A 57,671-nucleotide genomic window follows, 5' to 3' on the forward strand; every position below is an offset into this window, starting at 1 on the left:
CAAAGCCGTCGCCGTTCACATCGCCGGCCCCGGCCACTCTACGACCGGCTCGATCCCCCCCGGCCTCGCCGCTGAAGCTGACATCGGCCTCAGACAGATTCTTATCAGTCAAAATACTGGAGCCGTATACCACATAGGTCTTGCCGGCACTACTATCTGCGCCAGAGGCGCCGATGAGCAGATCGTCGAAGCCATCGCCGTTCACATCTCCGGCCCCGTCCACCGAATTACCGCTTTTATCACTCGCAGCCTCGCCGCTGAATGTGACATCGGCCAAGGAAAGGTTCTTATCAGCCAAAACACTGGAGCCGTATACCACATAGGTCTTGCCGGTATTACTATCTGCGCCATAGGCGCCGATGAACAGATCGTCGAAGCCATCGCCGTTCACATCTCCGGCCCCGGCCACCGAGAAACCGCTTTTATCATCCGCAGCCTCGCCGCTGAATTTGACATCGGCCAAGGAAAGGTGCTTACCAGCCAAAACACTGGAGCCGTATACCAGATAGGTCTTGCCGGCTTCACTATCAGCACCTTTAGCTCCGATGAGCAGATCATCAAATCCATCGCCGTTCACATCGCCGGCCCCGGCCACCGAAATACCGCTGGAATCACCCACGGCCTCGCCTCTGAAGGTGGTATCGGCCAGGGAGAGATTCTTATCAACCAAAACACTGGAGCCGTATATCAAATAGGTCTTGCCGGTATTACTATCTGCGCCATAGGCGCCGATGAGCAGATCGTCAAAGCCATCACCGTTCACATCACCGGCACCGGCCACCGAATCACCGCTGAAATCATTCGCAGCCTCGCCGCTGAAGGTGGCATCGGCTGCGGAGAGGTTCTTATCAGCCAAAACACTGGAACCGCATATCAGATAAGTCTTGCCAGCATAACTATCACCGACGACATAGGCGCCGATAAGTAGATCGTCAAAGCCATCGCCATTGACATCACCGGCCCCGGCCACCGAAACACCGCTAAAATCACCCGCGGCCTCGCCGCTGAAGGTGACATCCGGCTCCAGGGTCAGCAGTACCGACTGATCAACCCCGATGCGACCGTATATCAAATAGGTCTTGCCGGCATAACTATCAGCGCCATAGACACCGATGAGCAGATCGTCAAAGCCATCGCCGTTGACATCACCGGCCCCGGCCACCGAATAACCGTTATAGTCACCAGAAACACCACCCATAAAAACAGCATCGGCTGTGGAAGCAGAACGATTGCCTTGCAAAACATTGGCAGCTGTATCAACACCGCGCTGACGGCCCATGACCAGATAGGTCTTGCCCGCAAAATTAGCAACGCCATAGGCGCCGATAAGCAAATCGTCGAAGCCGTCGCCGTTCACATCACCACCCCCGGCCACCGAAATACCGCTGTAATTATTCGCAGCCTCGCCGCTGAAGCTGACGTCGGCATCGGACAGGTTCTTATCAGTCAAACCGCTGGCGCCGTAAATCAGATAACTCTTGCCAGCATTACTAACAGCGCCATAGGCGCCGATAAGCAAATCGTCGAAGCCATCGCCATTGACATCGCCGACCCCGGCCACCCTACGACCGGCTCGATCCCCCCCCGCCTCGCCGCTGAAGCTGACGTCGGCATCGGACAGATTCATATCCGTCAAAGCGCTGGCGCCGTATAGCAGATAACTCTTGCCCGCAACACTAGCAACGCCATAGGCGCCGATAAGCAAATCGTCGAAGCCGTCGCCGTTCACATCGCCGGCCCCGGCCACCGAACAACCGCTGTAATCAATCGCAGCCTCACCGCTGAAAGTGACGTTGGCCGCAGACAAATTCATATCCGTCAAACTGCTGGCGCCGTAAATCAGATAGGTCTTGCCCGCATAACTAGCAGCGGCATAGGCGCCGATAAGCAAATCGTCATAGCCGTCGCCGTTGACATCACCGGCACCGGCCACCGAATCACCGCTGCGATCATTCGCAGCCTCACCGCTGAAAGTAACGTTGGCCGCAGACAGGTTCATATCATTCAAACTGCTGGCGCCGTAAATCAGATAGGTCTTGCCCGCAACACTAGCAACGCCATAGGCGCCGATGAGCAAATCGTCAAAGCCATCGCCGTTGACATCACCGGCCCCGGCCACCGAAAAACCGCTGTAATCACTCGCAGCATCGCCGCTGAAGCTGACGTCGGCATCGGACAGATTCATATCCGTCAAAGCGCTGGCGCCGTAAATCAAATAACTCTTGCCCGCAGCACTAGCAGCGCCATAGGCTCCGATGAGCAGATCGTCGAAGCCGTCGCCGTTCACATCACCGGCCCCGGCCACCGAATAACCGCTTTTATCACCCACAGCCTCGCCGCTGAAAGTGACGTCCGGCTCCAGGGTCAGCAGTACCGCCTGATCAACCCCGGGACGTCCGTAAACCAAATAGGTCTTGCCCGCAAAACCAGCAGCGTAATCGGCGCCGATGAGCAGATCGTCATAGCCGTCGCCGTTCACATCGCCGGCCCCGGCCACCGAAGCACCGCTGTAATCACCCGCAGACGCCCCGGGCAGGAAGGGGAACTCCGCTAAGGAAACCCGTTCTGCGAGCGGTTGCCTGATCTTGTTTAACGTGATATTCCGAACCGTGGTGGAGTTGTTGTTGGTGACTGGAACATGATCGAGTTTTCCTTGATGGTAACCGTTCAGGGCAATAATTAATCTTTGGTGACCAACGCTGATCTGAGAAAACGAGTAATAGCCCAGGCTATTGACATAGGTGTAATGAAGGGTGCCGGAAATCGCCACCATGGCATCCTGAGCAGGTGTCCCATTTTCGGTGTAAACATAGCCGCTGATGGACCCGGTATCGCCCAAGGTGTCCCACCAATTGGAACCGTTACACACATAAAAGGTATCAGCTATCTCATCTGCGTCAAGTGTGCTGTTACTATTGGCGTCCAGACCGGTATCGACTTGTTTGCCGCCTGAAGAGCAATTAACCCCGGCTGCTTCGTCCGTGATGCTTACAAGTGCCTGTATGCCGCTGCCGCCGTTACAAACATATTGGGTGGAATCGATCTCGTCGGCATCAAGCACACCATTACCGTTTTCATCAATGCCGCTGTCCACCGTAATGCCACCGGTGGGACATTCCGAAACAGGGGCAACCGATGTGGCCGTTACAATGGAGCTGTTATCTTTTGATTCGAGCGTATCATTTGCCGGTGGGCTGTCTCCACCACCGCCGCACGCTGTCATCCCGAGCATTACGACACCCAACACAAACGATCCAAGTAGTTTATTCATCTGCATTCTCCCCACATATAATTATTTTGAACCCGTACCCTTAAATTCGTGCTCAATTTCATTGATGGCCTTGCAAATAGCCCAAAGACACTGGTTATTGCGCCTTCATCGCAATAAAAACATGCTACAAATGGCCTTCGGTTTACGCCGAACCGTGTCTAGCTGTTTCTTGAATTAAAATAAGAATAGTATCGGCGGGGCAAATTTACACAATCGCAAATTTACGAGTCTTTAGTACCTTATCGGTAATTTTCGTGTTTTTTACACCCGTCAAGCGAGTACTGAACTGAGTGGCAAAACTTTGAGTAAGCAGACTAACATTAAAGACTTAAAGCCTACTGTTAAGGTACTTATCCAGAGCCTTAATTTACTTCCAGTTTATCTGGGTTAGGGTATGGGAATTAAAAAATTTTGGTTTTCAGGATGAATATTGTTGTTGCGGGCTGGCGTGAGGCTACAGATCAGACTTTTCTTTTGGGAAGTAATCGCTTGCTGCTGGCGGCACCAAAGCCCATGAAATGATAGGCATTGGCCAGGGACAATATTCGGTTGGCGTTACCGGATAACTGCTGCCGGCCGGGTTCGAGAACCAGCAGGTTATCAAAGGAATTTTCCAGGTGTTTGTAAACCGTACTCTGCGAGATGCAGAGATTGTCTGAGAGCTGACGGGCATTTCCCATGCCGAATTCCGTTAAGGCCCGCAGGATCTTAAAGCGCTCCAGAGACATGCCCACCAGGAGGCTGAGCCACTCTTTTAATGTCTCATGGCAGATTGCCCCGTACTGGTGTAACCAGCCCAGGTAATAGGGGAAGGTGAAATATTCCACAACATCTTCATTGACAGTCCAGTGAAAAGGCGCCCCTTTTGCCTTGATGTAATGAAAGGTGATAACAGTCTTTTTATGATGGGGATATTGGTAGGAAATGGCCGCCACCCAATGAAATTCCTGGGGAATGCAATGGGAGTGCCAGATGTCTGTTTCCTCCCATTCGTCCATGGGTTTTATTGTTTCAGCAAAAATGGCGGTACCGGGGATCAACATGGTGAGCGGCGTAAAGCTGTCGCTGGTGAGATTTCTTTCGTAGGTAATGATAGAACTCCTGGCAGCATAGGCGACCTGACTGGTTATGCCGCCATCAGGGAGGCCTTTGGCTGTCAGGTTGAGGATATTGACGGTTAAAAAATCAAAGGCAATCTGGTGTTTTCCTTGATTTATTGCATCGGCATGAAAATAAACATAATCATCCCTTTTTAATGCGACCGCTGCCGGATAGAGCTCACCAAGGAGATAGTCTTTACTGAAGAGTGTATTTATTCTCATTTAAACCTCTTATTCCTCAGTCAGGCAGGTTTGCAGCAACTTAATACATATAACTGTAATAATCAGTACCATATTCAAAAAAAGATTCCTAATCAATACAGACCATGATGGGCGGCAAAAAGGGATCTTCCCTTAAAAGGCCCCTTGTCAAGGGCGCCCAATATTACTAAGATACATGGTCGTTATCTTCGACAAATAATCAGAGCCATACAATGCCATGACCACCGATCACGAAAAATATATGCAGCTCGCCCTTGATGAAGCGCGGCAGGCCCTGGTTGCCGGGGACTTTCCCGTGGGTTGTGTGCTGGTGGCTAATGGCGAGGTTGTTGCAAAAGGCAAACGCGCCAACAGCAGGTTCACCGGCAATCAGACGCCAAACGAGCTTGATCATGCGGAAATCCTCGCCCTGCGCGAGCTGAAGGTAAATCATCCCGATATCCACCCGTCAGAGATCATTGCTTACTCCACCATGGAGCCCTGCCTGATGTGCTATTCAACATTGCTCCTGAACGGCATCCACAAAATCGTCTACGCCTTTGAAGACGCCATGGGCGGTGGCACCGGCCTGCCCCTTGCCCGGCTGACGCCGCTTTACCGCGACATGGATGTTCAGCTGATCCCCCATATCCTCCGCCCCGAAAGCCTCAAACTCTTTGCCGATTTTTTCAATAATCCGCATAACAGTTACTGGGAAAACAGCTATCTCGCCGAATATACCCTGGAACAGGCGAGGAAGGATCTTGACAAATGAATCGGCCCCAGCCTAAAACCGTTGGATTCAAACCCAACGAGCGGAATATTTTTTTTCACCTGCTCACCGCCTGCAACCTTTCCTGCAAACACTGCTATATCAATCCCGACCAGCACGGCACCAACATGGTCAGCTGCCAAACCATGGAGGAATGGCTTGCCCTTTTTGCGCATCCCACCAGGGAGACAAATATTATCTTCCTGGGCGGCGAACCCACCCTGCATCCGGATCTGGCCCACGGCATACAAACCGCAAGAAAACTCGGCTACGCCTCAATCACCGTGGACAGCAACGGCTTTCTGTTCCATGATTTCCTTGAAAAAGTTGCACCGGAGGATCTTGATTTTTTAAGTTTCAGCCTGGACGGCCCGACTCCAGGAATAAACGACCCGATCCGCGGCAGGGACGTCTTTAAAACCTGCACCGAAAATATCATCAGAGCAGTGAAAAAAAACTTCAATGTCAGTCTGATCTATACGGTGAGCCGGATGAATATCCACCACCTGCACCGCATGCCTGATCTGCTTGACGGGCTCGGCGTCAAACGGTTTTTCATTCAGGTGATCGGCCTCCGGGGAAAATCAGCCCAATCGCCGGGCGATCTGCAGCTGACTCCTGAAGAATGGCGCGGCATAATCCCTGAAGTCGCAGCAAAGGCAGCAGAGAAAGGCATTCATGTGACTTTTCCGAAAGTCTTTCTCGATAAGGATGAAGCCTTTGCCTGCGCCGGCAATGTTGCTGAAAACTTCTTTATCTTTCCCAACGGCCGCGTCTACCTCTGCCCGCTTTGCGAAGATTATCCGGTGAACGCCTACAGAATTGAGGACAACCAACTGCTCGACAATGACGGGATTACCGAAAAACACTTCTTCAGCCTCAACATCCCCGAAGGCTGCGTGCTGAATAAAATGCTCCAGCCCGGCAATCTGGTTTACGACAAACACGGCACGCCGCTTTCAAGAATTTCCTGCTGCCTGCTCAAGCAGGAAATTTCTCCTTCCTGAACAGCTAGCCGGCTGTTTTGCAAGGAATCCCTTGAGCAAAATCAGTTGACTTCCACTCCACACTCCTTTAATTTCTATATGGTGTCAGAATCAATCTGACTTTTATTTTTCGGTTGCACGTTACAAAACAGGACGATATTGAAATTTCCGCCTTTGAAACATCTCCGTCTGCCGTTGTTGCTGCTGATCCTTTTCCAGGCCTCTCCTGCCTGGGCAGTACAACCCCATGGCGGCCTGGAAGGCCTTGTATCCCATGAACTGGGTCACGCCCTTTTTTCCGGCGGTCTTATTTATCTGCTCATCCAGGGATATCTCAGCAAGTGGCATGGCCCGGGCTGGAGACAATTCAGGCTTTTTCTGTGGTTAGTTCTTCTCTGGAATATCCTCACCTTCACCAGCCACTGGATGGACCTCTATGTTTCGTCCGACCAGTTCGTCAGATCAAACGGCCAGAAGATAAGTCTCCATATTGTTGATTTTTCGAGCCTTTTCTATTATCTCAGCAAACTTGACCACCTGGTGCTTGTTCCCGCACTGATCTTCCTGCTTTCCGCATTGAAAAACTGGTCACAGACTCCGGAGGAAGAAAAATGACCCTTCCCTGGTGGCCGGTTATCTGGGTGGATATTCTCGGTTCGCTTGCCGTAGTAATTATTGCCAGCGAATGTCTCTCCTTGTCATGGGTCTGGAGCAAAAAAGCTCCAGATGATGCATTCCGGCATTATGTCTTCATGCTGACTCTTGCCATCGGTGCGTTCTCCATCTTCCGCTCTTTCGGCCATCTGGCAAAACAGGCCCTTATCTTTACCGACCAGCAGGATATCTGGGAGATCATTGCGCCATTCAGCGGTGCGGGAAATACTGCGGCATTCATCACCGTCTTTGCCTTCAGTATTTATTTCAACCGCCTGAGACAGGTCAAGCTGCAGATCGACCAGGTGGATCTGAATCTTGCGGTAGCAAAGGCCGAGGCTGCTGCCGCGCTCCAGAGTGAAAAAATGCTCCTGACCATATTTGACGGCATGGAGGATGCCATCTACGTCATTGACCAGAATTTCCGGATCAAATATTTCAACCGCATCGTCAAGGAACTGCTGCCTGAAATCGAACTCGGCGCCCATTGTTATGAATGTCTCATGGATAACGATGCCCCTTGTAAAAACTGCCTGCATCAATTTATTCTGGACCAGGAAACGGCCCATACCCGTGAACTCGACATCCTGAAAACCGGCAAGACTTTCAGTCTCGTTGAAATCCCCTTAATCTGGATTGACGGCAAGAAAGTAAAACTGAATGTCGGCCGCAACATCACTGAACAGAAAAAGCTGGAAGCCCAGTTGCATCACTCCCAGAAAATGGAGGCCATCGGCACCCTGGCAGGCGGCATGGCCCACGACATAAACAACAGCCTCACCCCGGTTGTCGGCTATTCCGAACTCATTCTCATGCAGACCGAACCGGACACCCCACTGTACCAGAGAGTGCAGCATATCCGCGATTGCGCAAAGCGCGCTTCGAATCTGATCAGCAGGATTCTCGCCTTTTCCCGCAGGCAGGTGATCAAAAAAGAAACCATCAATCTGAACGGTTTAATCGATAATTTTTCAAAAATGCTCAAAGGGCTTCTTGAAGAAAACATTGTCCTGGAACTGCAGCTGAAAGATGATCTCTGGCCCATTGCCGCTGATTCAGGACAAATCGAGCAGGTCCTTGCCAACCTTGCGGTAAATGCCAGAGATGCAATGCCCAACGGCGGCACGCTGCTCATTGAAACCGACAACATCGCTTCTGCCAATTCCCTCTGCGGCAGCTGCAACAATGATATTTCAGGCCCCCAGGTCCTGATCCAGGTATCGGACAGCGGCGAGGGCATGAATCCGGCGGTGAAAGAACATATCTTTGAGCCCTATTTCACCACCAAGAGCAAAGAAAAAGGTACCGGCCTCGGCCTGGCCATGAGCCACGGCATCATCCATCAGCACGGTGGCCACATCAACCTCTACAGCGAGCCGGGACTGGGCACCACCTTCAAAATATACTTTCCTGCCGCCCAGCAGACCTCAATCGCCGTTGACCAGGTCAAAATCGCAGCCCCTGTTTCCCTGGGAACCGAAACCATCCTGGTTGTGGAAGATGATAAGGATATCCGCAAATTCACCCAGGAATGTCTCAGAGAATACGGCTATAATGTCCTGGAAACCGATTGCGGCAAAAATGCCCTGGCGATCTTTTCACAGAAATCCGCCCGGATAGATCTCATGCTCACCGATGTAATAATGCCGGACATGAACGGCAAAGAACTTGCCGACAGGATAAAAGAGACGAGACCGGAGCTGAAAACTCTCTTCATGTCCGGCTACACCGATAATGTCATTGCTCACCACGGCATCCTTGACAAGGACATATCTTTTATCAGCAAACCGTTTTCCCCGGCGGCTCTCGCCCAGAAAGTCCGCGAAACCCTGGATAAGTCAACGGCTATCGACTTCAGTCGATAGCGTGAGGCACAGAGGCCGAAGGCACAAAGTGTAAAAAACAAGCACGTCCCAGGTCGACAGGCATTCAGTGCCGTTATTTCTTCGTATGGTATTTCTTTATTCCATTTTACTCTGTGCCCTCTGCCCTCTGCCTCTGCCTCTGCCTCTGCCTCTGCCTCTGCCTCTGCCTTCTGCCTCTGCCCTCTGCGCCTGTAACTCATAGTATTTACATGCTCAATCAAAGCTGACCGTCTGAAGGCGGTGGTTTTAACCCTGATTTGAGGCTAATATACAATCCCCCCCTCACCCCTCACTCCTCACTATTCACTCCAGGCAATTCTTTTCCTTGACAGAACCTGACCCAACGTTGTGTAATCGTTTACATAAGCCTTATGGCCCCCAGTCATTCAACGGAAATCAAATTCACACTTGAGGATAGTCTTTTTATGGCTCAAAAAATCGCAAATCGTGGGAAAATCGTTATCGCCGCCGGCACCGGAATCAATCTTGCGCTGGGCGTGCTTTACACCTGGAGTATTTTCAAGGGCGCCATCAAACAATCCATTGAGGAAGGCGGCGCTAACGCCTTTAACTGGGACCTTGCCGCATTAAACGATCCCTATGCGGTCTGCTGTCTGGTTTTTGCTTTTACGATGATCATTGCCGGCAGGTGCCAGGATAAATTCGGACCCCGGATAACCGCAATCATCGGCGGTGCCCTCGTGGGCGCAGGTTTTGTCTGGATTTCCCAAACCACCTCATACATCCACTGGGTCATGGCTTTCGGGATACTGGTGGGCGCAGGGATTGCCTTCGGTTATTCCTCGGCAACGCCTGCAGCACTCAAATGGTTCCCGCCGAACAAAACAGGAATAATCGCCGGCATCGTGGTCTCCGGTTTCGGACTCGCCTCGGTGTATATTGCCCCCCTGGCAAAATATCTTTTGCTGAACTGGGGGCTGCAGAACGCCATGCTTTTTTTCGGGATTGCTTTTTTCATTGTGGTCAGCCTCCTTGCATTATTACTCACCAATCCCCCTGAAGGATATGTCCCGACGGGTTTTGTCGAAAGGCGGGATCAGTCTGAAAACAACGTCAAGGCGCGCGCGGCTATCGCTGAAAAAAATATTGCGCCGGGGAAAATGGTTAAGACCTCGACTTTCTGGCTGTTATGGCTGCTTTATTTCATCGGCGCAGGCGCTGGCCTCATGGTTATCGGCAGCGTAGCCGGCATGGCCCAAAAAAGCATGGGTGACAGCGCCTTTCTGGCGGTGGCCATCCTTGCCATCGGCAACGCCGGCGGCCGGATCGCCGCCGGCTTCATATCCGACAAAATCGGCAGAAGCCTCACCATGGCCGGGATGTTCAGCTTTCAGGCTCTGCTCATGTTCATCGCCGTGCCGATAATCAATTCAACTAATACCTCAAGCGCCGTCCTTCTGGTGCTTCTCGCCACCCTCATCGGCTTTAATTACGGCGCCAACCTGGCGCTCTTCCCGTCATTTGCCAAAGACCTCTTCGGGATTAAGAATTTCGGAGTCAATTACGGCATACTTTTCACCGCCTGGGGTGTGGGCGGATTTGTCATGAGCAAAGCGTCCCAGTCCCTGATGGTGCAAACCGGTAATTACGGCACATCGTTTCAGGCCGCAGGTATTCTCCTGGTCATCGGCGTCTGCCTGTCTTTTCTGCTAAGTGATGAAAAAGCAATACAGCGCCGTGCACTGAGACGGCTAGCCGCACAGTCAAATGCAGCCTAACCTGAGGTATTGCCAATGCCCGGCGACCCTAGCATTAAGCAATTGCAGAAAAGGATCAAAGAGCAGGAAGGAGAACTTCTCAGGCAACGCGCCGAAAACCAGGCGCTCCTGGACAGCACCCGGGCGATTCTGGCCTTTGATGATTTTGAAAAAACCGCCCGGATAATTTTTGACGGGTGCATCTCAGTTATCGGCGCGACCTCCGGGTACATTGCCCTGTTAAACGATGACGGCACAGAAAACGAAGTGGTATTTCTGGAATCCGGCGGGCAGACCTGCACCGTTGACGTCAATCTTCCCATGCCCATCCGCGGCCTGCGCAAAGAAGCATACCGCAAAGGCAAAGCAGTCTTTGATAATAATTTTTCCACGAGCAAATGGATGAAATACATGCCTGAGGGGCATGTCCGCCTTGATAACGTCCTCTTCGCGCCGCTGATCATTGACCATAAAGCCGCAGGTCTGTTCGGAATAGCAAATAAACAGGGCGGCTTCACCGATGAAGATGCCCGGGTTGCTGGTTCCTTTGCGCAGCTGGCGGCCGTGGCCCTTAAAAATCACGATTCGATAAAACAACTTTCGGAAAGCAGGGAGCGCTTTCAATCGGTTGTGGAAACCATACCTCACGGCGTTCAGGAAAATGACCTTACAGGGGTCATAACCTTCAGCAATCATGCCCATCATAAAATCCTTGGATATCCTCAAGGGGAATTGATCGGCAGAAAAATCTGGGACTTCATGCCCACTGACAAGGAAAAAGAGGGGCTCGAAAAATATCTCGCTTTTCTGGTGGAAATCCAGCCACCTTCCAAATCCAGTGTAGTGAAAAACCTGACCAGGGACGGACGACTCATCGAAGTCCAGCTGGACTGGGATTATAAAAGAGACATGCAGGGAAACCTTACGGGATTTATCACGGTGGTGACCGATGTTACCGACAAAAACCGGGCTGAAGAAACTCTCAGGCAAAGAACCCTTTCCCTGGGGGAGCAGGTCCGAGAATTAAACTGCCTCTACGAAATTTCCGATCTGGCCGAACAGGTGGATCGTTCCTATGAAGAAATCATCGCAAAGGCCCTTAATTCGATTCCTCCTGCCATGGGATTCCCTGAATCAGTCTGCGCCCGGATTGTTTGTAACGATTATGAGGTCAGAACCGAAAATTTCCGGGAAACTCCATGGAAAATGACCGGCAACATCCATATTCACGGGAAAGATTCGGGTTACATTGATGTCTTTTCTCTGGCGGACAAGCAACAAGATCAAGCCGAACCATTTTCCGGCAAGGATCATTTCCTGTTAAAAGAAATCAGTGAACGGCTGGCCAGGGTTATCGAATACAAGGAGGACCATGCATCCCTGCAGAACGCTTTGCAGCAGGCCAAGGGAGCAAAGGCCAAAACCGAAAGGATTCTTTCCGCCATCGGTCAGGGCCTTTCGATTCAGGACACCGATTTCAAAATTATTTATCAGAATCAGCTCCACAAAGATCTCCTGGGCGATCACGTCGGCGAATACTGCTATAAGGCATACGAGAGCAATAATGATATCTGCCCGGGATGCCCGCTTTCACGCTGTTTCGAAGACGGCAAGATCCACTCCTGCGAACGATGCATTACTAAAGGAGGAGATAGTCAGCACTACGAAATAACCGCTTCTCCCTTGCGGGACCGGGACGGCCGCATAACCTCGGGCCTGGAAGTTGTCAGAAACATCACCGAACAGAAACAGATGCTGCAGAACATAATCCGGGCACGAAACCTGGAATCCCTTGGCTCCCTGGCCGGCGGCATTGCCCATGATTTCAATAATATGCTCACCGCAGTATTCGGCAATATCGAGCTTGCCAAAAACAGACTCAACCCGCAGGACATTGCATATCAACTGCTCACCCAGGCGGAAAAAGCCTCTTCCCAGGCCAAGGCCTTGACCAAGCAGCTCCTTACTTTCTCTCGAGGTGGAAGTCCCCTCAAGGAGACCATGCCGATTGTCGATTTTCTCCAGGAAACCACAAACTTTATCCTCAGCGGCACCAAAATAAAATTTGAATATCAGATTCCGGACGACCTCTGGCCGGTGCAAATCGATCTGAGCCAGATGGGTCAGGTGATCCAGAATATACTGCAGAACGCCAAAGAGGCGATGCCCCCGGGAGGAAACCTTGTTCTGCATGCTGAAAACATCAGCATCAAAACCGGAAACAAGCTGCGCATCGCTCCGGGCGATTACATAAAAATATCATTTAAAGACAGCGGTCCAGGGATTGACCCTTCTATCCTGCCAAAGATCTACGACCCCTATTTTTCCACCAAAGAACGCGGCGCCCAGAGAGGAACGGGCCTGGGTCTTGCCATCTGCCATTCAATCATCGAAAAGCATGACGGGCAGATAACCGCGGAATCAACGCCAGGCAAAGGCAGCACATTTACGATCTATCTCCCGGCTAAACCACTGCCACCTTATAGTGAAAACCTTGACGTAACGGAAAAGCCGATCACAAAACAAAAGCGCGTCCTGTATATGGAAGACGAAGAGGCGGTGATCCAGGTAGCCAGAGAAATGTTTAATCTCCTGGATTATGAAACCGAGTTCGCCCTCACCGGCGAAGAAGCAATTATCCTGTATAACAAGGCGAATAAATCCGACCGCCCCTATGACCTGGTGATTCTCGACCTTACAATCCGGGGCGGAATGGGCGGCGAGGAGACCATCGCCAGGCTGCTTGAAATCGACCCGGGAGTCAAGGCACTGGTCGCCAGCGGTTATACCGACAACCCGATACTCGCCAACCCGGAATTTTTCGGATTCAGCGGGGCAATCACCAAACCCTTCAGTATTGCTGATCTCAGCGATGCGGTTAAGAAACTGCTTGATGCGGGTGGGAACTAGAACAACCTGGTAGCCACAACTCCGGCCTCATACAACCCGAAAAGCGGAAAAGCAAGAAGTACTGCTGAAAAAACATCCCCGGCAGTAAGCAAAAAGGCAAGTACCAGAATTGCTGCGTAATAATACCAGCGCTTCCGGGTAAAACCTGCTTTGTCAACAAGGCCGGTCTTGCCGGCGACAACCATTAAAAATGGTATTTCAAAAGCCAGGCCGAAAGCAAGGGATGAGCGCGCCACAAAAGTAAGATATGCATCAAGCTTGGGGAGCGCCTGAATATCATAGCCACGGGTGTCCATCAGAAAGGCAAGCGCCTGAGGCATCACCACAAAATAAGAAAACAGGATTCCGGAGACAAAAAGCAGGGTTGCCCAGGAAACCACCTTGAAGGCAATTTTCTTTTCATTATCATGCAGCCCCGGCGCCACATACATCCACGCCTCGTAACAAAGAATCGGAAAGCTGAAAATTATCCCGGCAATAATTGCAACCTTGATATAGCTCACAAAGGCTTCGGTGAGATTGGTATACACAAGTTTTACGATATCCGGCCGGGCTTGAAAGAGCGGCCCCATGAGGAACCGGGTTATTTCTGTAGAAAAGAGATAGGAGAGCCCGCTGAATACCGCGATGGTTATAACCGAGATGAGGACCCGGTTGCGAAGTTCCAGCAGATGGTCTGAAAAATATTCGGATAGAATTCTCATGTGCCGGGTTCTTTTTCAACCCGATCAGGCTCGGACTCGGTTGCGGCAGGACCTGCTGCCGGGGGATTGACTCCTTGCTCCGCTCCTCCCTCATCTTCATTATCATAAGGCAAAGGAAGCTGCGGCAGGGAATCAAGGGGATTTACCTGATAGTTCAGACTATCATCCGCTTCCTGCTGAATGGTATCCTTTAATGACCCGGCCGCTTTTTTCAACTCCACAAGCTGCTTGGCAATGGTCTTGGCCATTCCAGGCAACTTGTCAGGACCCACGACGATGAGTGCGACGACAAATATTACAATTAATTCAGGGAGACCGATTCCAAACATTTCCTTACGAGCCTCGTAACAACTACCGGGTAAAAAACTTTTCTGAAACAATCTCTTTTTGATCAGTATTTACAGCGACTGATATTTCTTTCAGGAACAAAGCCCTGTGACGGTTATGCAATATATTGAACTCCCCGTGGCAGGAAAGCAAGGATACCGAGCAGCAATGACTGCACCTGCTTCCCTTACAGTTCATGCCGGAATCTACGGTATTTATATCTCAGTGTCAACAGACGACTGGCGCATTGACTTTTCAGGTTGCTTTGGCTATGTTTGTCTGGCTCGGCTATACCATGGCTGTTGTCTGACGAATTCCAGTTTCTTCGGTTACGGAATCGAGGCGAGCACAGGGAGAATACTTACGAATACAACAGGAGAAGCTTAAATGGCTAATGTGGTTATTGTCGGAACCCAGTGGGGTGATGAAGGAAAGGGAAAAATCGTCGACCTCCTTACCAAGCACGCGGATTATATCGTCAGATTCCAGGGTGGCAATAATGCCGGTCACACGCTGGTAGTCGAAGGCAAACAATATATATTTCATCTCATCCCTTCAGGGATTCTCTATGATGACAAGAAATGCATAATCGGCAACGGTGTGGTCCTTGACCCCGCCGTCCTGCTTGAAGAGATGAAAAAACTTGCTGATTCAGGATTGCCGGTGACACCAAAACGCCTGCAGATCAGCGAAAGAGCGCATCTCATCATGCCCTATCACAATATGCTTGACGCTGCCAGTGAAAATACCAAAAACAAGGGCGCCAAGATCGGCACCACCGGCCGCGGCATCGGCCCCTGCTACGGCGACAAAATCACCCGGAAAGGCATAAAAATCGGCGACCTGCTTGATCCGGATCTTTTCAGGGAAAAGCTGGAAAATAATATTACCGAAAAAAACTTTCTGTTTACTGAAAAATACGGGGTTGCGCCAATCAGATTTGATGCAATCTACGGACAATTTCAAAAATTCGCGGAACAGCTCGCGCCCTATGTCAGCAATGTTTCCGTGGAACTCGACCTGGCCAGGCGGGCAGGGAAACACATTCTGTTTGAGGGCGCCCAGGGCACCCAGCTCGATATCGACCACGGCACCTATCCCTTTGTCACTTCTTCCAACACAGTTTCCGGCAATGCCTGCACCGGATCAGGATTCGGCCCCTCGCACATCGACACGGTCATCGGCATTCTGAAAGCATATACAACCAGGGTGGGAGAAGGACCTTTTCCCACTGAACTTTTCGATTCCGTGGGCGACGAACTCCAGAAAAAGGGCGGCGAATTCGGCGCCACCACCGGCCGTAAGCGCCGCTGCGGCTGGCTCGACGCGGTTGTCGCCAATGAAGCGGTCCGCTTAAACGGCATCAACGGCCTGGCAATCACCAAACTGGATGTATTAAGCGGCCAGCCGACGCTGAAAATTGCCCACTCCTATGAAGCCGGCGGCAAAACCTATACCGCGATGCCCGGAAACATCAGGACAACCCAGAGCCTCATCCCGAAATACGAAGACATTGACGGCTGGGCCGAAGACATCAGCAAGGCGACAAATATAGATGATCTGCCGCTGAAGGCCAGAAATTACATAAAACGCATTGAGGAGATAACCGAGACCCCGGCGTTCATCGTCTCCGTTGGACCGGGGCGGGAAGAGACCCTGCTTCTTAAAAATCCGTTCGAGGGATAAAGTCCATTATATAGTATAAGCAAGTCACACTATTTTTGTTTTTCAAGGCGGTTTGAATAATCTTCGGACCGCCTTTTTCTTTGCTGCGCTTCTTTGTATTTCAAAATTGATGGCCTCGCAAAAAGTCTTTGGATGGCTAAACAAAAAATTTGCTATACAGGCAGCGTAGGCTCCGAGGCATAGTGATTTTTCAGGTGCGAGGCCATACTTTTTGAGGCCGAGCCTCAAAAATTGCGACAACGCCGTAAATCGGACTTTTTGCCACGCCATCAGGATACATTTTCCCCAATAAACCTGTTTGACAAACCGTCAAACAATATGCTTTGATTCTTTTTTTAGACGCTTTTTTAGTCGATGAGGTACACAACCATGCGCCTCCTGCTTATTTATCCGGAAATCCCGGAGACCTTCTGGAGTTTCAAGTACGCCCTCAAATTCATCCGAAAAAAGGCGTCATCCCCACCCCTCGGTCTGCTCACCGTCGCCGCCATGCTCCCGGAAAACTGGGAATTGCGCCTTTCAGATCTCAATATTGCACAACTTGCTGAAGCTGATCTTGAGTGGGCTGATTATGCCTTTGTCAGCGGTATGGTTATCCAGCGTGATTCCGCCCGTGAAGTGATTTCCCGATGTAAGGCAAAAGGTATAACCGTTGTTGCCGGAGGGCCGCTTTTCACCTGTGAGCATGAAGAATTTGATGAGGTCGACCATTTTGTTCTCAATGAGGCCGAAGAAACCCTGCCGCCATTTTTAAAAGACCTTCAAAACGGTCAGGCCGGGCGAATCTATGCGACCTCGGCGTTTGCCGATATCCACACAACTCCCGTGCCGCTCTGGCGACTTGCGGACATGAAACGCTATTTTTCCATGAGTATCCAGTTTTCAAGGGGTTGCCCGTTTAACTGCGAATTCTGCAGCGTCACCGCATTATTCGGCCATCGCCCGCGCATCAAATCCAGCGCCCAGATCATTGCCGAACTTGACAGTCTTTACGCGCACGGGTGGCGGGCAACGATCTTTTTTGTTGACGATAATTTCATCGGCAATAAACGCTATCTCAAAACCGATCTCCTGCCGGCTTTAATCGCCTGGCATAAAAACAAGCACGGCATCACCTTTTATACCGAGGCCTCGATAAATCTCGCCGATGACCAGGAACTCATGCAGATGATGAGCGCCGCCGGGTTTGACATGGTTTTCATCGGCATTGAGACCCCGGACGAATCCAGTCTTTCCGAATGCAATAAAATGCATAATAAAAACCGCAATCTGGTGGAAGATATACGAAGGATTCAGCAAAACGGCTTGCAGGTTCAGGGCGGATTCATCGTTGGCTTCGATAATGACACCGCCTCCATCTTCCAGCAGCAGATTGATTTCATCCAGAAAAGCGGCATAGTCACCGCCATGGTAGGAATGCTCCAGGCTCCGGCCGGAACAAAATTGTATGACCGACTGAAAAAGGCAGGCCGCCTCCTCAGTCAGATGTCGGGAGATAATGTCAACGCCGCCACCAATATCATCCCCCAGATGAGTATTGAGACCCTTCAGGAAGGCTACCGGAGGATTCTCTTAAACATCTACTCTCCGGAACATTATTATAAGCGCGTAAAAAACTTCCTGACGGACTACAAACCGCCTAAGATCCGCGGCTCTCTTGGCTTCCAGGACGTAATGGCTTTTTTCAGATCGATTTTCCATCTCGGGATCATGGGGAGGGAGCGCATGCAATACTGGCGTCTGCTGATCTGGACGCAATTCCACCGACCGCGTCTTTTTCCCATGGCAATCAAATTTGCCATCTACGGCTATCACTTCAGAAAAATCTGCGAAATACACATTCGAAGCTGACCTTCCGTGTGAATCAACGGCTGACGGTACGCGCTCCGTCAAAGACTTCCGCCATGTCAAAGGCGATCCTTGCCAGCATATTGGGAACCGACGGTGCTTCAGCAGCCTTTCGCACGGTGGGCCGGCTGAAGGACTCAAGCAATCTGTTGACGAAACCCAGGTCCGGATAATCCACCGGCTGATTCATGGTCTGCTCAACATACCAGACGGTATTTCCCGTACCGGCATTGATCAGGCGCACTGAAACATCAACCCTGGCGCCGCCAAGCTCGACACCTTCAAAGGCGTAATTGATCTTGCCGGCCATGACCAGGTCAACTCCGGCCTTTCTGCCGGCTTCAATGGCCATATCCATGTTGGAGTAGGAAGCATCCACTTGCTTGACGGTCCTGAAAATTTGTTTGCTCAGCAGAATATCCTTAAAAAGAGCGGCAACGCCCAAACCCTGCTCCCGGGACATGTTGTCCGGAACCTTAAACGGCAGAACCCCCACAGTCGCCCGCTGATAGGAGTCGGTCTCCATCGGATGAATGTAGACAATCGGCGCGGCTTTCTGGGTGGGAATTCCGGACAGGGTACTATTGCTGGACGCACAACCACTGAGAATCATGCCTGCCAGAACTGCTAAAACCATACGCATAGCTCTCTCCTATCGCTCATAGGCTGACAATGCAGCATCGGACATGCCGTTTGAAGCCGCCAGCAGATCATTTATATTGTTGCTGCGTTGCAATTCCAGACCCGCAACCGAAAGCACATCCTGGGTGCCGGCGTCAAACATCCGGACATTGATAATAACCGAATTGGGGGTAAGGGAATACGTGCCCGCTACAACCGCTTCGGCATCATGCTCCCGGGCGATAAGCTGGGCATCCCTGGACAACATGAATTCACCTTTATCGTCCCGGATAAGCAACTCACTGGTTTTTCTTACATCCACCACTCCGAAGCCGTGATTGAACATCCGGGTTGCCAGGGATTCGGTAAGCGTCCGCCCGAAACGTGAGGTCTGGTAAAGATCGTCGATGTTCACCATTGTGGTCATGATCAGCCTTTTTTCCGACCCTAAAGGCCGTCTCAGATTCTTTGCCAGCTGCAGAGCAATATCCTCGCCGATCCCGAAAAAATCCGGGGTGACAATGGAAACCGCACCGCCGGCCGGTGGTCTTTCGAGAGCGCATCCCGAAAGCCCCAAGACAATCACCGCCATACCAAGAATGAATCGTGCTGTAATTTTTCCCATTTGATTTCCCGTCTGTTTTTTTAACATGACCCCGGATGGAAACTGCATATCCCTAATCAACAAGAGTCCGCACCTGGATGGTGCTGCCGTCTACCGCCGGGGCGGGCAGTCCCTCGTCTGCGAGCATGCCGATCAACTCCTGATCAAGGTCACAGGCAATATTCGCCGTGGATATCACCATGCCGTCCTGTACCGCCAGTAACCGCACATTCACAAAAAGCCTGCTGCCTGAAACCGTGTAAGTGCCCACCAGCATCGCCTGGATATTATGGACGAAATCAAGTTCCTCCATTTCCCGTGAAAGGGCGTATTCACCATGGCCGCGGCTCACCATGATGTTGGGAGATTTTCTGATTTCTATGACATCTATCCCGGCCTGCTGGAATTCGCTGATAAATTGCTCGCCAATAAATCTCCCAAGGGAAGATGTCCTGTACAAAGAGTTCAGGTTTACCAAGGTAGTGACAGCTATGACGTATTCACCGGCAATGTTTTCCTTTGCATGGGAAATGAGCTGCCCGGCCAGAGCGCTTATCTTGTGTTCAATACCGGATTTGTCTTTTTCTGCCTTGTTGCTCCCGGCGTCGGCCTGTAATTTCCTGGCCCTGGCAATCGCAGAAACCGGATTGAGCGCCAAACTCTTGGATTCTCCCGGCATGGTAAAAACTCGCCCGGTCCGGTAAACGTAATCACCGCTCAACGGATGGGAGAAATTATAAAAATAATCCCTGTAGGACGGCCGGTCCTCCTCCTGACTTTCCACAGAGCTTTTGTCGAGAACAACTGCCGCAAGCATGATCATCATGAAAAAATACAGTATTTTTCGAATCATTCTTTGGGTCTCCCTTATGGTCACCAATGGAGTTGATGCTGCCAATTTATATACTCCCTTACCTGTAATCCGGCTTATCGATTAAATCGTCGACGTTGATTTTGCGCGGTGAACCTTTTGCAACAGCGCCTTTTTACCCGCAGGGTATAATAAATACGAGTCCCGCATTATTGGTTAAAAATATACTCCGGATACAGTTCCTGATAACTATCGGTGGTTATCACCGGTCTGGTAAAATTCATACGTTGTCTATTATCATACCGCTGGGAAGGGAAAAATACCGGAATCTGATCATTAAGCCCGAATATCGGTGCCGCCAGATTTGCGTCCATTGCCACTAATGCAGTATCAAGGGACATCGAACATCCAGTAAACAACAGAAAAATCAGCCCGGCGGCAAACGTTTTGATTGTCCTCATCATTTAACTTCCCCAATCATTTTTGATAAAAGCGTCAAAATTCCAACGCCTGCTCCGTCATTCTTTTTGCGTTCAATCGGTTGCTTGATCAACAGGAAATATTTTCCGTGCAGCCATTTTTTCCTAATGATGACAAATGATTTCTTTGTCTGATACCCTGCGTCAATCAAGGGGAAACCCTGCCAAAAATTCGAGAAATTTCTTCTGCGCAGTTATTGTGCATTTTCCGTGCCATTTCAAAAAAATTCATTGTCGCTTCTAAAAACACTTCCCGTCTCCGATGGTGGTTATAGAGCAAAAATCATGGTGTCGAAGCACATCGGAACCGTCTGCCCGGCCAAAAAACAATTGCTAAACTGGCAAAACCAATTATATTAGTAAAGTTTAAGCATTTCAGATAACAGCACGATCACTCCATGGAGGCTTTTGATACAATTATGGCAAGAATAACAGTTGAAGACTGCTTATCTCAGGTTGGCAATGAAAACAGATTCTCACTCATCCATCTCGCGGTGGAACGCCTCAAACAGCACCGTGATGGCCAGCCGATGCTTGTTAAAGGCAAAAATAAAGAAGTCGTCATGACCCTGCGGGAAATCGCTGCCGGAATGATCAGTTTCGACAACATTCACGATTTCGCAGTCAAAAAAGATAAAAAGCAGACCCCAGCACCGGCTATCGAAGCCATTACCGAAGAAACCGAAAAGGCTTAATGATTCATGTCCCAGAATTATTACGAAATACTCGGCGTCTCTTCCTCTGCTTCAAAGGATGAAATAAAAAAGGCCTACAGAAAACAGGCCATGAAATATCATCCCGACCGGAACCAGGGTGACAACGAGGCCGAAGAAAAATTCAAAGAGGCCACCGAAGCGTATGAAGTTCTCGGCGATCCAGAAAAACGCGGCATTTACGACCGCTACGGGATTGAAGGACTTAAGAATACCGGCTACAGCGGTCCCGGCAATTTTGAAGATATTTTCTCCAATTTCGGCGACATTTTCGGCGATATTTTCGGATTCGGTTCAAGCAGAGGCGGTGGAAGCCGAAGACAAGGCCCGATTCAGGGTTCTGATCTGCGGTACGACCTGAGTATCAGTTTCATGGAGGCGGTTCACGGCCTTGAAAAAGAAATTGAAATTATTAAGCCCGATACCTGCTGGACATGCGAAGGCACCGGACTGAGACCAGGACATAAACCCCAAACCTGCAGCACATGCAACGGCATGGGGCAGGTAATCCGCGCCCAGGGACCTTTCCGCTTAAGTACAACCTGCCCAACCTGCGCCGGCTCCGGAGAAATGATTTCCGATCCATGCATGGATTGCGAAGGCAAAGGCCTGATCAGCAAGCAGAAAAAAGTTTCCCTGAAGATCCCGGCCGGCGTTGATACCGGTGCCAGGATGCGACTTAAAAACGAGGGAGAAGGTGGACGCAGGGGTGGCCCGTCGGGAGACCTTTATGTGATGATTTACGTTGATCCACATGAAATCTTCCATCGACAGGAAAACGATATTTTTATTGAGTTCCCGGTTTCTATTGTCCAGGCATCCTTAGGGGACAAACTCAAAATTCCAACCATTCACGGCCAGAGTAAACTCAAAATACCCTCAGGAACCCAGCCCGGCCAGATTTTCACTTTAAAATCCGAAGGGGTCCCTTCTTTACGGGGCAAGAGCCGTGGCGACATGCATGTGGAAATCAAGGTAATAATCCCGACCAAGCTCACAGACAGACAGAAAGAACTGTTAAAAGAGCTTGAAGCAATAGAAAACGAAAAAGGCGAGACCCACGAAGAGGGATTTTTAAAAAAAATATTCAACATCTCCGCGTAAGAAGCCAGGGGTTTGACGATGATGTTATGGCTCCCCTTTATAAAGGAGCGCACGGCAGTTTTATTTGAGAGTCTGGCAAGATACATTGGACTTTTACGGGGCAAGAGTTACAATAAATTGCACTGACTGACGGAGATTTAATGGCTGATGCCGAACTGACCCACTTTGATGCGCAAGGCAATGCCCGGATGGTTGATATCGGCTCCAAGGCGGATACTTTTCGGGAAGCGGAGGCAGCTGGATCGATTATCATGTCTGCCGAAACGTATCGACTGGTCAAAGAAGGCGGCATTGCCAAGGGTGATGTTTTAGGAACGGCGCGGCTTGCGGCCATCATGGCGGCAAAAAAAGTTGACAGCCTGATCCCACTTGCTCATCCCCTGGCGATAACCAAGGCTGAGGTCAACTTTGAATACATTGATTCAGCCAGAAAAATTGATATTTTTGCAAGTGTTGCAGTAAACGGCAAAACCGGCGTTGAAATGGAAGCCCTGACCGCTGTTGCAATAGCTGCTTTGACAATTTATGATATGTGCAAGGCGGTGGACAAGGGCATGATAATAGAAAATATCCGGCTTCTTACGAAAACCGGAGGAAAAAGCGGATCATACAGGCGGGCCGGAACGGGCTCCACCATGAGATAGAACAGGAAAGAGGGAGAACGACCAATATGGACAAAAAACAACTCGATCATTTCAAAACCAAGCTTCAGGACATGAGCAAAGACCTCCTGGATGAAGCTGAAAAAACCATACACGATATGACGGATCATAATGACAACTATCCTGATCCCACGGACCGAGCATCAGCTGAATCAGACCGAAGCTTTGAACTCCGCATCCGCGATCGCGAAAGAAAGCTTCTCTCCAAAATCAAAAGCGCTATTGAGCGAATTGATGAGGGATCTTACGGCATCTGTGACGAATGCGGCGATGACATATCCATCAAACGCCTTGAAGCAAGACCTGTCACAGGTCTATGCATTGAATGCAAAACCAAGCAGGAAAATTACGAAAAAGCACAAAAAGGTTAAACGGCGAGAATAATGCCTGAACTCCGCAAAGACCCGGTAATCGGCCGCTGGATAATTATTTCCACCGAACGGGGCAAACGACCAACTGATTTCATTATTACCAAGGACGAAACCAAAAACGGCTTTTGCCCTCTTTGTCCTGGCAATGAAAACACCACCCCGCCGGAAGTCTTGAGTTACGGACAGCATGGCTATATGCCCAACCGCCCCGGCTGGGATTTACGGGTTGTTCCCAATAAATACCCGGCCCTGATTATTGAGGGAGACATCGGCAAACAAGGCGACGGGCTATATGACAAGATGAACGGCATCGGTGCCCATGAGGTCGTAATTGAAACCCCCAATCACCTTGAATCCTTCACCCACATACCTCCGGCAAGAATGATCAAGGTCTTTCTGGCCTTTCGCGACCGGCTGGTTGATTTAAGCCATGATCCTCGTTTTCGATATGTGATGATCTTCAAGAATTACGGCGGCGCAGCCGGCGCATCCCTTGAACATTCGCATTCGCAACTCATCGCCCTGCCGATCCTTCCCAGAATGATCGTCTCGGAGCTTGACGGCAGCCATTCCTATTATAGCTATAAGGAACGATGCATTTTCTGCGACATCATCCGCCAGGAAGTCAACCAGGATGTAAGGGTCGTCTGCCAGAACGATTATTTTATTTGCATGACACCATGGGCACCGCGTTCGCCCTTTGAAATGTGGGTCCTGCCCAAAGAGCATTCATCATCCTACGTAACGCAGAGTGATGCATCATTTAAAGCCCTTTCTGAAATTTTTTCAGAAAGCATGCTGCGCCTGAATAAATGCATCCCAAATGTTCCTTATAATTTTGTTCTGCACACAGCTCCTCTGAGATCACCCCCCCTGGAACATTTCCACTGGCATTTTGAAATAATGCCTAAATTAACAATGATTGCAGGCTTTGAGTGGGGCTCGGGTTTTTATATCAATCCGGTCCCGCCCGAGGAAGCTGCAAAATATCTGAAAGACGCTGAAATCCAGGAGTAATTTGAAATTAATCTGCGGAGTTCATCCTTTTTGTTTTCACCTTTGCGCTTTGAACCAAAAACATACCAACCTGACACCTCATGGGGTACTCGGATGAAAAACAAGATCCTGCTCATAGATGACGAAGACAGCATCCATCTTCTTTATCGGGAAGAATTTGAAGAAGAGGGCTATGAAGTGCATTCGGCGCTTTCCGCAGAAGAGGGCATAGAAAAACTTAATATTTTCTCTCCTGACATTATCATCCTCGATATAAACATGCCTGGCATGAACGGCATCGACGCCTTGCGTAAAATAAAAGGGATCAACCCCGATCTCCCGGTGATCTTAAGCTCTGCGTATCAGGAGTTCAAACAGGACCTGGCTTCATGGGCATCTGACGATTACATTGTCAAATCTTCCAACCTCGACGAGTTGAAAGCTGCGGTGAAACGTCTTCTTTCCTGATCCACGACAGTTTTGCCAAACCCAGTGAGCCCTGCCGAGAAATCCCAGCCATGAAGGACATCCAGAGCCAGCCCGACCATCGTCGCATCAACATCAAAAAGGTCGGAGTCAAGGACATTTCCTACCCCATAACCGTCCTTGACAAGGCTGAAAGACACCAGAAGACCATTGCCAAGGTCAACATGTACGTGAGCCTGCCCCATCATTTCAAGGGTACTCACATGAGCAGATTTATTGAAATACTCAACCGTTTCCATGGCGATATAAATATCCAGAGTTTCCACCGCATCCTGGAAGAAATGAAGGCGAAACTTCAGGCCGAGGCGGCGCATATGGAAATTGAATTCCCCTATTTCCTGAAAAAAAAATTCCCCCACCCCAACTCGTCGGAAATGGCAAAATACATCTGCAGAATGCACGGGTCGCTCACCGATAAGGATAATCTGACCCTGAATGTCAAGGTGCCCATCTCACCGCCCCTGCCTTCCCAGACATATCATGGTTTACCACGGTCCCTCGGCAACTGGGGTATTGCCGACATCAGTCTGCAGTTCAAACATTTTTTCTGGATTGAAGACCTGATCCAGATGGTTGAGGAAGTTACTTCTTATCATTTGGCCAAACCCGAGGACCCGCGAGATGATGAAGCAAACTCTTCCCTGACCGTGGAAGCGCTGACCAAGTCCCTGGGCAACAAACTGAAAACTCATCCGGATATCAAATGGTTTTCTGTCCTGGTTGAAAATTTATCAGAAGGTTTCAGCACTTTTGCATCGCTTGAATGGCCTGAAACAACTCAAAACTAACTGGTTACAGCCTCGCACCCGCTTGTCGGACCGCCTTAAATTGTTCAATGCGCCAAAAGATAAAAGCATCCCTAATGGTTAAAAAATGATATTTAAAAAAAGAAAAAAATCCCTGCAAGAACGTTACCCTCAGTATGAATTTGGTCGAGAAACTTATGGTCACCTGCAAGTTCATTCATGGGGAGAGGGTGCTACCTTGAAGGTTGGGTCTTTTACTTCCATCGCCCCTGGTGTTCAAATATTCCTCGGCGGCGAGCACCGGCTTGATTGGGTTACAACATTTCCATTTAATTCATTTTGGGCAGAAGCGAAAAACTTGTTTGGCCATCCCAAAACCAAAGGGGACGTCCTCATCGGTAATGATGTGTGGCTTGGGGCGGAGTCCCTTATCATGTCCGGCGTAACAATAGGTGACGGAGCGGTAATTGGAGCACGAGCGGTGGTCACAAAAGACGTCCCCGCTTATGCAGTTGTTGCAGGAAATCCTGCAATAGTCGTTAAACGAAGATTTGATGACAAAACAATACAACGTTTCCTGGTTGTTAAGTGGTGGGGTTGGAGCGATTCCAGAATTAAAGAAGCGCTTCCCCTGCTGCTCAATAATGACATCGAAAACTTTCTAGCCTTTGCTGAATGAAAAAGACTTCTCGACTTTTAATCGCGTCAACTGGAACTGGCCCGGACATTGCTGCACTCTCGCAACACAGAAAATCGCCCTTTTTTACAAAGCCACTGACAAATTACCCTTGAGCTATCCTTTTACGCATGTAATAGTGGGCGTTTTGAATCAACCGCAGATCAATAATCAAATTTAAGGGTTAGCTGACCAGACAGATGAAGAACGAACTTGTATTTGAAATCGGCACCGAAGAAATCCCGGCAGGCTTCATTCTCCCCGCCTTAAATGATCTCAAAACCCTGCTTGGGAAAAAACTTGTCACCCTTTCCCTTGCATATGAAACCATTGACGGCGCAGCCACTCCGAGACGTTTTGCACTCAACGTAACCGGACTTTCAGATAAACAGCCGGACAGAAAGGAAGAAATTCTCGGCCCCCCGAAAAAGGCGGCTTTTGATGCGGACAACAACCCCACCAGAGCCGCTCTCGGTTTTGCACAATCAAATAATGTCGATGTGAAACAGCTGCAGGTTATCACAACTCCCAAGGGTGAATATGTAATGCTCGCCCTGGAAAAGAACGGCAAGGACGCCCGGGAAATTCTCTCCACCCTGCTTCCTGAAATCATTGGGGAAATAAACTTTCCTAAATCAATGCGCTGGGGCACGGGAACAACCAGCTTCGCAAGGCCGATTCAGTGGATCACTGCCGTGTATAACGGTGAGATTGTTCCCTTTACCATTGAAAGACTTACAAGCGGCAACACCACCAGAGGGCACCGGTTTATGGCGCCGGAGGCATTCGCTGTCACCGATTACGCCGGATACGTTGACGCGTTGCGCTGCGCCCATGTCATTGTATCCCCCGTGGAAAGAAAAAAAAGGGTGCTCGCAGAAATTACCCGTGCAGCCGAAACGGCCAATGGCCGGATTCTCGAAGACGATGAGCTGGTGGATACGGTGACAAATCTTGTTGAAGAGCCAAATGCCATCTGCGGCTCATTTGACCGGAAATTCCTCGAACTTCCCAGGGAAGTACTCATCACCTCCATGCGGGAACATCAGAAATATTTTGCGGTTACCGATGCCAACGGCGCTCTTCTGCCCCATTTCATCGCGGTCAACAACACCAAAGTAAAAAACGCAACTGTTGCGGCCGAAGGCCATCAACGCGTATTGAGAGCACGACTCGAAGATGCGATGTTCTTCTTCAAAGCGGACCAGCACCGAACCCTTGCAGACCGGGTCAACGACCTTTCGGGAATCATCTTTCAGGCAAAACTCGGCACCCTTTATGAAAAAACCCAGCGGCTGACCCGGCTTGCCCAAAAGCTTGCAGAAAAGATCGCGCCGGATCAAATCGATCTGGCAATCAGGGCTGCCCTGCTTGCAAAAACCGATCTGCTCACTTCCATGGTCAATGAATTCCCCTCATTGCAGGGAATCATGGGGAAAGCCTATGCCATCCTTGACAAAGAACCTGCAGAGGTTGCCACGGCAATCCATGAACATTACCTCCCGGTCAGGGCTGGCGGCGAGCTCCCCACAGGGATAATCAGCGCTCTGGTGGGCATTGCCGACCGCATTGATACAATCGCCGGCTGTTTCGGCATTGGCCGGACTCCCACCGGCACAACCGATCCTTTTGGGCTGAGAAGACAGGCTCTGGGATTGCTCAACATCTTAGAAAAACATCAGATCAGTCTCTCTTTAGACTGGCTGATTAATGAGGCTTTCATTCTATATGGCGACAAACTGACAGAAAATCCGGACAAGGCCAAACAGAACATCATGCAGTTTATCAAAGGCCGGTATATCAATGATCATGTATCCCGCGGCGTGGTTCCGGAAGCTCTTGAAGCCGCGACTTCCGTCTCATTCGATGATCCGGTGGACTGTTCTTTAAGAACCAGGGCGTTAGCCGATGTCAGCTCCGAAGAAACCTTTACGATCCTCGCAGGCGCTTTCAAACGGGTTGTGAACATCATCAAGGAAAATCAAAATACTTCGGTCAACCAGGATCTCTTAACGGAAGCCGGGGAAAAAGCCCTCTATACCGCATTTCAAAAAACAAAAGCAAAAGCAGAACCCCTTATTGCGCAGCAAAAATATAAAGAGGCAATGAAGGAAATTCTGTCGATGAAAGACCCGGTGGACAGCTTCTTCGATGGTGTAATGGTAATGGTCGATGATGTGGAATTACGGGAAAACCGGCTGGCACTTTTAACATCAATTGCCGAGCTCTTTCTCAAGATCGGTAATTTTTCAAAAATGTATTCCGTAAAAAGTTGATATTTCAGAACCAGACAATAAATCCTCTCCCCCGCTTTAAGCAAGGCACCAGAAGCAATAAAAGGGATCAATCCTGCTGAATTATCCCGGGATGTTCCAGAAAATGCGGGCAAGGCAAACATGGCCTGCTTTCGGGGCTTGCATCACGCCTGCACCGAAGGTGTTTCAGGATTAAACGGAACACCTCTGTTCACACAGATCCCTCACAGCCGTTTAATCGCCGTTACTCCATAAAATCAAAGCTCTTGACGTTAGCCAACGCCCGGCTGAACATTACCGGCAGATCTTCCTGAGGCACTTCGAGTTTTTTCGCAAGTTGTACTGCGGTTTTCCATGCGCCGCTTTCATAGGCCTTAGCGAGATAGAGACTTGCCATGAGCTTGCTGGGTCTTTTGCCGAGTAACGCATCATTGATGTCTTCCGAAAGCGACAGCCCTTCAAGGATGAAAGCCATGGATTTATCAAGAAGGGCGTCCAGAAGCGAAAACATCCCCACCGTATAGAACTTTTCCTTTTCTTTTTTCCCTGCGCCAAAACGCTGCCCGAGAATGTTACAGAACTCCGCCCTGAGAATTGAAGACTTCAACAACTCAACCGGTTTTTCTTCGGCAAGATAGGAGAGCATGACCAGATTGAGCCATTTTTTGAGATCAATTTCTCCAACCATTGCCACGGCGCTCTGCAGCGATTGGATTTCCCGGCGAAGGCCGAAATATGCGGAATTGACGTATTTCAGGAGTTTATAGGAAAGCGAAACATCCCGGGAAATAAGCTCTGCAATCTTGTCAAAATTATAGTTTTCATCCTGAAGCTGCCTGAGAACCTGCAAATACTGCAGCTTTGAACCCGGAATGTCCCTGCCCGCTACTATTTTTGGTTTCTGAAAAAAATACCCCTGGAACAGATCAAAGCCCATTGCCTTCAGGGCCTCATATTCATCAAAATCCTCGACCTTTTCCGCAAGGAGCCTTACGTTGTACCGGGAGACGATCTCAATCTGGCGACGCAACTCATCCATGCTCAGCATGCGAACATCGAACTTGACAATATCCGCCAGAGCCAGAAGCGGGATAAGCTCCTCACGATAGGAAAAATCATCAAGGGCAATCATATACCCTTTATTCCTTAAAATCCGGCAGGCATCAATCACTTCAGGAGTGGCCATCGTAGTTTCCAGCACTTCGATGACGGTATATTCTTTGGGGAAAAGAGAGGGAAACTCCTTGACCAGCATAACATCACTGAAGTTGATAAACGCCTTTTTGCCTTCGGTGAGCTCGCTGATGCCGATCAAAAGAAAACTGTTTGTAAGAACGCTTGAGCTTGCCTGGTCGCCATCCTGAGCAGGATCAAAAAAATTCGCAAGCCCTTTCCTGAAAAGCAGTTCATATCCGTAGACCTTCTGGTTTTTACGGAATATGGGCTGTCGGGCAATAAAGATATTGTTGTTATCGGCTGTCGCTTTTGAAGGAGGCATTTATCAAAGTTTGGCGTTAAGATCCTGAATCATTTTGAAGTGATAATTATTACAGTTGTCGGCTCTTTTTTATAACTCCATGAGAACATACTCGACAATATCAGCAAAAGCGAATATTCCCCAAAATAACCTGTAAATCCCTCAGCAGGAATAAACTCGTCCTGTTGGTTTACGGTTAGAATATCCGCCACTGATAAGTCGATGGGGAATTGCTGAATCCCTGAACGTAATCGTTGGGATGTAACTGATGGTAGCAAGTTCCAATAAGAATTACTAATAAAAAAATAATCCGGATCAGGTCTTTGGTTCAATCACTCCATGGCTCAACATCTCCGACACAACCTCGGCCATGGGGAGGCCCACCACATTACTGTATGAGCCAACGATTTTTTTGACGAGAAAACCTCCCAGCCCCTGAATACCATAGGCTCCTGCCTTATCCAGTGGTTCTCCGGTTTTCACATAGGAGCGGATAATATCATCTGCTGCAGCAATAAACTGAACTTTTGTGCACACCGCCTGGCAGATCAATGATTCAGTTTTTCCCCGGCACAGACAGAATCCCGTCCAGACATCATGCCCGGAACCGGAGAGGCGCTGAAGCATTGATACGGCCTGGTCGGCGCCTTCGGGTTTTCCGAGAATCTCTTTGTCATGCACAACAATGGTGTCAGCCCCGAGCACCCAGGATTCGGGATTGGTAGCAGCGAGGCACAGAGCTTTTTCGCGGGACATCCGCTGAACAAAATCCTCAGGCAGCTCTCCCTTAATCGGTGATTCATCTATTGCCGGGATCCCTATATCAAAGGCAAGTCCCAGTTCATCCAGAAATCGCCTTCGCCTCGGGGAAGCGGATGCCAGAATCAGACGGCCCTTTACTGTAAATACACCGCTCGGAGAAATAGCCAATTTAGGATCCTTTCAGAAATTACTGCACAGGTCATTAGACTGCAGGCTGAAGGCTGTTAGTTTTTTGAGGTCGGTATTTGCGCCAGATCGAAGCAAACAAGCCCAAGGCTCTCTCGGCCGTTGATTTCCTGAAACCTTCAGCCTGATTACCTACAGCCTATCGCCCTGAATAGTTACGCCCTGATTGAATATCCGCCGTCAACCACAATGGTCTGGCCGTGAATCATTTTTGCCAGATCGCTGCAGAGAAACAACGCGACATCGGCAACATCTTCCGGAGTAGTCAAAACACCAAGGGGTGTCCTTGCAAGTGCGGTATCAAGGATTTGCGTACGGTTGGGAAATTTTTTCAGCGCTTCCGTGTCCACTGCACCGGCACTGATCGTATTCACCTTAATGCCTATGGGTCCGAGTTCAACAGCCAGGTGCCTGACCAGCGACTCAAGTGCGGCCTTTGACGCACCCACCGCCGTGTAATTTTCAACCGCCCGCACCGAACCGAGACTGGACACCGCCATTATCTTGCCGCCGTCCCGCATCAATGGCACCGCATGTTGAGCCAGGGTGAGAAGGGCCCGTGCGTTGATATCCATTGCCCAGTTCCAGTGCCTGCTGGTCAATTCAAGAACCGGCTTCAAAACTCCTGAAGCAGCGTTACTCACAAGAAAGTCAAGTCTGCCGTATTCTTTATCGATCAATTCAAACATCGAGGCGACATCCTCGTCGTTTGCAACATTGGCCTTGACCACCAGACATCGTGCGCCTCTTTCTTCTATCAGTGCTGCGGTTTCCTCGGCGTCCCGGCGATGCCTGATATAATTGACCACCATATTCACGCCGTTTTCAGCAAATCTCAACGCAATTGCCTTGCCGATACCTCTGGAGCTCCCGGTTACCAGTGCGACTTTTCCTTGAAGATTAAACATAATAATTATTTTCTCCTGCCCATTGATTCTATTTTCTAAAATTGTTGTCTTCCAACGATATTCATTTCCGGCTTGCTTGTAAAGAAATCACGATGCCGAAAACGTACATTATTGCATTCAAAGAGATAACGAGGTGCCCAGGACGAGTCCGGAAACTCGTCCAATTAATCCGCTGAGGGGTCGATGACAACCACAGCGGTCGCGGCGAGGTTAGTGATTGAATGCGGCCTGTTATTTTACAACTTTGTAAAAATCCGTTTAATACTGCCGTGTACAAGCCTCATGGGATTAAAACTTATCCGGCTCAAACGGGCTGGAACTTTAAACTTTTCAGCACAGAAATCCCCTGGGGTTTTTAATGGAAAAATCAGCTCCCCTATATAGCTCCCAGGATGCTCACGTCTGGCACACTCCTTCCAGAGCGGACTTCGGCTCTCTTTGATGCCGAATAAATCAAGAAGCGCCGTATCCAGCGCAACGGGATTAATCGCCCCGCCGATCAAGCCCAGAGGAAATGATTTGCCCTTGATCGGCCCTTTTTCATGCAGGGCCTGGATACCGTCAATCAAAGAAATTCCGGCAGGAAGCTCATCCAGCAGATCCACCAGGATTTCCTCGAATTTATTGCCGACATCCCCATATTTTCCATGAATCCAGGGTTTTCGAAACCCAACCACTGTGCCGAAATAATTTTTCACCGCAAAGCTCACCAGGAGTTGCACATGGGTCTTGAGCTTCGGCAGATTCGCCAGGAAATCGCAGTCAAAAGCATCTGCTGCCACCCCGACCACCGTGCCTCCAGAGAGTTTCATCTTCCGAATTTTTGTGAAATCGGCAAACTTGACCGGCAGGCCGGCGAGGGATTCCGTGATGCCCAGGATATCCATAACCTTTTTCCCGGAACCAAACGCCGGGGAATCGCCGATAGAAACCACAGCTCCATGATCAATGAACCATTCAGCGGCGGCGGCGACAAACTCCGGATGGGTGCAGGCAATCCCATCATGCCCCTTTGCAGAGACGAGATTGGGCTTCAGCAGAACCCGAACGCCGTTTGCCACCCGCACACCGCATTGAACACAGATACGATCCATGGCCTCTTTTATTTTCTGCCGATCATAGGACTTGCAGTTCAGCAGACAGACTTCATTTCCCTGTATTTTCAATTGTGGATTGACCCCGTAGGTATGCGAGATTATCTAGACTTCGAGCCGGGAAGTGAATAGTGACGAGTTAATAGTATCGAGTAAAAAGTCAAAACATCACGCAAAGATCACAAAGACAACTCTTTGTTATTAAAAGAAACAACTTTGCGCACTTAGCGTCTTTGCGTGAAAAAAAATAGTTTTTACGAGTCTGTCAACTTGTGATGAAATCACAGATAGCCAATGGCATGAGACTTCAAAAAGATTGATTTCATCGAGTTATGGCCTTGTATCATGTTGATTTTGTTTGGTGGACCTTTTGCCGCAAAAACTTTTTACGGGTCTGTCAACTTGTCACTGTCAGTAAAAAAATCAGCGCTGCCCGATTCCTATCTGGCCCAATTCAAAAGGCTGCCGGCAAGCAGAATCTCACGGTGCCGGGGCGAAAGGTCGAAAACCGCCTGAAAGGGCTTTCCGGCTATCACAACGGTTACTGTTTCCGAGCCGCTTTCAAGGGCCTGCCGCAAATCATCAATAACATACTCATCTCCCTGAGTGATGGAATCGTAATCAACAGAATCTTGAAAGGTCAAAGGAAGAATCCCGAAATTGATCAGATTCGCCTTATGGATTCTTGCAAAACTTTTTACAAATTTAACCCGGACACCGAGATATCTTGGTGCCAGCGCCGCATGCTCCCGAGATGACCCCTGCCCGTAATTGTCGCCGCCGACGATCATGCTGTTGCTTGCCGCCCTGGCGCGCTGATGAAAGGTTTCATCAACCGATGCAAAAACATATTCACTGATAGCCGGAATATTGCTGCGCAGCGGCAGGATCTTTGCGCCCGCCGGCATGATGTGATCGGTGGTAATATTATCTTCGACTTTCAGCAGCACCGTCCCTTTCAGGGTTTCGGGAATCGCCTCGAATTCCGGAAAAGGTGCGATATTCGGTCCGCGGATTATTTCATTTTTTTCGTCTGCCGGTCGAGGAAACTCTATTCGCTGATCGCCAGGCAGGTATTTTTCAGGAAGACTGAAGTCCGGGTAATCGCCAAGATCACGGGGATCGGTAATTCTGCCGTTAATCGCCGAGGCTACTGCCACTTCCGGACTGCAGAGATAGACCTGATCATTTTTCGTACCGCTTCTTCCCGGAAAATTCCTCGGGAACGTCCTTAAGGAGATGGTGCCGGTGGAAGGGGCCTGGCCCATGCCGATACAGCCCAGGCATCCGGCCTGATGCACCCTGGCACCGGCCTTGACCAGAGACAGCATATCATTGCCGGCAATGAGATTTTCAAGCACCTGCCTGCTGCCGGGATTTATCTCAAAACTCACATCCGTGCTGATTTGATGATTTTCCAAGGTCTTGGCTACAACCATGAGGTCGCGCAAGGAGGAATTGGAGCACGAGCCGACCAGAACCTGCGACACGGGTTTGCCGGCAACTTCCCGGACCTTGACGACGTTATCCGGAGATGAGGGGCAGGCAATAAGTGGTTCGAGTTCGTCCATATCAATCTCGATAATCGCATCGTATTGGGCGTCCGGGTCCGCAACAATTTCCTTCCATTGAGCTTCACGTCCCTGGCTTGCAAGAAACTGCCGGGTATTTTCATCGGACGGAAAAACCGAGGTGGTGGCCCCGAGTTCAGCGCCGAAATTGGTTATGGAGGCCCGGTCGGTCACCGACAACTCCTTTACACCCGGCCCGAAATACTCCATGATATAACCGACGCCGCCTTTGACCGAAAGCTGCCGGAGTATTTCCAGGAGGACGTCACGGGCGGAAACCCAGGGGTTGAACCTGCCGATGAGTTTTATGCCGTACACTTTTGGCATAACCAGATAAAACGGCTTTCCGGCCATGGCCATTGCAACATCAAGGCCGCCGGCACCGATTGCCAGCATCCCTAAACCGCCGCCGGTGGGAGTGTGGCTATCGGAACCCAGCAGAGTTTTGCCGGGAAGACCGAAACGCTCAAGGTGGATCTGATGGGAAATACCGTTTCCCGGAGGTGAAAAAAACAGTCCGTATTTCCGTGCTATGGACTGCAGAAAGAGATGGTCGTCGGCATTTCTGAAATCAGACTGAACAAGATTGTGGTCCACATAGGAGACCGACAGTTCAGTTTTCACTCTTGGAATGCCGATGGCCTCAAACTCCAGGTATGCCATGGTTCCGGTGGCATCCTGGGTCAGGGTCTGGTCGATACGGATGCCGATCTCGCGGCCTTTGACCATTTCGCCTTCAACAAGATGCGCCGCCAGTATCTTTTCTGTAACTGTTTTTCCCATTATAAAAACTCCTGTTAGAAATTATGTTACAATACGTTGCAAACAGACAGCAGATTCATTTGTTTCATTTTGTTGCCGTTGCAAGAAAGCTGTTCAGTCTGCCCATAAATAAAGCTTTTTCTTCAATAGATTATTTTTTTGAACCAGACGCCAAAAATCGGGGAAAAAGGACTTTTATGAACGGGCATTATTTACCATAAACTGCAACAGTTGTACATAATTTGTTCCTGCCCGGCCAGGCTCTTCTTCGCCTGACGCGGGGCTTTCAGAAATCTTATTGGTATCGCTGTTTTCCATGAAAATCTGCATCCAGTCAACCCGACTTTGAGCGCCATCATATTTATTGACGCTTATTCATCATAAGGGGTCAAAAATGTGACTTTAATCCTGGAAACAGAGGACCCGGCAGGCTAAAAAACTGACTCGCAATAAAAAAAACACCATTAAATAACAACAAGTTATATTGCTTGCGCTCACGAAACACAATAATTGGCATGCAACTTGCCTTTAACCTGATCGGGAAAGGGCTTTATTGTGATACAACACCCTACACTATAAAATGATAAAAGGAACAAGCCATGGTTGACGAGCCTGAAAATGCAGCGGCTGAAAATGAGGCAGGAGCAAAGAAAACTTCAAAGGTGAAATTGCTGATAATCGCCGGACTCGGAGCCCTGGTTCTCGGAGTCGGCGGTTTTTTTGGTTACAAACAGTTCCTGGCACCGCCACCGCCGGTGGCAACAGAAGACGATATGGTGGTCGAAAAAACCGCAAAGAATGCGGTTATCGGTGAAATCGTCACCTTGCAGCCGTTTACGGTTAATCTTGCTGATCCGCGCGGCAAACGATATCTGAAGGTCAAGATCGAAATCGAGCTGGAAAATCCCGAGGCTGCGGAACGAACCACCAAGGCCGATCCGAAATTACGGGATACGGTGATCATGATGCTCACCAGTCTCTCTTTTGAAGAGGTCATGACCCCGGAAGGAAAAACCCGGATCAGGGACGAACTCCTGGAACGTTTCAGCCAGACCCTCAAACCGGACAGGGTGAAAAATATCTATTTCACCGAGTTCGTAGTCCAATAAAACAACCGCGCCCAAGAAGCATCACACTTACAGTAAAAGGCCAAAAAACAATGGAACAGATTCTCAGCCAGGACGAAGTAGATGCCTTATTAAAAGGTATTTCCGGTGGAGACATAGAAGAACCGGAGGAACCGACAGAAGCGGAACATCTGGATTACACCCCCTATGATTTCACCAGGCAGGAACGAATCGTCCAAGTCAGAATGCCGGCAATGGAGGCGATTAACGATGCCTTTCTGCGGCTGATCCGGAGTTCTCTTTCAAACACCCTTCGCAAGATCATCGACATCACTTCAGTACCCCTTGAACTGGAACGATTCGGCGCCTTTGTTCGAACCCTGCCGGTACCCAGCAGTCTGCAGATCTTCAAGATGGATCCGTTCCGGGGCCATGCCCTCCTGGTAATGGAACCCAAACTGGTCTTTACCCTGGTGGAAAACTTCCTGGGGGGCACCGGCACCAGAAACGTCAGAATCGAAGGCCGCGACTTCACCCCCATCGAGCAACGCCTCATCCTTCGCGTCGTAACTGCCCTGCTCGCCGACATGGAAAAAGCCTGGAACTCTATCCATCCGATCAAAGTCAAATATGTCAGGAGTGAGATCAATCCCCAGTTTGCAAAAATATGTGAGCCGGAAAATGTGGTTATCATCAACCGCTATGAAGTGGACATGGACCGGCCCATCGGCAGCATCGCTACCTGCATTCCCCTGTCCAATCTGGAATCCGTCAAACATAAACTCTTCTCCACATTCCAGAGAGAAAAAAGCGAGGAAGACATTATCACCCAACAGATCCTCATTGATAATATCAAGCACTTTGACGTGCAAATGAAGGTGGAACTGGGAAGCGCCACGGTGACGGCCGGAGACGTAATGGAGCTGGGCGTTGGCGATATCCTGCAGCTGGACCAGAGGAAAGACGATCTGCTGCCGGGATATGTCGCAGGTGTACAGAAATTCTTAGGCACACCAGGCATACACCGGGGCAACAAGGCTTTCCTGGTCAAACGCAAAGCCCCGCCCCTTAAAGGAAGCAAGGAATAACCACTGGCAGTAAGACTGCACAGCAACAAAACATTATCATCAGGAGATACGATTATGGCAGACAAACCCTTAGATAAAAACATGGCAAAAACACCGGGTGCGTCATCAGGTAATAATTCCGCATCTGATGACGACTGGGCGGCGGCCCTGAGTGAGCAGGGACCCGATAACGATGGATTGCAACCCGCTCCCTTTCAGGAACTGGGCACAGGAACCACTTCAGCGGCGGGATCTCAAAATCTCAACTTTCTGCTGGACATTCCACTCTCGGTAACGGTTGAACTCGGCCAGACAAACATGATCATCAATAAAATGCTGCAGCTTACACAAGGCTCTGTTGTCGAGCTGGAAAAGGCGGCAGGCGAGCCGGTTGAGATCTATGTAAACCGCAAGCTTCTCGGGAAAGGCGAGGTGGTCGTGGTTAACGAGCGTTTCGGAGTAAGGATTACAGAGATTATCAGCCAGGCAGACCGTATCAAAAACATAGGATAACCAGTAAATGAAACCCATAACCAAGACAGTTGAGACACAGCAATTGAGGCACCACAGGGGATCCGCAGCAAGGATTTATCTTTATGCTCTCTCTTTGCTTGTCAGTCTTCTGCTGATCGGATCATTGGTTACAATGCCTGCCCTTGCAAATACCGAAGAAAACACTTCTCCGGTGGCGCAGACCGAAGAAGTGTCGGCACTGACTCCGGCAAAGGAATTAAAAGAATTCAAGGAAACCACCTCACTGGTAACCGCATTACTGAAGGTCGTTGGCTCTCTGGTTCTGGTGATCGGTCTTATGCTCCTGCTCGTTTCATTTATTAAAAAACTCGGATTAAGCGGCAACCGGATCAAATCTAGCTCCCTGATAAGCGTTCTTGACACACGGATGATCGCCCCGAAAAAATTCGTGGCAGTTCTTGAGGTTGCCAACGAATTCATCCTGGTGGGCATCACCGACCAGCAGATCAACCTGTTATCAAAACTTGAAAACACTGATGTTTTGTCACACATGAAAAAGGACCACAGCGTCAATCCATCAATCACCTCATCCTTTGCCGCAATCTTCAACAAAGCCAAGGGCGGAAAAGAAAAGAGCACCCACGACAATGACTGACGCATTGACAAACAATACACTGGCGACTCGACAGGATTTTGCCCCCGGGCATAGGGATGCAGAAAAAATCACACCGATCCCGCCGTTCTTTTTTGCTGCCGCCGCAAGTATTCTGGCCGGTGGCCTCTTCCCGGCAATCTGCGACGCCGTGACCCTGCCGACTTTGCAGATCGGTCTTGAGGAAGCCAAAAGCCCGCAACAGGTTGCGGTGCTCATCGAGATCCTGCTGCTCTTCACCGTATTGTCAATGGCGCCGGCAATTCTCCTGATGATGACCTGCTTCACCCGCCTCATTGTAACCTTTTCCTTTCTGAAGCATGCCATGGGAACCCAGCAGATGCCGCCGAACCAGGTTATGGTCGGACTTGCATTATTCCTCACCCTGTTCATTATGATGCCGGTTTTCCGCCAGATGAACACAACGGCGATCCAGCCTTACATGAATGAAGAGATCAATGCCGAAGACGCCCTCAAAGCGAGCATCCTCCCCCTGCGGACCTTCATGTTTTCACAGACCAGGGAAAAGGATCTTGCCCTATTCCTTTCACTGGCAAAAGAAGCAAAACCGCAGAACAAGGATGATATCTCAACCGTAGTCCTGATCCCGGCATTCATGATCAGCGAACTCAAAACCGCCTTTCAGATCGGCTTTGTCCTGTTTCTGCCCTTTCTGATTATTGATATGGTCGTCTCCAGTGTGCTGCTTTCCATGGGTATGATGATGCTGCCGCCGATCATGGTTTCGTTACCGTTCAAATTACTTCTGTTTGTCCTGGTTGACGGCTGGTATCTGGTTGTCGGCTCACTTGTAAAAAGCTTTGGGGTGTAACAATGGATCCTACTGAAGTCGTAACCCTGGCCCAGAACGCAATTGTCATTACCATACTGCTTTCCGCGCCGCTGCTGATCGTCGGAATGGTTGTCGGCATTATCATTGCATTGTTTCAGGCAACAACCCAGATCCAGGAAATGACCCTGACCTTTGTTCCGAAAATCTTCGCGGTGATGATGACCTTGCTGTTCTTTTCATCATGGATGATGACCAAAATCGTTGATTATACTCAAGACCTGATCATCAGCCTGCCGGCACTTATCAGATGACCACGGCAAGCTAGAGGAAAAACAAGACTATGGTCGAAACCGCATTACTCAACTGGACGCTGCAGCAGATTTTGAGCGTCGTCATTATCCTCACCCGGGTGGGGACGATCATTTTCCTCATGCCGGTGATGGGCTCCCGAAGCGTCCCCGCCCCGGTCAAGGCCTTGCTTTCGCTGGTTACTGCTCTTACCCTGGCGCCGGTGGTTAATGCAGATCCCTCCCTGCTGCCCACCTCGGGATTGGCATTTACACTCTTCATTATCTACGAAGTGGGATTCGGTGCGATTCTATCACTCTTTGCACGTTTTATCTTTGCCGGTGTTGAAACCGCAGGCCAGATGGTCGGCATCCAGATGGGAATGGGAATGGCCGGGGTCATGGACCCGCAGTTCGGTGAACAGGTTTCAATTGTCGGCTCTTTCTGGGGGATCATCGCCATCCTGATCTTCCTTGGGGTTAACGGCCATCACATTTTCTTCAAGACCCTGGTGGAGAGCTTTACCTGGGTTGCGCCCGGTAATTTCCAGCTCTCTCAGGCAACCTTTGACGGAATGATGCAAGGCGCATCACACATGTTTGTCCTGGCGGTAAAGATCATGGCCCCTGCAAGTGCGGCGGTCTTCTTCTCCCATGTGGCAATGGGAGTTATCGCCAAAACCGTTCCGCAGATACCCATCCTGATAGTCGGCATGCCGATGAACATTGCCATCGGTTTTATATTTGTCGGGCTGTCGCTGGGATATCTCATGCCACTGTTAATCACAAACTTCGACATGCTGGGCCGGTTGCTGCCGAAACTGGCCATGGGTATGGGAGGCTAAATCATGGCTGAAGAATCATCAGGCCAGGAAAAAACCGAAGAACCCACCTCCAGGCGTCTTTCAGAGGCACGGAAAAAGGGTGATGTTGCGAAAAGCCAGGAAGTGCCCTCGGCGGCGGTCCTCCTTGCAAGCCTTCTGACCTTTTATCTCACCGGCAATTACATGCTCGAGCGCTGTTATATAATAATGCGACATTATCTTGGCAACCTCCACAGCATAAACATTATCCCTGGAAATATGACCGGACTCCTCAAACAAAGCCTGATATTTTCCGGCATGGTCATGCTGCCGCTGATGATCGTCATCGTGGTTGTGGCGTTGCTTGCCAATTATGCGCAGATCGGCTTTCTGTTCACTACTGAAAAAATCACGCCAAAGCTTGAGAAAATCGACCCGATCAAGGGAATCTCCAACCTGTTTTCAAAACAGATGGTGGCGCAGACCGTGAAAAGCATTGCCAAGCTCCTGCTCATCGGCTACGTCGCCTATACGGAAATCAAGAAAGCGCAGCCGGCAATCGTGCCGCTCATGGACCAGGAACCTTTGCAGATTCTGCTATTCATGGCCAGGACATCCTTCTGGATTTTCCTGAAATCGGCGCTTGCCATTGCCGTGCTTGCCGCTGCTGATTACGCCTTCCAGAGATGGCATTTCATGGAAAAAATGAAAATGACCAAACAGGAAATCAAAGAGGAAGCCAAACAGACCGAGGGTGATCCTTATGTCAAGGGGCGCATCCGCGCAATTCAGATGGAAATGGCCAGACGGAGAATGATGCAGGAAGTTCCCACCGCAGACGTGGTGATCACCAACCCGACCCATTTGTCCGTTGCCCTTAAATACAACGTTTTAACCATGACCGCGCCCATGGTGGTTGCCAAAGGTGCCGGGGTCATCGCCTTCCGGATCAGGGAAATCGCCCAGGAAAACGGTATTCCCATCATTGAAGACAAACCGCTGGCCAGGGCTCTTTACAAGACCACTGACCTGAATGAAACCGTCCCGGAGAACCTTTTCCACGCGGTAGCTGAGATTCTTGCATACGTATACAACCTTAAGAGGAAATCTGCATAACCAGCAGTCCTGGACAGCAGACACAGGAAACTTAAATGGCAGGCAAAACCCAGACATTACCGGCAGCAAAATTCAACTTTGAATTGTCAACCCTGTTTGTGGCTGTTGGCGTCGTCGGCATTTTGATGGTCATGATCCTGCCGCTGCCGCCGGTCATCCTCGACCTTCTGCTGTCTTTCAACATTACCATCGGCCTGGTTATCCTGCTGATGGCGATGTACAACACCAATCCCCTGGATTTTTCTTCATTCCCTTCACTGCTCCTGGTTACCACCCTGTTCCGGCTGTCGCTGAATATCGCCTCCACAAGGCTGATTCTCCTGCACGGCCATGAAGGCGCCGGTGCCGTGGGCCAGGTTATCAATTCCTTCGGGAATTTCGTAGTCGGCGGAAGTTTTGCCGTGGGACTGATTATCTTCCTGATCATGGTGCTGATTAACTTTATCGTAATCACCAAAGGTTCCGGACGTATCGCCGAAGTTGCCGCCCGATTCACCCTGGACGCCATGCCCGGCAAACAGATGGCCATCGATGCCGACCTCAACGCCGGTCTGATTAATGAGGAGCAGGCAAAATCAAGAAGGTCGAACATTTCCCGCCAATCAGAATTCTACGGCGCCATGGACGGTGCCAGTAAATTCGTCCGCGGCGAAGCTATTGCCAGTATTGTCATCATGGTGATCAATGTCATCGGCGGCTGGTGCATCGGTGTCTTTTTTCAAGGAATGGCGTTAGACCAGGCCGCTGAAACCTACACCCTGCTGACCATCGGCGACGGCCTGGTTTCGCAGATTCCGGCGCTGGTCATCTCAACCTCGGCCGGTATTATTGTCAGCCGGGCCGCATCAGACGCCAGCATGGGCAAAGAATTCATACAGCAGTTCGCCCTCCAGCCACAGGCCCTTGCCGTAGCCTCAGGCATCATTATCCTTTTCGGTATCGTCCCCGGACTTCCCCACCTGCCTTTTCTGATCCTCGGCGTGTTCATGGGCAGCCTTGCTTTCATGGCCTTTCAGACACAAGCCATCAAGAAAGAGGCGGACGCTCAAGAGGAAATGCAAAAAGATATCAAACCCCTGCCCGGTTCCCCTGAAACCGTTGAAAACCTGCTGCCCCTTGATACCCTGCAACTTGAAGTCGGTTACGGCCTGATTGCTCTTGTTGACGAAAATCAGCAGGGCGACCTTCTTGAAAGAATCCGGGCGATTCGCCGCCAGTTTGCCATGGATATGGGTATCATCATCCCGCCGCTTCATGTTCGTGACAACCTCCAGCTCCGACCGGACGAATATGTCCTGCTGCTGAAAGGGGTTGAAGTCGCCAGGGGCGAAGTGATGATGGGGCATCTGCTGGCCATGGACTCCGGCGCGGCAACACGCAAGATCGAAGGCATCCCCACCGAAGAGCCGGCATTCAAATTACCGGCTCTATGGATCACTGAAGATAAACGCGACGAAGCCCAGATCGCCGGCTACACGGTTGTTGACACATCCACGGTTATTGCCACGCACCTTACTGAACTCCTCCAGGCAAACGCCCACGAACTCCTCGGGCGTCAGGATACACAGAAACTTCTGGACAATCTTTCCAAGACCCATCCAAAAGTTATTGACGAGCTTATTCCTGATCACTTGACTCTGGGTGGAACTCAGAAGGTCCTGCAGAATCTCCTGCGTGAAAGGGTTTCAATCCGTGACCTGCTGACAATCTGCGAAACCCTTGCCGACTATTCTCCGATCTCCAAAGATCCTGAAATTCTTACCGAATATGTCCGGCAGAAACTTGCACGCTCGATAATCAGTGGATACACCGACGATAAGGGAACTCTCTCCGTTCTCACCCTGTCAACCAAGGTTGAGGATTTTGTCCGCGAATCCATCCAGAAAACCGACCAGGGCACCTATCTGGCTCTCGAGCCCAACCTTACGCAACGCCTTCTTGAAGCAATACAGGCTTCCGTGGAAAAAATATCCGCTGAAGGCTATCAACCGATAATTGTCTGCTCACCTATAGTTCGAAGACATATCAGACACATAATTGAACGGTTCATGCCGCAGATCATGATTCTTTCCCATAATGAACTGACGACCCAGACCAAGATCAAATCTTTGGGTACAATTGAAATCAATCCCCAGACCGGGGTTAAAAAATAACAAATAATTCATGATCAGAACCAACTCATTAACAACAAAGCTAACGGGTTTAACAAAATGAGAATAAGACGATTCGAGGCACCGGACACTACAACGGCACTGAGCATGGTTAAAAAAGAGATGGGGGAAGATGCGGTGATCCTTTCCACAAAACCGCTGCCAAATTATCGACCGGGAAGAATGGGCCGCAACGGCGGGCCGTGGCTCGAAGTGGTCGCAGCCATGGATTACGACGTCGAGGCGCATACCGGCAGAAAGATTTTCTCGTCGGATAATCGGGGCAGGCCCCTTTACGACAGTGATTTCAAAGTGGTTGACGGACCTGCGGCAAACCAGAGAGATGCGCTGGCAAACAGAAAAGAAACTTTCACCGATACCCCTTCATCCTCTTCCTTAACAAACCGGCTCTCTGACGATATGCGCCATGAAGCCTTTGAACTCAGCAAGCGTTTTGGCCACTTGAAAGATCTGGAACAATCAGATGATTCTGTCAATAATCGCGGTAAATCCCAAAAACCCGATCCGACAAAAGTTGCGATCTGGCGCAATCAGCTCATAGACCAGATCAGTGTAAAGTCCATGATTGCAGATCATGATGGCAATGGACCGGTAGTCATTGCTCTGGTCGGTGCCACAGGCGTCGGCAAAACAACTACCGCCGCGAAATTAGCCGCCTGGTTCACCTTAAGAGAGAAAAAAAGTGTAGCACTCCTTTCCATGGATTGCTACCGGATCGGCGCCACCGACCAGTTGCGAACTTACGCCAGGATCATGAAAATTTCCTGCGAAATTGCCTTAAGAAAAAACGACCTCAAAAACGCTATTAAGAAGCATTCTGACAAAGATATTATTATAATTGATACCGCCGGCAAAAATCCTTACGACACGAAACATGTTAAAGAACTGCAGGACTGGTTCGGTTCACTGGAAGTCCCTGTTCGATCACAGCTTGTGCTGAGCGCAACATCGAAAAAGGAAGACCTGGCCACAATAATTGATGCATACCGCCCTTTGAGTGTCCACGGCCTGATTCTCTCCAAGCTTGACGAAACCAGGGCCTATGCTAATCTTTGCCGACAGGTCGTTCATGCAGCTTTACCGCTGACATGCCTGTGCACCGGTCAGCGGGTCCCTGAAGACTTTATGCTTGCTTCAAAAAGTTTTATTGGTAAGCTTTTCAAAGAGGGATGGCTGGCGGTTGAACCGGAGCTCAATGCAATAGCTGCAAATATGTGAGGAGTGAGGGGTGGAGGGGTTGTTTTTTAAAAAATTTCACTGAGTTCTCCTCACACTTTACTCTTCACGCAAGGTAGAAACAATATGACCCAAGCCGACACACTGGAAAAAATCATGACCAGTAAACCCTCACCAACAAGCCAGGGACCTGAGATGCTGGGTCGATCGGCCTCGCGGAGCAGTTCGCCACGGGTAATATGCATCACCAGCGGCAAAGGCGGCGTCGGCAAAACAAACATTTCCGCGAACCTCGGCTATTCATTGGCCAGGAGCGGAAAAAAAGTTTTGATCCTTGATGCCGACCTGAACCTTGCCAACGTCGATATTCTCCTGGGACTGACGCCGCGCTTCAATCTGCATCATGTGTTTACCGGAGAAAAAACGATCCCGGATATCCTTGTTAAAGGCCCGGCAGGATTACTTATTCTTCCGGCCAGCTCAGGGATCATGGAGCTTGCCGATCTCACCGAAGCCCAAAGGCTCTTTTTTCTCTCTGAAATGGAAGCCCTTGGAAACTATATCGACATACTCATTATTGATACGGCAGCCGGAATTAACAATAATGTCATTTATTTTAACCTCGCAGCCCAGGAGAGGGTCGTCGTGCTCACTCCTGAACCGACCTCTCTGACCGATGCCTATGCGCTGATCAAGGTCTTGTCCAGCCGCCATGATGTGAAAAAATTCCGCATTCTTATCAATCAGGCACACTCGGAAAAAGAGGCCCTGGCTGTTTTCCGCAAACTGAGCATGGTAATTGACCGCTTTCTTGCAACCATGTCTCTGGACTTCCTGGGTTTTATCCCAACCGATCAAAAACTGCCAAAAGCTGTTCGCTCCCAACGTCTGGTCTGCGATCTTTTTCCCGATGCACCATCCAGCAGAAAATTCTCTGAACTTTCTGCCAAGATCATCTCGGAAGAGACTGAAACCCAGGTCGATGGAAATATTAAATTTTTCTGGAAAGGACTATTTGATCTGTAATCTTTTTTCATGCTATAAATAACAAAGTCCGGTTATCACTACAGGAACAAGAGTTAATGCAACGGCCCACACAACCGAAATTCAAGGATTATACTCAGACCTATTTCAATCAGTCCGGTCCGATGGATCCTGCTCGCCGTGAAGAATTGATACTGGCCTACACCCCCCTTATCAAATACATCGCCATGCGCCTTGCCGCCCGGCTTCCCAATCACATATCAATCGATGATCTCATCAGTTGCGGAATTATCGGCCTCATTGATGCAATCGACAAATTCAACCCCACCAAAAACGTCCAGTTCAAAACATATGCGGAATTCCGGATCAAAGGGGCAATGCTTGATGAACTCCGTTCCCTTGACTGGGTCCCCCGATCGGTGAGAAGAAAAGTAACCGATCTTGAAAGCGCCTATTCCAAGCTTGAAAAAAAGCTCGGCCGGCCCGCTCAGGACGAGGAAATTTCTAAAGCCATGGGCATCAGCCTTGATGACTTTCATAAATTGCTCGATGAGACCAAGGCGGTGACCTTTGTTGATATCGAGCTCCTCCGCCAAAAATCTCCGGACACAACATCCACCTCCATCATCGATTGCCTCACGTCAAACAATACAGATCCCTTTGCCACGATAAACATGAATCAGGTCCGCGACCTGCTGGCCCAGGCGATCTCCGCCCTTCCGGAAAAAGAAAAACTCACGGTATCACTGTACTATTTTGATGAACTGACTATGAAGGAAATCGGGGAGGTTTTAGGCTACACAGAGTCGAGGATCTCCCAGATGCACAGCAAGGCCATGCTCAGACTCCGCTCAAAACTCAAGCAACACCTGCCCGCCAACGACTAATGATCACGGGTTATCAGAGCACAAAAAATCTTTATCCACCGCCCTCAGCCCATACTGAAAAAACATCTGATTATCAAAAATCGTAAAATAGCATGTCAGGCCCCGTTACCCTTTCCCTTGGATAATCAATTTATTATTATCAATCTGCCAGATGTATTGGAATAAACTCATTGTCATCAATCATATTTTTTTTTATACAAACTGTAATTTTTATATATAATGGTGAGGAATGTTGCTAAACTTGAAAAAGTTTCGCAGGCCCAATCGGAGGATTATCTGATTAATTTCATGCAAAACCTGCATCAATAGAATTTTCTTAAGGTATGCTACATAGATATTTTAGCTCATGAGGTTCTTTTTCATCAAAAATCCGCTAAAATACGATATTCGGGAGAGCCCATACCTGAACTTTACAAATAATTCCAATGGTTGAAAACACCTAAAGCTGTCAATGGTCTCACGGGGGATATATGCCAGACAACAACATGAAAGTCCTAGTCGTAGACGATTTTGCAACCATGCGCCGAATCGTAAAAAATATTCTTACCCAACTTGGATACAAAAATATCATTGAGGCGGATGACGGCACATCAGCACTCAATATTCTTAAGCAAGAAAAAATTGACCTGATAATTTCAGACTGGAATATGCCCAAAATGACCGGACTAGATCTCTTAAAAGCCGTCCGCAGCGATGCAAGTCTTGCGGTGATTCCTTTTATAATGGTCACAGCCGAAGCACAACAGGACAATATCATTCTGGCAGTCAAAGCAAAAGTTAGCCAGTATATTGTCAAACCTTTTACAGCCGAAACCCTGGGTGAAAAAATCACCAAAGTTTTCGGTAGCTGAAATACTCTAAATGGTCGATCCCTCTGACTCTGATTTCCCTGAAGCATCGGAAGACACCTCTATCGGCCTTGATACGGACTGGGGCGAAGACTGGGAATCCGCTTTTCAAGCTGAAGACCAGATGTTCGGTACTGACAGCGGACTTGACGACGGAAACGACAAATTTTTCCTTGAGGACACTGATGGCACCACGGATCCCCTTGCCAAATCTCAAGATGAAGACCAAAGCGACCCCACGGCCGGCACATCATTTTCCGACAGGTCTATCGGAATTATAACCGGAGACGCTCCCCCGACGTTCAACCAACTCCGGCAGCTCTTCACCATATATTTTATCAACCGATATCAAACAGGAAAAGCCTGGCTCCATTCCCTCCCCCCCTTAAAACGCATTGCTGTTGGAACTTCAGCCTCAGCCGGCGTTATTCTTCTGCTGGCGGGACTTATCTTTATTTTTTCCGGTTCTGATCAAGAGGTAAACCAGCAAATTGCCTCAAGCGTTTCAACGGATATACCTTCGGTTACTTCTTCAAACACTGCCGCTGAATCTTCGTTGTCCGAATCCGTCAACGCCAGCTCCACTCTGGAAGAACAGCCTCAAATTATCGAACCTGTAGCAAAACAAAAATGGCACTTTTCCTCGTTCATCATCCCGGCTTCAATCAATAATCAAGAAAAAGACATTGCCTTCATAATTGTCGATCTTACCTTCCTGGTGGGAGTGACTGATGAAGACGAGCTTCCCGACGATAAAAGATCCTTTGTCAGAGAAATTGTGTACCATTTTTACATTAACCGCCCTTACTACGAATTAAATCGTTACTCCCTTGCCCGTGGAGAAATGGGACGCAAACTCATGGACTGGATCAAAAAGCAATGGCCCGACACCCCTATTCAAAATGTGCAATTTGATAAATACCAAGTGTCCTGAACAAAAAAACACCCTCGCTTAATTCTACACATTTCCGTAATAAAATTTTCAACCCTTGCACGCATATGTCACAATTTCGTGACAAACTAAACCACCCCCGCCCTCTCCGCAAAACAAACAAAACCTTTTAATTCCAACCAGTTAAATCATTATTTTCTTTTCTGGCACGAATGATGCCTTATAAAATAATTTAATTACCACTCAATTTTAGCCAGGAAAGTCCAAAACATGGAGATACCGTGAAGACGACATTTGCCCTGAAATTCGATGGTAATCACATAAAATAATGAGCTTTCAAACTAAGGCTACTTAGTTAACTTTTTTGAACAAGAAAAGCAAAAAGGGGTATTCCAATGATTAATACAGGCGATACGGCATTCATGCTTGTGGCAACTGCGATGGTTATGCTCATGACTCCAGGTCTGGCCCTCTTTTACGGCGGCCTTGTCCGGTCGAAAAACGTTTTAGCCACGATAATGCAGAGCTTTATCTGCCTTGGCATAATCTCGGTGATCTGGGTTATATACGGATACTCCCTTTCCTTCGGTCCCGATGTCGGCGGTTTTATAGGCAACCTGCAATTCTTCGGCCTTAAAGGCGTCGGATTAACCCCCGGACCTTATTCGGAAACAATACCAGATCTTCTCTTTGTGGCCTTTCAATTGATGTTTGCGGTTATTACCCCGGCGCTTATTACCGGAGCCTTTGCCGAACGAATGAAATTTTCGGCATTCTTACTGTTTACAATACTCTGGAGCACATTCGTCTATTTCCCGGTTTGTCACTGGGTGTGGGGCGGGGGCTGGCTTGGAAGTCATGGCGCACTGGATTTTGCCGGTGGCACAGTCATCCACATAAACTCCGGGGCCGCGGCCCTTGTCGCCGTGCTGGTTATTGGTAAACGAAAGGGCTGGGGCAAAGATTCCTTTCATCCCCATAACCTGACTATGACCATTCTCGGCGCCGGGCTTCTTTGGTTCGGCTGGTTCGGATTCAATGCAGGAAGCTCCCTTGCGGCAGGCGAGCTCGCCGTCCTGGCATTCTTCACCACTCAGGTGGCCGCCGGAACCGCCGCCCTCTCCTGGGTTTTTGCAGAATGGGCTTTCCAGGGAAAGCCAACTACGCTGGGCGCAGTTTCCGGAGCATTAGCCGGACTCGTTGCCATCACCCCGGCAGCAGGCTTTGTCACCCCCATTTCTGCGATGATTATCGGTTTGGTTGCTGGCTCTCTGTGCTATGCCGGAGTTATATTAAAAAACAAATTAGGGTATGACGATGCCCTGGATGTAGTCGCCGTCCACGGCCTGGGTGGGCTCTGGGGAGCCCTTGCCACCGGACTCTTTGCCACTCTGGCAATAAATCCCGGCGGCGCAAACGGACTTTTCTACGGCAACCCAAAACTCTTAGCCATTCAGACATACGGTGCCCTGGCAACAATTGCTTACTCTGTAATCATTACCTATATCATACTTAAAGTCATTCAAGTCCTTGTCGGACTCCGGGTTGATGAAGACGAAGAAACACAAGGACTCGACTTAACCCAACACAGCGAAAGCGGCTATATGATATAACGACAGTTTAATTGCTCGCAAAAGCCCTGCAAGCAGTATGAACAATCTTGCGCAAAGAAAACGCCCCGAGTTGAACATTTTTGTTAAAAAAATGATTTTATTTACAGATATGTAACATGTTGCTCTATCAACGAGATGCTCATTAAATACAGAATAGGTAATATAAACAGTAGATTACCAAACACTGTCAATCTCTGGCACATTTATTGATTATACTCCTGCTTTAATTGCCACATCAGAGAAATTACACCAGGAGCAAATCAAAATGATCAACACGGGTGACACAGCTTTCATCATGGCTGCAGCAGGACTTGTGCTGCTTATGACTCCCGGCCTTGCCCTTTTTTACGGAGGCATGGTCAGAAGCAAAAACGTCCTTGGAACAATCCTTCAGAGCTTTATCATGATTTCGCTGATCAGTCTGGAGTGGGTGTATGTTGGATACAGCATGTCTTTTGGCCCGGATCTGGGCGGATTTGTCGGAGATCTTTCCTGGTTTGCCCTGCAGGGTATCGGCACAGAACCAAGTTTGGTTTATGCAACGACAATTCCGCAGATTGTATTCATGATCTACCAATGCATGTTCGCAGTGATAACTCCGGCTTTAATCACCGGCGCATTTGCCGAGCGCATGAAGTTTGGCCCGTTTATCCTGTTTTCCCTTGCCTGGGCCATTCTCGTCTATAACCCGGTCTGCCATTGGATATGGGGTGGGGGCTGGCTTGGAGCCCGGGGTGTTCTGGACTTTGCAGGAGGACTTGTTGTTCACATGACCTGTGGCTCGGCTGCACTGGCAGCGTGCCTTGTTCTGGGTCCGAGAAAAGGCTATGGAAAAGAAAGTTTTATGCCACATAATCTTCCCATGACCCTAATGGGGACCGGCCTTTTGTGGTTTGGCTGGTTCGGCTTTAATGGTGGCAGCGCCCTGGCTGCAAATGGTATCGCAGCCTCTGCTTTTGTCGCCACCCACCTTGCCGGCATGGCTGGCATGGCGATGTGGGTTATCGTTGAAAAAATCCATCGCGGCAAGCCAACCACACTTGGCGCCGCATCCGGTGCAATAGCAGGTCTTGCAACCATTACCCCGGCGGCTGGATTTGTCGGACCCAATGCGGCAATTTTAATCGGATTGCTGGCTGGCGCCGGATGCTATTACGCAGTTACCCTGAAGGGCCGGTTCGGCTATGATGACAGCCTCGATGTTGTCGGCATTCACGGAGTCGGTGGCTTGCTGGGAACCATATGCCTGGGCATCTTCGCTTCTAAACTGGTTAATCCGGATGGGGCTGACGGGCTGCTTGCAGGCAATCCAGGTTTCCTGGGAACCCAGGCTTTCGGAATCGTCGTTGTTGGAGTTTACACTTTTGTAATAAGTTGGATTCTTCTCAAAGCTATCGACGTTGTTTGGGGGCTCAGACTTGCCGTAGAAGACGAATTAAGCGGCCTTGATCTGGCAGAACACAGTGAGACGGCTTACAACTAAAAAAAGAATGATTTGTTATTTGAATCATCACATGTCACAAACATACAGGAAGCGCTTTTTCATCTGCAATTCACAAGGAGTAGGACATGAAAAAAATCGAAGCAATCATCAAACCGTTCAAACTGGACGATGTGAAAGATGCCTTAAATGAAATTGGCATCAAAGGTATGACCATATCAGAGGTCAAAGGGTATGGACGCCAGAAAGGCCATAAGGAAATCTACCGGGGTGCTGAATATGTTGTCGATTTTATTCCCAAGATAAAGATTGAGATAATTATCGATACCTCCCGTGTTGAAGAAGTTGTCGAGCAAATCCGTAAAGCCGCCAATACCGGAAAAATCGGCGATGGAAAAATCTTTGTGCTGCCAGTTGAAGAAGTAATCCGGGTAAGGACCGGTGAGCGAGGCACAGAGGCAATTTAATGCAGCCAAGCGCCATACGAGCCCGCCGTGAGGCCTTGGAAAATTTGTGGCGGCAGGGTCTGAGCGGCAAAGCGCTGCTTGAACGACATACCCTTATTATTGACGAACATCTCGCCGAGGCATTCTCCGCCTCCCCTGCTCATGCCGGCACCATGGCACTTGTTGCCGTGGGAGGATATGGACGGATAGAATTGTTCCCGTTTTCCGATATTGATCTGCTGCTTTTATACGAACCGGGCGACGAAAAAATACTCAATTCCGTTGCCGAAGCCATTTTATACCCTCTCTGGGATGCAGGCCTTGACGTTGGGCACAGCGTCAGGACAGCAGACGCCTGCCTGAGTGATGCCGAGAATGATTTTTTTCTCCAGGTCTCCCTCCTTGACTCCCGCCTCATTGCCGGATCGGATAAACTTTTTTCCACACTGCTTGACAATTACCACCAGGCTTTCATCAAGGGCCGCAGAAACGAATTTCTTCAGCAGATTGTGACACATCGGATTACTCGGCACCGCCTTTTCGGCCTGCACAGCTATTTGCTTGAACCCAATGTCAAAGTATGCCGCGGCGGGCTAAGGGATATTCAGTCCATGCAGTGGACGGCAAGAGTACTCTTCGGGATGAAATCCTTATCCGATTTACAGGAAGCGGGAATCCTGACCGATATCGAGCATTCGGAAGTCAGCGCCGCCTGGGACAACCTCATCAGGATCCGAAACCGCCTGCATTACATCAGCGGCAGAAAAAACGACCAGCTATTTTTCGAACATCAGGAACAAACAGCCGAAGCACTCGGTTACGCCACCTCAAACGGCGTGCTGGGGGTGGAAAAATTCATGGGCGAAGTGCATGCCGGCCTTAAAACCATTGCCCAAACCGCTGACATCTTCTTTGAACATGCGGAAGACTCTGTTTCCATGGTAACCCGCACTGCAGATACCATCGACCTGCACCCGGGGATTTCTTTGCAGAACGGCAGCATCCATCTCACCGATAAATCCCTGCTCGCCGGCAATCATGACTATTTCATGTTGATTTTTTTATTTGCGGCAAGGAACAACGTCCCTGTTCATTATTGGACCCGCAAGGCAATCCGCGCCAACCACCATTTGCTCTCTGAAAAAGATAGATGTTCCAGTACCATTGCCCGCAGTTTGCTGGAAATCCTCACATCCCAACCTGACCCGCTCAACACCTTGATTTCCATGCTGGAAACAGGAGTGATGACATCTTACATCCCTGAACTTCAGGAAGTTGCCTCCCTGAGTCAGCACGATGTATATCACACCCTGACCGTTGACCGGCACCTTCTGCAGACCGTCTCGGAACTCCACCGCCTGGCAGCAGAAGAGCCGTTATTCCAGCGAATAAAGGCAAAGCATGTTCTGTTCATCGCAGGTCTCCTGCATGACATCGGCAAAGGAAGCGGCGCAGACCACTCCGAGAAAGGTGCGGAACTTGCCGCCGCCATCGGCACCAGGCTCCATCTCCCGCAAGACGAGCTGGATCTCCTGATTTTCCTCATCAAAAACCATCTGTTCCTTGCCAAAATGTCACAACGCCGCGACCTTGAGGATGAATCCTTCATCCCCCACTGCGCAAGACTCCTGGAAACCACAGAAAGACTTACGACCCTCTATATCCTGACAATTGCCGATGCAAAAGCCACTGGTCCCTCCGCTTGGAGTAACTGGAAATCCGCCCTCCTGCTGGAATTGTATCTTCGTGTTTCAAACCATCTGGTTCAGGACACCCAGGGCATGCCGGATCCTTCCCAAGGTGCCGCCTGGATGCGAACTCAAGTCGCGAAACTCTTTTCCGCGCCTCGAGAAAAACTCATTGAAGCTTTGCCGGAAAACTACCTTCTGGTCTTTACTCCTGAGGAGATTGCCCGCCACATCAGCTTGAAGGATCAACTCACCAATGCCGCCGCAGTCCATGCCGAAGAACAACCCGCCAGCTGGACAGTCACCGTGATCTCCACCGATGCCACCGGACTTCTCGCCCGCATCTGCGGGGCGCTGGCCCTGCACAATCTGTCAATCAATCAGGCCAACATATTCACCTGGCCGGACGGCACGGTTGTTGATGTGTTTGAGGTGCGGAGCACAATGGGCAACTCCTTCAGCGAACAGAACTGGGACCTCCTGGAACAGGATCTTAACAGCGCGATCAGCGGCAGAATGGGGCTTCCCCACAGGCTTGCGGAAAAATACCGTGACATGAAATACTTCAGAAAAAAAGGCACCGGCATTCGTGCCTCAGCCAAGGTCGTGATTGACAATTCGATTTCCGCCCATGCCACGGTCATCGAAATCTATGCCCAGGATCATCCGAAACTCCTCTATGACATCACCCGCACCCTGGCAGATTTCGAAATAACCATCACCCATGCCAAAATCAGCACGGCAGTTGATCAGATTGTTGATGTATTTTACGCCTGCGACAGCTATAAAAGGAAATTGACCGAACCGGAACTGCAACAGGAGCTTCATGCAGCGCTTCTGTATGTTGCCGAGAAACGAAACACCCTTGAATAAACCACAATAATGTAATTAATATCTGAAGATATAACAAATGTGTAGTCATGGCAATGGCACTGAAATCGTTTCAGCAAACAGAAAGCATATAAAAACAAACAGATAACAACTCCCCTTGCCTCTGGCATTTATTTTGCAAAACCTTAACCTAAATTATTCTTTTCCGAACCAAATGAACAAATACCGAACAGGGCAGCAACTCATATCAGTTCATCCAGCCGACTTTTCGAAAGAATTGAGTTGTTCAAGATCTTTTTGAGTGCGCCAAAAAAATTTTCAGTCAAAACACAAAACGGAGGAAAAAATGGATACCAACTGTGATTGCGGAAGCTGCCAGAATAGCGGCAAGATAGATGTCCCGGCTATCTTCGGCGTCAATGTCTTTAACGAAAGATTAATGAAGGAAAGGCTGCCGAAAGATACTTTCAAGGCACTGAAACAAACCATTGAGATGGGCGCGTCGCTCAAACCGGAAGTTGCCGCAGTGGTGGCCAACGCCATGAAGGACTGGGCCATCGAAAAGGGCGCCACCCACTATACCCACTGGTTCCAACCGCTCACCGGCGCCACCGCAGAAAAACACGACTCGTTTATTTCGCCCACCGATGACGGCGGCGTAATCATGGAGTTTTCCGGCAAGCAGCTCATCCAGGGTGAACCGGACGCCTCATCATTCCCCAGCGGCGGCCTGCGAGCCACATTCGAGGCCCGCGGCTACACCGCTTGGGACTGCACCTCCCCCGCTTTTCTCAAAGAAGACGCCGCCAGCAATGTTACCCTGACCATCCCCACGGTTTTCTGCTCCTATGGTGGGGAAGCCCTGGACAAGAAAACCCCGTTGCTCCGCTCCATGGAAGTGGTTTCCAAACAGACCCTCAGGGTGCTCAAGGCAATGGGCAACACCACCGCCACCCGAGTTATTCCTACGGTGGGACCCGAACAGGAATATTTTCTGGTGGACAAAGGGTATTACATGGAACGGCTTGACCTGATGACTTGCGGCCGAGCCCTGTTCGGCGCCCCCGCGCCAAAAGGCCAGGAGCTTGAAGATCAATACTTCGGCTCCATCAAAGATCGCGTCTCCGCCTATATGCGGGATCTTGACGTCGAACTCTGGAAGATGGGAATCTCCTCCAAGACCAAACACAATGAGGTTGCCCCGGCCCAGTTCGAAATGGCGCCGGTTTTCGGCACCACCAACGTTGCTGCCGACCACAACCAGTTGGTCATGGAAACCATGCAGAAAGTAGCGCTCCGCCATAACATGGTCTGCCTGCTGCACGAAAAGCCCTATGCCGGCGTCAACGGCTCGGGCAAGCACAACAACTGGTCGCTGAGCACCGACGATGGAATGAATCTGCTTGAACCGGGCCATACCCCCCATGACAACGCCCAGTTTCTGGTGGTCCTGAGTGCTCTTATTAAAGCAGTAGACACTCACGCCGACATCATGCGCGCAACCTGCGCCAGTTCCGGCAACGATCATCGCCTGGGCGCCAACGAGGCGCCGCCGGCGATCATCTCGATTTTCCTGGGCGAAGAACTCACCGACATTCTCCACAAACTCGCCAAGGGCGAAAAGGCCACCAGCAAGGTAGCCGACGCCATGAAGGTCGGGGTCGACTCCCTGCCGGTGTTTCCCAAGGACAATACCGACCGGAACCGCACCTCACCCTTTGCCTTTACCGGCAACAAATTTGAATTCCGGATGCTCGGCTCCTCGCAGTCAATATCCGGACCCAACGTTGCCCTGAACACCATCGTGGCAGAGGCCCTGGACGAAATCGCCACCAGGTTGGAGAAGGCCAAAAACATCAACGCCGAAATCCAGGCGATCATTAAGGACGCAGTAATCAACCACGGCCGGATCATCTTCAATGGCGACAACTACTCCGATACCTGGGCCCAGGAAGCAAAAAAACGCGGTCTACCGAACACCGGAAACACTGTGGACGCCCTCGCCGCCTTTGTCACCCCGAAATGCATCAAACTCTTTGAGAAATACAAGGTACTTTCCAAGGAGGAACTGCATTCCCGCTACGACATTTACCTTGAACAATATGCCAAGCATATAAACATCGAGTCGCAGACCGCCATGCAGATGGTACACCGGCTGTTCATCCCGGCGGCGATCAGCTTCATCACCGAACTGGGCTCCTCGATCAATGTTGTCGGCAAGGAACACTCCACCGTCCAGAAGGAAATCCTGGGTAAAGTGGCCAAGCTGCTCGAATCGGCCAGCAAACAACTCGCTAAGCTCGAAGCTGCAACCGCCAAAGCCCAGTCAACTACAGGCGTTCCGAAGCAGGCTGCCGCCTTCCGTGACAATGTAACGACCGCGCTTGCCGCGCTCCGCACCGACATTGACGCACTGGAATCAATCATGCCGGCCGACCTCTGGCCGGTGCCGGTTTACAGTGATCTGCTGTTCAAGCTGTAAGCCACTCTTCGCACCAGGTCTCAGTACCAGAAACGGGGCTCATCATGAGCCCCGTTTTTTCTTGATTTAATCTGTTATCCCTCTACACTATTCTCAGATTGCACCCACTGTGCTGCCGGCAAGCGCCTGAACAGGTTTTCCTGGTATCCACATGCCGCTGGATCTGCTTCAACAAGCCCTGCAATCCCGTGTGTCATCAAACATGCCACTCCTGTGATACTCTAAACCAGATGATTTTCCAGAAACCCAGGAGGACCGATAATGACTAAAAATGAAATCCTTAAAATTGTTGAAAAACACAACATAAACTTTTTCCGTCTGCAGTTCGTCGATATCAACGGCTTCATGAAAAATGTCGCGATTCCGCGGAGGCAACAGTCTGATTGAGTTGTGATAACAAAGAAAACTACAGGGTAAGAAATTACATATTTGAAAGAGTTGGATGATCAAAAAAAATCCAAACCCTGATCGGAATATTTCTTGCGTCATGTTGGCTGAAGATACAAAGAAAAAAGGGTGCCGCTGCAGTAGATTTGACAAAGTCGGCCCAGGAAACAACCCAGAAAACTAACTGTTTTGCATTCAAAGAGATAACGAGGCGGCAAGGGATTTTTTATGCTGAGGTTA

50 protein-coding genes are annotated in these 57,671 nt (G+C 49.7%); 36 read left to right on the forward strand and 14 right to left on the reverse strand.

Annotated features, from left to right (window positions below):
- Both KKE17_02460 and KKE17_02465 read right to left on the reverse strand, forming a co-directional pair.
- The coding region (locus tag KKE17_02460; GenBank protein MBU1708843.1) for an FG-GAP repeat protein at positions 1 to 3,271 on the reverse strand (3,271 nt) is incomplete at its 3' end.
- 461 nt (positions 3,272 to 3,732) lie between these two features.
- Positions 3,733 to 4,593: a winged helix-turn-helix domain-containing protein gene (locus KKE17_02465; GenBank protein MBU1708844.1), complete on the reverse strand. Its 861-nt coding sequence runs from the start codon at positions 4,591 to 4,593 to the stop codon at positions 3,733 to 3,735.
- A gap of 217 nt (positions 4,594 to 4,810) precedes the next feature.
- Here KKE17_02465 and KKE17_02470 point away from each other — a divergent pair, with 217 nt between their 5' ends.
- The 6 genes from KKE17_02470 to KKE17_02495 all read left to right on the forward strand — a co-directional run bounded on the left by KKE17_02470 (position 4,811) and on the right by KKE17_02495 (position 13,477).
- Entirely contained in the window at positions 4,811 to 5,347 is a 537-nt protein-coding gene (locus KKE17_02470; protein MBU1708845.1) for a nucleoside deaminase, read from the forward strand.
- On the forward strand, positions 5,344 to 6,351 hold the full coding sequence (locus tag KKE17_02475) for a radical SAM protein (GenBank protein ID MBU1708846.1): 1,008 nt from the start codon (positions 5,344 to 5,346) through the stop codon (positions 6,349 to 6,351). Before KKE17_02470 ends, KKE17_02475 begins: the two co-directional genes overlap by 4 nt.
- 138 nt (positions 6,352 to 6,489) lie before the next feature.
- Entirely contained in the window at positions 6,490 to 6,945 is a 456-nt protein-coding gene (locus KKE17_02480) for a hypothetical protein (protein MBU1708847.1), read from the forward strand.
- A complete protein-coding gene (locus KKE17_02485) occupies positions 6,942 to 8,849 on the forward strand; it encodes a response regulator (protein ID MBU1708848.1) in 1,908 nt (635 codons plus the stop codon). The genes KKE17_02480 and KKE17_02485 overlap by 4 nt, the downstream gene beginning before the upstream one ends.
- A gap of 425 nt (positions 8,850 to 9,274) precedes the next feature.
- Positions 9,275 to 10,588 (forward strand): OFA family MFS transporter, encoded by a 1,314-nt coding sequence (locus tag KKE17_02490; GenBank protein ID MBU1708849.1) that lies wholly within the window; start codon positions 9,275 to 9,277, stop codon positions 10,586 to 10,588.
- Between the two features lie 15 nt (positions 10,589 to 10,603).
- Positions 10,604 to 13,477: a PAS domain S-box protein gene (locus KKE17_02495; protein ID MBU1708850.1), complete on the forward strand. Its 2,874-nt coding sequence runs from the start codon at positions 10,604 to 10,606 to the stop codon at positions 13,475 to 13,477.
- Here KKE17_02495 and tatC read toward each other — a convergent pair.
- Together tatC and KKE17_02505 are read right to left on the reverse strand one after the other, a co-directional pair.
- The gene (gene tatC, locus KKE17_02500) at positions 13,474 to 14,181 is read right to left on the reverse strand and encodes a twin-arginine translocase subunit TatC (GenBank protein MBU1708851.1); all 708 of its coding nucleotides are present in this window, start codon (positions 14,179 to 14,181) and stop codon (positions 13,474 to 13,476) included. The two genes, KKE17_02495 and tatC, sit on opposite strands and share 4 nt — an antisense overlap.
- Positions 14,178 to 14,510, reverse strand: coding sequence for a twin-arginine translocase TatA/TatE family subunit (locus KKE17_02505; GenBank protein MBU1708852.1), 333 nt, complete (start codon positions 14,508 to 14,510; stop codon positions 14,178 to 14,180). The genes tatC and KKE17_02505 overlap by 4 nt, the downstream gene beginning before the upstream one ends.
- 385 nt (positions 14,511 to 14,895) lie before the next feature.
- On the opposite strand from KKE17_02505, the gene KKE17_02510 reads away from it, so the two are divergent.
- Both KKE17_02510 and KKE17_02515 read left to right on the forward strand, forming a co-directional pair.
- Positions 14,896 to 16,194, forward strand: coding sequence for an adenylosuccinate synthase (locus tag KKE17_02510; GenBank protein ID MBU1708853.1), 1,299 nt, complete (start codon positions 14,896 to 14,898; stop codon positions 16,192 to 16,194).
- 369 nt (positions 16,195 to 16,563) lie between these two features.
- Entirely contained in the window at positions 16,564 to 18,045 is a 1,482-nt protein-coding gene (locus KKE17_02515; GenBank protein ID MBU1708854.1) for a B12-binding domain-containing radical SAM protein, read from the forward strand.
- A gap of 13 nt (positions 18,046 to 18,058) precedes the next feature.
- On the opposite strand, the gene KKE17_02520 is transcribed toward KKE17_02515, so the two are convergent.
- The 5 genes from KKE17_02520 to KKE17_02540 all read right to left on the reverse strand — a co-directional run bounded on the left by KKE17_02520 (position 18,059) and on the right by KKE17_02540 (position 20,709).
- Positions 18,059 to 18,685 (reverse strand): hypothetical protein, encoded by a 627-nt coding sequence (locus KKE17_02520; GenBank protein MBU1708855.1) that lies wholly within the window; start codon positions 18,683 to 18,685, stop codon positions 18,059 to 18,061.
- Positions 18,686 to 18,694: 9 nt separating this feature from the next.
- A complete protein-coding gene (locus KKE17_02525; protein MBU1708856.1) occupies positions 18,695 to 19,288 on the reverse strand; it encodes a hypothetical protein in 594 nt (197 codons plus the stop codon).
- Positions 19,289 to 19,340: 52 nt separating this feature from the next.
- Entirely contained in the window at positions 19,341 to 20,120 is a 780-nt protein-coding gene (locus KKE17_02530) for a hypothetical protein (protein ID MBU1708857.1), read from the reverse strand.
- A gap of 167 nt (positions 20,121 to 20,287) precedes the next feature.
- Complete coding sequence (locus KKE17_02535) at positions 20,288 to 20,542, reverse strand: hypothetical protein (GenBank protein ID MBU1708858.1); 255 nt, start codon at positions 20,540 to 20,542, stop codon at positions 20,288 to 20,290.
- The gene (locus KKE17_02540; protein ID MBU1708859.1) at positions 20,539 to 20,709 is read right to left on the reverse strand and encodes a hypothetical protein; all 171 of its coding nucleotides are present in this window, start codon (positions 20,707 to 20,709) and stop codon (positions 20,539 to 20,541) included. The genes KKE17_02535 and KKE17_02540 overlap by 4 nt, the downstream gene beginning before the upstream one ends.
- 267 nt (positions 20,710 to 20,976) lie before the next feature.
- On the opposite strand from KKE17_02540, the gene rpoZ reads away from it, so the two are divergent.
- From rpoZ to glyS, 9 genes are all read left to right on the forward strand, one after another.
- Positions 20,977 to 21,252, forward strand: a complete 276-nt coding sequence (rpoZ, locus tag KKE17_02545; GenBank protein ID MBU1708860.1) for a DNA-directed RNA polymerase subunit omega — start codon at positions 20,977 to 20,979, stop codon at positions 21,250 to 21,252.
- A gap of 6 nt (positions 21,253 to 21,258) precedes the next feature.
- A complete protein-coding gene (gene dnaJ, locus KKE17_02550) occupies positions 21,259 to 22,374 on the forward strand; it encodes a molecular chaperone DnaJ (protein MBU1708861.1) in 1,116 nt (371 codons plus the stop codon).
- Between the two features lie 140 nt (positions 22,375 to 22,514).
- A complete protein-coding gene (gene moaC / locus KKE17_02555; protein ID MBU1708862.1) occupies positions 22,515 to 23,018 on the forward strand; it encodes a cyclic pyranopterin monophosphate synthase MoaC in 504 nt (167 codons plus the stop codon).
- A gap of 26 nt (positions 23,019 to 23,044) precedes the next feature.
- Positions 23,045 to 23,407 (forward strand): RNA polymerase-binding protein DksA, encoded by a 363-nt coding sequence (dksA, locus tag KKE17_02560; protein ID MBU1708863.1) that lies wholly within the window; start codon positions 23,045 to 23,047, stop codon positions 23,405 to 23,407.
- Between the two features lie 12 nt (positions 23,408 to 23,419).
- Positions 23,420 to 24,424 carry a galactose-1-phosphate uridylyltransferase gene (gene galT / locus KKE17_02565; GenBank protein ID MBU1708864.1) on the forward strand — a complete coding sequence of 335 codons (1,005 nt, stop codon included), beginning with the start codon at positions 23,420 to 23,422 and terminating at the stop codon, positions 24,422 to 24,424.
- Between the two features lie 93 nt (positions 24,425 to 24,517).
- Positions 24,518 to 24,871 (forward strand): response regulator, encoded by a 354-nt coding sequence (locus KKE17_02570; GenBank protein MBU1708865.1) that lies wholly within the window; start codon positions 24,518 to 24,520, stop codon positions 24,869 to 24,871.
- A gap of 50 nt (positions 24,872 to 24,921) precedes the next feature.
- Positions 24,922 to 25,677, forward strand: a complete 756-nt coding sequence (locus tag KKE17_02575) for a GTP cyclohydrolase I FolE2 (GenBank protein ID MBU1708866.1) — start codon at positions 24,922 to 24,924, stop codon at positions 25,675 to 25,677.
- Positions 25,678 to 25,762: 85 nt separating this feature from the next.
- Positions 25,763 to 26,314 carry a CatB-related O-acetyltransferase gene (locus KKE17_02580; protein MBU1708867.1) on the forward strand — a complete coding sequence of 184 codons (552 nt, stop codon included), beginning with the start codon at positions 25,763 to 25,765 and terminating at the stop codon, positions 26,312 to 26,314.
- Positions 26,315 to 26,511: 197 nt separating this feature from the next.
- The gene (glyS, locus tag KKE17_02585) at positions 26,512 to 28,587 is read left to right on the forward strand and encodes a glycine--tRNA ligase subunit beta (GenBank protein MBU1708868.1); all 2,076 of its coding nucleotides are present in this window, start codon (positions 26,512 to 26,514) and stop codon (positions 28,585 to 28,587) included.
- A 223-nt stretch (positions 28,588 to 28,810) separates the two neighbouring features.
- Here the strand turns inward: glyS and KKE17_02590 are convergent, their stop codons facing one another.
- The 5 genes from KKE17_02590 to KKE17_02610 all read right to left on the reverse strand — a co-directional run bounded on the left by KKE17_02590 (position 28,811) and on the right by KKE17_02610 (position 35,347).
- Entirely contained in the window at positions 28,811 to 30,064 is a 1,254-nt protein-coding gene (locus tag KKE17_02590; protein ID MBU1708869.1) for an HDOD domain-containing protein, read from the reverse strand.
- Positions 30,065 to 30,358: 294 nt separating this feature from the next.
- Positions 30,359 to 30,967 (reverse strand): septum formation protein Maf, encoded by a 609-nt coding sequence (gene maf / locus KKE17_02595; GenBank protein MBU1708870.1) that lies wholly within the window; start codon positions 30,965 to 30,967, stop codon positions 30,359 to 30,361.
- Between the two features lie 179 nt (positions 30,968 to 31,146).
- Positions 31,147 to 31,899, reverse strand: coding sequence for an enoyl-[acyl-carrier-protein] reductase FabL (gene fabL, locus KKE17_02600; GenBank protein ID MBU1708871.1), 753 nt, complete (start codon positions 31,897 to 31,899; stop codon positions 31,147 to 31,149).
- A gap of 236 nt (positions 31,900 to 32,135) precedes the next feature.
- Complete coding sequence (locus KKE17_02605; protein ID MBU1708872.1) at positions 32,136 to 33,065, reverse strand: DUF362 domain-containing protein; 930 nt, start codon at positions 33,063 to 33,065, stop codon at positions 32,136 to 32,138.
- 368 nt (positions 33,066 to 33,433) lie between these two features.
- The gene (locus KKE17_02610; protein MBU1708873.1) at positions 33,434 to 35,347 is read right to left on the reverse strand and encodes an aconitate hydratase; all 1,914 of its coding nucleotides are present in this window, start codon (positions 35,345 to 35,347) and stop codon (positions 33,434 to 33,436) included.
- A 578-nt stretch (positions 35,348 to 35,925) separates the two neighbouring features.
- Between KKE17_02610 and KKE17_02615 the strand changes: the two genes are divergently transcribed.
- The 19 genes from KKE17_02615 to KKE17_02705 all read left to right on the forward strand — a co-directional run bounded on the left by KKE17_02615 (position 35,926) and on the right by KKE17_02705 (position 57,044).
- A complete protein-coding gene (locus KKE17_02615; protein MBU1708874.1) occupies positions 35,926 to 36,435 on the forward strand; it encodes a flagellar basal body-associated FliL family protein in 510 nt (169 codons plus the stop codon).
- A gap of 50 nt (positions 36,436 to 36,485) precedes the next feature.
- Positions 36,486 to 37,481 (forward strand): flagellar motor switch protein FliM, encoded by a 996-nt coding sequence (gene fliM, locus KKE17_02620; GenBank protein MBU1708875.1) that lies wholly within the window; start codon positions 36,486 to 36,488, stop codon positions 37,479 to 37,481.
- A 54-nt stretch (positions 37,482 to 37,535) separates the two neighbouring features.
- Entirely contained in the window at positions 37,536 to 37,973 is a 438-nt protein-coding gene (gene fliN / locus KKE17_02625; protein MBU1708876.1) for a flagellar motor switch protein FliN, read from the forward strand.
- A 7-nt stretch (positions 37,974 to 37,980) separates the two neighbouring features.
- Positions 37,981 to 38,589 (forward strand): flagellar biosynthetic protein FliO, encoded by a 609-nt coding sequence (gene fliO / locus KKE17_02630; GenBank protein MBU1708877.1) that lies wholly within the window; start codon positions 37,981 to 37,983, stop codon positions 38,587 to 38,589.
- A complete protein-coding gene (gene fliP, locus KKE17_02635; GenBank protein MBU1708878.1) occupies positions 38,582 to 39,418 on the forward strand; it encodes a flagellar type III secretion system pore protein FliP in 837 nt (278 codons plus the stop codon). The genes fliO and fliP overlap by 8 nt, the downstream gene beginning before the upstream one ends.
- A gap of 2 nt (positions 39,419 to 39,420) precedes the next feature.
- The gene (fliQ, locus tag KKE17_02640; protein MBU1708879.1) at positions 39,421 to 39,690 is read left to right on the forward strand and encodes a flagellar biosynthesis protein FliQ; all 270 of its coding nucleotides are present in this window, start codon (positions 39,421 to 39,423) and stop codon (positions 39,688 to 39,690) included.
- Positions 39,691 to 39,719: 29 nt separating this feature from the next.
- A complete protein-coding gene (gene fliR, locus KKE17_02645; protein ID MBU1708880.1) occupies positions 39,720 to 40,511 on the forward strand; it encodes a flagellar biosynthetic protein FliR in 792 nt (263 codons plus the stop codon).
- Positions 40,512 to 40,514: 3 nt separating this feature from the next.
- The gene (gene flhB / locus KKE17_02650; GenBank protein MBU1708881.1) at positions 40,515 to 41,585 is read left to right on the forward strand and encodes a flagellar biosynthesis protein FlhB; all 1,071 of its coding nucleotides are present in this window, start codon (positions 40,515 to 40,517) and stop codon (positions 41,583 to 41,585) included.
- 35 nt (positions 41,586 to 41,620) lie between these two features.
- Complete coding sequence (gene flhA, locus KKE17_02655) at positions 41,621 to 43,738, forward strand: flagellar biosynthesis protein FlhA (protein MBU1708882.1); 2,118 nt, start codon at positions 41,621 to 41,623, stop codon at positions 43,736 to 43,738.
- A 57-nt stretch (positions 43,739 to 43,795) separates the two neighbouring features.
- On the forward strand, positions 43,796 to 44,974 hold the full coding sequence (gene flhF, locus KKE17_02660; protein MBU1708883.1) for a flagellar biosynthesis protein FlhF: 1,179 nt from the start codon (positions 43,796 to 43,798) through the stop codon (positions 44,972 to 44,974).
- 84 nt (positions 44,975 to 45,058) lie between these two features.
- Complete coding sequence (locus KKE17_02665) at positions 45,059 to 45,958, forward strand: MinD/ParA family protein (GenBank protein MBU1708884.1); 900 nt, start codon at positions 45,059 to 45,061, stop codon at positions 45,956 to 45,958.
- A gap of 56 nt (positions 45,959 to 46,014) precedes the next feature.
- The gene (locus KKE17_02670; protein ID MBU1708885.1) at positions 46,015 to 46,803 is read left to right on the forward strand and encodes a FliA/WhiG family RNA polymerase sigma factor; all 789 of its coding nucleotides are present in this window, start codon (positions 46,015 to 46,017) and stop codon (positions 46,801 to 46,803) included.
- 470 nt (positions 46,804 to 47,273) lie between these two features.
- Entirely contained in the window at positions 47,274 to 47,654 is a 381-nt protein-coding gene (locus tag KKE17_02675) for a response regulator (protein ID MBU1708886.1), read from the forward strand.
- Positions 47,655 to 47,664: 10 nt separating this feature from the next.
- Positions 47,665 to 48,585, forward strand: coding sequence for a hypothetical protein (locus tag KKE17_02680; GenBank protein MBU1708887.1), 921 nt, complete (start codon positions 47,665 to 47,667; stop codon positions 48,583 to 48,585).
- A 353-nt stretch (positions 48,586 to 48,938) separates the two neighbouring features.
- A complete protein-coding gene (locus KKE17_02685; GenBank protein ID MBU1708888.1) occupies positions 48,939 to 50,156 on the forward strand; it encodes an ammonium transporter in 1,218 nt (405 codons plus the stop codon).
- 268 nt (positions 50,157 to 50,424) lie between these two features.
- On the forward strand, positions 50,425 to 51,639 hold the full coding sequence (locus tag KKE17_02690; protein MBU1708889.1) for an ammonium transporter: 1,215 nt from the start codon (positions 50,425 to 50,427) through the stop codon (positions 51,637 to 51,639).
- 86 nt (positions 51,640 to 51,725) lie between these two features.
- Entirely contained in the window at positions 51,726 to 52,064 is a 339-nt protein-coding gene (locus tag KKE17_02695) for a P-II family nitrogen regulator (protein MBU1708890.1), read from the forward strand.
- Entirely contained in the window at positions 52,064 to 54,604 is a 2,541-nt protein-coding gene (gene glnD / locus KKE17_02700) for a [protein-PII] uridylyltransferase (GenBank protein ID MBU1708891.1), read from the forward strand. The genes KKE17_02695 and glnD overlap by 1 nt, the downstream gene beginning before the upstream one ends.
- Positions 54,605 to 54,908: 304 nt before the next feature.
- Positions 54,909 to 57,044 (forward strand): glutamine synthetase III, encoded by a 2,136-nt coding sequence (locus tag KKE17_02705; protein ID MBU1708892.1) that lies wholly within the window; start codon positions 54,909 to 54,911, stop codon positions 57,042 to 57,044.
- Positions 57,045 to 57,671: the final 627 nt, after the last annotated feature.

This window comes from Pseudomonadota bacterium, assembly GCA_018823135.1.
Classification (GTDB): domain Bacteria; phylum Desulfobacterota; class Desulfobulbia; order Desulfobulbales; family CALZHT01; genus JAHJJF01.

Bases quoted from the DNA above. Each gene is read 5' to 3' on its own strand.
- fliM (MBU1708875.1), top strand. From the start codon at position 36,486: ATGGAACAGATTCTCAGCCAGGACGAAGTAGATGCCTTATTAAAAGGT.
- fliP (MBU1708878.1), top strand. From the start codon at position 38,582: ATGACTGACGCATTGACAAACAATACACTGGCGACTCGACAGGATTTT.
- KKE17_02470 (MBU1708845.1), top strand. From the start codon at position 4,811: ATGACCACCGATCACGAAAAATATATGCAGCTCGCCCTTGATGAAGCG.
- fliQ (MBU1708879.1), top strand. From the start codon at position 39,421: ATGGATCCTACTGAAGTCGTAACCCTGGCCCAGAACGCAATTGTCATT.
- glyS (MBU1708868.1), top strand. From the start codon at position 26,512: ATGAAGAACGAACTTGTATTTGAAATCGGCACCGAAGAAATCCCGGCA.
- KKE17_02590 (MBU1708869.1), bottom strand. From the start codon at position 30,064: ATGCCTCCTTCAAAAGCGACAGCCGATAACAACAATATCTTTATTGCC.
- KKE17_02675 (MBU1708886.1), top strand. From the start codon at position 47,274: ATGCCAGACAACAACATGAAAGTCCTAGTCGTAGACGATTTTGCAACC.
- KKE17_02680 (MBU1708887.1), top strand. From the start codon at position 47,665: ATGGTCGATCCCTCTGACTCTGATTTCCCTGAAGCATCGGAAGACACC.
- rpoZ (MBU1708860.1), top strand. From the start codon at position 20,977: ATGGCAAGAATAACAGTTGAAGACTGCTTATCTCAGGTTGGCAATGAA.
- flhB (MBU1708881.1), top strand. From the start codon at position 40,515: ATGGCTGAAGAATCATCAGGCCAGGAAAAAACCGAAGAACCCACCTCC.
- KKE17_02615 (MBU1708874.1), top strand. From the start codon at position 35,926: ATGGTTGACGAGCCTGAAAATGCAGCGGCTGAAAATGAGGCAGGAGCA.
- KKE17_02490 (MBU1708849.1), top strand. From the start codon at position 9,275: ATGGCTCAAAAAATCGCAAATCGTGGGAAAATCGTTATCGCCGCCGGC.
- KKE17_02510 (MBU1708853.1), top strand. From the start codon at position 14,896: ATGGCTAATGTGGTTATTGTCGGAACCCAGTGGGGTGATGAAGGAAAG.
- dnaJ (MBU1708861.1), top strand. From the start codon at position 21,259: ATGTCCCAGAATTATTACGAAATACTCGGCGTCTCTTCCTCTGCTTCA.
- glnD (MBU1708891.1), top strand. From the start codon at position 52,064: ATGCAGCCAAGCGCCATACGAGCCCGCCGTGAGGCCTTGGAAAATTTG.
- flhF (MBU1708883.1), top strand. From the start codon at position 43,796: ATGAGAATAAGACGATTCGAGGCACCGGACACTACAACGGCACTGAGC.
- KKE17_02475 (MBU1708846.1), top strand. From the start codon at position 5,344: ATGAATCGGCCCCAGCCTAAAACCGTTGGATTCAAACCCAACGAGCGG.
- KKE17_02515 (MBU1708854.1), top strand. From the start codon at position 16,564: ATGCGCCTCCTGCTTATTTATCCGGAAATCCCGGAGACCTTCTGGAGT.
- fliO (MBU1708877.1), top strand. From the start codon at position 37,981: ATGAAACCCATAACCAAGACAGTTGAGACACAGCAATTGAGGCACCAC.
- KKE17_02530 (MBU1708857.1), bottom strand. From the start codon at position 20,120: ATGATTCGAAAAATACTGTATTTTTTCATGATGATCATGCTTGCGGCA.
- moaC (MBU1708862.1), top strand. From the start codon at position 22,515: ATGGCTGATGCCGAACTGACCCACTTTGATGCGCAAGGCAATGCCCGG.
- galT (MBU1708864.1), top strand. From the start codon at position 23,420: ATGCCTGAACTCCGCAAAGACCCGGTAATCGGCCGCTGGATAATTATT.
- KKE17_02485 (MBU1708848.1), top strand. From the start codon at position 6,942: ATGACCCTTCCCTGGTGGCCGGTTATCTGGGTGGATATTCTCGGTTCG.
- KKE17_02665 (MBU1708884.1), top strand. From the start codon at position 45,059: ATGACCCAAGCCGACACACTGGAAAAAATCATGACCAGTAAACCCTCA.
- KKE17_02685 (MBU1708888.1), top strand. From the start codon at position 48,939: ATGATTAATACAGGCGATACGGCATTCATGCTTGTGGCAACTGCGATG.
- KKE17_02465 (MBU1708844.1), bottom strand. From the start codon at position 4,593: ATGAGAATAAATACACTCTTCAGTAAAGACTATCTCCTTGGTGAGCTC.
- KKE17_02705 (MBU1708892.1), top strand. From the start codon at position 54,909: ATGGATACCAACTGTGATTGCGGAAGCTGCCAGAATAGCGGCAAGATA.
- flhA (MBU1708882.1), top strand. From the start codon at position 41,621: ATGGCAGGCAAAACCCAGACATTACCGGCAGCAAAATTCAACTTTGAA.
- fliN (MBU1708876.1), top strand. From the start codon at position 37,536: ATGGCAGACAAACCCTTAGATAAAAACATGGCAAAAACACCGGGTGCG.
- KKE17_02520 (MBU1708855.1), bottom strand. From the start codon at position 18,685: ATGCGTATGGTTTTAGCAGTTCTGGCAGGCATGATTCTCAGTGGTTGT.
- KKE17_02505 (MBU1708852.1), bottom strand. From the start codon at position 14,510: ATGTTTGGAATCGGTCTCCCTGAATTAATTGTAATATTTGTCGTCGCA.
- KKE17_02495 (MBU1708850.1), top strand. From the start codon at position 10,604: ATGCCCGGCGACCCTAGCATTAAGCAATTGCAGAAAAGGATCAAAGAG.
- KKE17_02695 (MBU1708890.1), top strand. From the start codon at position 51,726: ATGAAAAAAATCGAAGCAATCATCAAACCGTTCAAACTGGACGATGTG.
- dksA (MBU1708863.1), top strand. From the start codon at position 23,045: ATGGACAAAAAACAACTCGATCATTTCAAAACCAAGCTTCAGGACATG.
- KKE17_02535 (MBU1708858.1), bottom strand. From the start codon at position 20,542: ATGATGAGGACAATCAAAACGTTTGCCGCCGGGCTGATTTTTCTGTTG.
- KKE17_02525 (MBU1708856.1), bottom strand. From the start codon at position 19,288: ATGGGAAAAATTACAGCACGATTCATTCTTGGTATGGCGGTGATTGTC.
- tatC (MBU1708851.1), bottom strand. From the start codon at position 14,181: ATGAGAATTCTATCCGAATATTTTTCAGACCATCTGCTGGAACTTCGC.
- KKE17_02570 (MBU1708865.1), top strand. From the start codon at position 24,518: ATGAAAAACAAGATCCTGCTCATAGATGACGAAGACAGCATCCATCTT.
- fliR (MBU1708880.1), top strand. From the start codon at position 39,720: ATGGTCGAAACCGCATTACTCAACTGGACGCTGCAGCAGATTTTGAGC.
- KKE17_02610 (MBU1708873.1), bottom strand. From the start codon at position 35,347: ATGGGAAAAACAGTTACAGAAAAGATACTGGCGGCGCATCTTGTTGAA.
- KKE17_02580 (MBU1708867.1), top strand. From the start codon at position 25,763: ATGATATTTAAAAAAAGAAAAAAATCCCTGCAAGAACGTTACCCTCAG.
- KKE17_02670 (MBU1708885.1), top strand. From the start codon at position 46,015: ATGCAACGGCCCACACAACCGAAATTCAAGGATTATACTCAGACCTAT.
- KKE17_02575 (MBU1708866.1), top strand. From the start codon at position 24,922: ATGAAGGACATCCAGAGCCAGCCCGACCATCGTCGCATCAACATCAAA.
- fabL (MBU1708871.1), bottom strand. From the start codon at position 31,899: ATGTTTAATCTTCAAGGAAAAGTCGCACTGGTAACCGGGAGCTCCAGA.